Raw genomic sequence first — 56891 nt, 5'->3', positions numbered from 1 at the left:
CGATCCGGAAGGTGTTCGCCGCGTGGGCGGGCGGCGCGGTCACGAGGAGGGGCAGGCCGGTGAGGACGAGCGCGGGAAGGCCGCGCAGCAACTTCTTGATCACGGTCGTGGGTCTACCGGGCCGGGGCGGGCCGGCGACAGGGCGGCGGGAGGCAACCCACCCGGACGGACGAGTGCCTTCACCGCAGAAACGGTCATGTGCGCAGGCCCGGCGAGGCCGGTGGCCCGCCTGTACGCGGCCCGTACGGTCGCGGCGGGCGGCGCCGTGCCGTTGCCTCGCGGGCCCCTTGATCGTTCGACGTCTGACGGGTGGTCATCGGTGGAGCGGGTCGAGGAGTTGTGGTGCGGGTGCGGCGCAGGGCGGTACTGAAGGCGGTGCCCGGTGGTGTACTGACGGCCCTGCCGGCCGCGGCCCCGGCCGGGGCCGCAGCGGCCGGCGGGACGGCGGCCGACGGGGCGGCGGGGGCTCCGGTCGCGCGGGCCGCGGCCGGCGGCCCGGTCAGGCTCCGGTTCACGGCGGCGACCAACGGCGCGGCGACCGCCACCGCCTCGGGCGACCGCGTCATCGCCGAGGTGCAGAACGTCCTCTGGGCGGTGCCCCCGGGCGGGGGTGCCGCGACCCCCCTCACCCCGCCGGACCTGGAGCCGTGCCGTCCGGTGTTCTCCCCCGACGGTCGCCAGGTCGCGATGGCCGCCTACCGTGGCGGCGCCTTCCACGTCTGGGTGATGAGACCCGACGGTTCGGGGCTGCGGCAGCTGACCGACGGCATGTTCGACCACCGGGCCCCCGCCTGGTCACCCGACGGGCAGACCCTCGCCTTCTGCTCCGAGCGCGGCGGCGATCCGGTGGCGGGCAGCCCGTACCGGATCTGGACGGTCGGTGTCCGCGACGGGCGGCTGCGTCGGCTGACCGGGCCGCCCGGCCGGGACGACGGCCCCGGCCGGGCGGCGGAGTGGGAGGACTACGACCCCGCCTGGTCCGCGGACGGCACGCGGGTCCTCTTCGTACGCGGCACCGTCGAAGGGGACGCCCTCACCGCCCGGACCCTGGCCTCCGTCGCGGCCGGGGGTGAGGGGCCCGTACGCGTCGAGCACACCGCCGCCGAGGGGCGGCTGCTCGCCCCGTCGGTGTCCCCGGCCGGGCGGACCGCCTGGCTGTGCGCACTGCCCGGACCGCGCCGCGCCGAGGCGATGACCCTGTTCGTGGACGGCCGCCGGGTCCCCCTCGAAGGGGACCTCGCCCCCGCTCCCCCGCGCTGGATCGGCGACGACGACCTGCTCGTCACCGTCGACGGCCGGTTCCGGGTGATCCGCCCCCATCGGGACCACACCGGCCGTGAGATCGCCCTCGACGCGGTGCTGGAGGTGCAGCGGCCCCGGCCGCGGGTCAAGGAGTACGTCCTGGAGGCCGAACGGAAGCAGCCCGTCCGGGGGATCCACCTGCCCTGCCTGTCGCCCGACGGCCGCACCGTGGCCTTCGCCGCCCTCAACTCCCTGTGGACCGTGCCCGTCGGCGGCGGCACCCCGCGCAGGATCCTGCGGTCCCCCGCCACCGCCTACGTGCAGGGCCCCGTGTGGACCCCGGACGGCGCGGCCCTGCTCTACACCGACGACCGGTCCGGCCTGAACGCGGTGCGCCGCCTGGACCCTGCGACCGGCCGGGACACGGTCCTCGCCCCCGGCGGCCGCGTGTACGGGGTCCTCTCCCCGGACGGCGAACGGCTCGCGGTCCTGGACCTGGCCGGCCGGCTCCTCGTCCGCGACCTGGCCACCGGCACCGACACCCCGCTGGTCGCGGCGCTCGGCGGGGGCGGCCTGCCCGGCCGGCCCAGCTGGTCGCCCGACGGCCGGTACCTCGCGCTCTGCGACCGCAACCGGCTGAACCGGCGCTTCCGCGAGGGGTACAACGTCATCCGGATCGTCGACACGCAGGCCGGGAAGGACCGGCTGCACGCGCTCGCCCCGCACACCTCGCTCTCCGACCGGTACGCCAGCGGGCCCGTCTGGTCGCCCGACGGCCGCCACCTGGCCTGCGTCAGCGAATCCGCCCTGTGGCTGCTGCCCGTGGGCCCGGACGGCACTCCCTCCGGGCCGGCCCGCAGGCTGACCGACGAACCCGCCGACCATCCGTCCTGGTCGGCGGACTCCCGCACGCTGCTGTACCAGTCGGGGGCCCGGCTGAGGCTGCTCGCCCTGGACGCCGCCGGCCGCGCCGACGGCGCGCCGCGCACCGTGCCGGTCGTGCTGTCCTACCGGCGGCCCGCCCCCGTCGACACGGTCGTGCACGCGGGCCTGCTGTGGGACGGCACCGGGGCGGCGCCCCGCGCCGACGCCGACGTCATCATCAGCGGCGGCCGGATCACCGCCGTCGAACCGCACCGGTCGGCGCGCACCCGGCGGGCCGGCCGGTTCGTCGACGCGTCCGCCGCGACGGTGCTGCCCGGCCTGTGGGACGCGCACGTGCACTCGTACCCGTACACCTACGGGGCCCGCCAGGGCCTGCTACAGCTCGCGTACGGCGTCACCACCACGGTCTCGCTCGGCGGCTCCGCCCACGAGCAGGCCCGGCTCCGCGAGGACATCCGGGCCGGACTGCTCACGGCTCCCCGCCTGCTGGCCGGCGGGGAGCTGCTCGACGGGCCGCGCGTGGCCTACAGCATGGGCCGCGCCCACCGCACCCGCGAGGGCTTCGCGAGGACCCTCGAACGCGCCGCGGAGCTGGACTGGGACTTCGTCAAGACGTACGTGCGCGCCCCCTACCGGCAGATGGAGGAGGCCGCGGTCTTCGCCCACGAGCGGCTGGGCGTCCTGGCCGGATCGCACCTGTGCGCGGCGGGGATCCAGTCCGGGCAGGACCTGACCACGCACCTGGTGGCGACCGAGCGCGCCGAGTACGGGCACGGCTGCACCCCGGGAGGCCGCACCCACCAGGACACGGTGGCGGTGTACGCGCAGGGCGGCTTCGACCTGATCGCCACCCCGTTCACCGCGCTGCCGCTGCTCGGCGCCGACCCGGCGGCGGCCGCGGACCCGCGGGTGACGGCGCTGATGCCGCCCTGGGACGTCGAGGAGGTGCGGGTGGCCGCGGCACAGCCGCCGACCGCCGAGCAGCTCACCGTCCTGGAGCGGGAGGTCGACACGTACCGGCAGGTCCTGCGGGAGGGCGGCCGGGTGGCGCTCGGTACGGACGCCCCGCTGGTCCCCGTCGGCCTCCACCTGCACCTGGGGCTGCGGGCACTGGTCCGGTACGGGCTGACCCCGGCCGAGGCGCTGACGACCGCGACGCGCACCCCGGCCCGCGTGTTCGGGGTGGCGGAGCACCTCGGCACGGTGGAGCCGGGCAGGCTGGCCGACCTCACGCTCGTCGACGGCGACCCCTTCACGGACTTCGCCGCGCTGATCAGGGTCCGGGCCGCGCTGCGGGGCGGGGTGCTGTTCGAACGCCGGGCCCTGGAGGCCTCGGTCCCGGAGGCTGCCGGCGCGGCGACCCGCGGCGCCGGCCCTGCGGAGGCGGGTGCGGAGTCGGAGGAATGGCTCGCGGTGACCCGGCAGATGCTGCGGGACGGCTGCTGCCACATGTGACGGGCGCAGAGGGTCCTCAGAGGGTCTCGAGGAACTCCCGGACGGCGCGGGAGAAGCCCTCCGGGTCACCGAGCTGCACGAAGTGGTCGGTATCCAGGGGCCGGTACGTGGTCCGCGGGCGCCGGGCCACCATCTCCAGGGCCTGTTCCCCGGGCAGCACCTGGCTCTTGCGCCCGTGGACCAGCAGTGCGGGGCACCTGCCGGCCAGCCACTGCTCCCAGTGGTCGCCGTGCACGCCGCGTTCGGAGTCGACGGTGTCCTGCGGGTGGAAGGGCAGCCGCCAGCCGCTGCCGTCGGGCAGGGGGCGCAGGGCCGGCGCCACCATCGGGCCGACGGGGCCGCAGGCGGCGATCAACTCCTCGCGGGTGGCGGCGGTGTAGGGGAAGCCGAGGACGAAGTCCAGCGGGCCGGTCCCGTCGTCGGGCAGGTCGGCCGGGGAATCCACGTTGATCACGGCTTCGACGAGTCCGGGGTGCTCGGCGGCCAGGTGGTAGGCGTTGATCCCGCCGAGGGAATGGCCGAGGACGACGGCCCGGTCGAGGCGGAGGTGCCCGAGCAGTGCGACGAGGTCGGCGAGGTAGCCGGACCGGCCGTACTCGGGGGCCCGGTCGGAGTCGCCGTGCCCGCGCTGGTCGGGGGCGATGACGCGCCACTGCGGGGCGAGGCCGGCGGCGAGCGGTGTGAACGAGGCGCCCTCGGAGAGGTGCCCGTGGAGGGCGAGGACCGGGCGGCCCGGGCCGCCGGAGTCCAGGTAGGACAGGGTGCGGCCGTCGATGGTCAGTTCGGCGCGGAGCAGGTCGGCAGGCATGTCGGATCTCCCGGATCGGGTGGCTGCGGATCAACGAAAGCGACTATACAGATGTCTCATACGTATGTTCAATACGCTTGTATAGATTGGCGGCCCGGGCCGGTCGAAGGTGCCGGCCGGCATGAGTACGCGAACGTCCGCGAGTGAGCAGGATCAGGACCGGCCGCGGTCGTCGCCGCGGGCCCGGCCGAGGCTCCGCCGGCCGAGGATGCCGCGGAGGTGCCGCGCGAGCTAGGCGCTGCTGGCCTGGTACGCCGAGTCGAACGAGCTGCTGCTGCGTGCGCTGCGCGAGGCCGGCCCGGAGCGCGAGTGCTGGACGTGGTGGAGCGCCGGCGTGTCGCCGGCGAATGGCCGGGGCGTTGCCCGTCGCCGGGTGCACGAGGTGCTGGTACACCCCTACGACGCCCGGCGAGGGCGACCCGCGGGTGTTCGAGCAGCTGATCGCCTGGGAGCCCGAGGAGCAACCCGTTCCCTCAGGCCCGCCCGCGGCAACCAGCCCGACTCGAAGGGGCGTTGGCCCCGGGGCCCGGTCCGCGCCTACGGGCGCCCGGCGGCGAGTTGCTCGCCCAGCGGGCTGCGCCGGTACAGGACCTGCCGGCCGTGCCGGGCCCGGGTGAGCAGCCCGGCCGCGTACAGCACGCGCAGGTGCTGGGAGACGGCGCTCGGCGTGACCCGTAGGCGGCGGGCCAGCTCGATCGTGGCCAGCGGCTCCGCGAGCAGTCCGAGCAGCCGGGCCCTGGGCGCGCCGAGCAGCGGGACGAGGGCCTGCGCGGCCCCCGGACCGGCTGGCCCTGCGGTGCCGAGCGGACCGGCGGGACCGAAGTGGCCGGCAGGGTCGGCGAGATCGGTGGCCCGGGCGGGTACGGACCCGTACCCGGATCCGACCCCGGCTGCGACCGCGGGAGCGGGTGGCCAGAGGGTCGCCACCCCGCGGCTCGGGTAGAGCAGCGAGGGCGGTTCGTCGGGGCCGACGGGCGGCGCCGGCTTGTGCGCGAACACGCACGGCACCAGCAGCAGGCCCCGGCCGGCTGCCCGCGCCTCGTACCCGCCGATGGTCCGGTGGATGCGCAGCACGCCCCGCGGTCCGCCGTCCTCCCAGCGCAGTTGGGGATGCATGTCGGCGAAGAGCAGCCGGGCGCCGCCCCGCGCCAGTTGCCGCGCCCGGTAGGTCATGTCGGCTTCGGCGACCAGCCGGATCTGCGGCCACACCGGTCTGACGGCGATCTCCCAGTACCTGTGCAGGAGTGCGCAGATGCGGTCGCGGAGCCCGGCGACCGCGGCGTCATCGCGGGCGGGGGGCCCGTCCACGACCGCCCGCAGCGCGGCGGGGAGCGGGTCCGGTGCGTGCGCGGCCAGCAGGTCGCGGCGGACCGTCCCGGGCGGGGTGCGGCGTACCACCGCCAACTCGTCCTCGAAGGCGGGTTCGAACGCCGTGGGCCGTGGAGTGAGGAAGTCGGGGAGGGTGAGGCGGTCCGCGACCAGGGCCATCAGCAACCCGGTGTCCAGGGCGCCGAGTCGGCCGAGGACGGACCGGCGCCACGGCAGGTGGAGCGCCGACACCCCGGGATCGCGCAGGACGCGCAGGCTCAGGACGGTTTCGCTCAGGGGAGAGATGGCGAACCTCGTGTCGGCGAGGTCCTCGACACCGAGCTCGAAACTGATCATTAAGCCTTACGCTACATCAGTTGGCAGGGCCGGTCCGGTGCCGTGGACTTCCCTCCATGACCTCCCCGTTCCCCGCCCCCCTGCCGGACGCGGTGCCCGGAGCGGCCGGATGAGCCGCCGCCTCGTGCTGATCCTGGCCGTGACCTGCGCCGTGGCCGTGGGCAACCTGTACTTCCCGCAGGCCGTCGGCCCGCTGATCGCCGCCGGGCTCGGCGTTCCCGCCGACGAGGCGGCACTGGTGGTCACCGCCACCCAGATCGGCTACACCGCCGGGATGGTCCTCCTGGTACCGCTCGGCGACCGGATCCGGCACCGCCCGCTCCTCGTCGTCCTGCTCTCCCTCACCGGTCTGGCCCTGCTGGGCGCGGGCTGCGCCCCGGCCCTGCCGCCGCTGGTCGCCGCGAGCGCCCTGGTCGGGCTGACGACGGTGGCCGCGCAGATCATCGGCCCACTGGCGGCCGGCCTGGTCGCCCCCGACCGGCGGGGCGTGGTGCTCGGCACGCTGCTGAGCGGGTCGACCGGGGGCATGCTGCTGGCCCGTGCGTTCAGCGGGGTGCTGGGCGAGTGGCTGGGCTGGCGCGCCCCGTACCTGGTGGCCTCGGTCGTCACCCTCGTCCTGGCGGCCGTCCTGCGGCACGCGGTGCCGGACACCGCCCCGGACGCTTCCGCCGCCCGCCGCCCGTACGGCGCGTTCCTCGCGGAGCCGCTGCGGCTGCTGCGCGCCGAGCCGGAGCTGCGCCGCTCCTGCTTCTACCAGGCCGCCGCCTTCGGCGGGTTCTCCGCCGTCTGGACGAGCCTGGCCCTGCTGCTGACCGGGCCGGTGTACGGGATGGGAGCGCAGGCGCTGGGCCTGCTGGCCCTGGTCGGCGGGGTCACCATGCTGTGCACCCCGCTCGCGGGGCGCCTCGTGGACCGGCACGGCCCGGACCTGGTGAGCCTGGTCTCGCTGATCGGCATCCTCGTGGCGGCCGCCGTCCTCGCGGCGGGCGGGCTCGGCGGCGCTGCCGGGCTGGCCGCGCTGACCGTGGGCACCCTGCTGATGGACACCGCCATGCAGTCCGGCTCCGTCGCCAACCAGTCGCGGGTGTACGCGCTGCGCCCGGACGCCCGGAGCCGGCTCAACACCGCCTACATGGCCTGCGCGTATTCGGGCGGCACCGCGGGTTCCTGGCTCGGCGTGCGCGCCCACACGTGGTGCGGCTGGCCCGGCGTGTGCGCGCTGCTCGGCCTGCTCGCCTGCGCCGCACTACTCCGCCACGTGGTCGCACGCCGCGGCCGGCCCGGTACGACGGTCAGGCCGTACGCGCAGGCCGGCGAGCCGGGCGGCAGGTGAAGGGGGCGGCAGGTGAAGGGGGCGAGGGCGGGCCGTAGGTGAGGGCGGGCGGGGCGCGGGCGGAACCCGTCCGCCTCCGCGCCTTGTTATCCTCACGCGCCGCCCGGTCGGGCGCAGACGGTGGAAACGGGTGGGGTGGATGGACGGGAAGGGCGTGCCCGCCGGGCTCGCCGCGGTGGCGGACTCGGCCGCGGAGCTGATCTGCGGCGACGGCGGCAGCGTCAGGGCGTACGAGGAACTGCTCGACGCGGTGGTCCGCCGGGCCGGACGTGACCGGGTCGGGCTGGCCGAGGTCCTGCGGCCGGTGGCGGACCACTGGAGCGGGCTCCACCGGCCCCGGACGCGCGCGGCGCAGCGACTGCTTGCCGTCGTACGGGCCGCAGTGCAACCCGTCGGCGCCGAGCCGAGGGCTGCCCGGGCCGGCGGCGGCGACTGGCTGGAGACCTGCCAGCACGAGGCCGCCCGCCTGGTGATCGACGAGCGCGTCGCGGAGGTCTGCGGGTGGCTGCGGGACGGTGTGACCGTGCCCATGCCCATGCTGCTGGCCGCGCCCAGCCGGGCCGGCGGTGCGGTGGACCCGCGCGACCTGGTCATGCGGCTCACCGAGTACGAGCAGGCGGGCGCCCGCCCCGGGCCCGCCGACCTCGGGCAGGCGCTGCTGCGCTGCGGCGGCGGCCCCGTCGACCGCGAAGTGCTGCGCGCGGCGGCGGAACTGACGCTGCCCGAGGGGCCGCGGGTCGCCGCGTGGCTGCGGCAGGGCGGGCTGCCCCGACCCGAGTGGACGGTGGAGCAGGAGCCCGGTCCGCCGCAGCCGCCGAGCCGGCGGCGCGGGGCCCGGGTCGGGCGCCGGGTCCTGGTCGGCACCGGGGAACTGCCCGGGCGGGGCGACTTCCCCCGGACGTTCTGGCCGCTCTTCCGCCGGTTCGAGCCGCTGATCGGCTGCCGGCACCTGCTGCTCGGCCACCGGGAGCGGCATGCCGCGGCCGTCCTGCCCTGGCACCCCGAGATCGTCGCGGCGCGGATGCTGGCGGAGGTCGCGGCCACGGCCGACCAGGACGGGCCGGGTAACGCGGGCGGCGCGGAGTTCCTGCCGGCGCTGGCGGCGAGCGAAGGGCCGCCGGGTCCGGCCGTGCACCTGGCCCTGGCGTACGGGCTCGGCGCCGGCCCCGACGCCGACCGGGAAGCAGCCGTGGCCGCGCTGACCGCCCTCGCCGCGCGGGACCGCCTCGACGGTGCGCTGCTGGGCGGGGAGTTGGCCCGGCTGGTGCTGCTCGGCACGCTGAGGCTGCCGGTCGTGACGGAGTCCCTCCGGGCGGCCGCCGGGACCGCATCGGCCGGGGCGGCGGGCAGCGGTGCGGTGGGCGGGCGCACGGCGGGCGGAGGCGCCGGTGTCGTGTGGCCGGTGCTCGCCGCGGCGTTGCCCGGGCTGCTGGCGGCGGTCCGGGCGGGCGCCCTGCCCCGGCACCACCCGCCACTTCTCTCCCTGGCCGCGGACTGCGCCCGTGACTCCGGGGCGCGCGGCACGGTCGTCGGGGTCGAGGAACTGGCGGGGCGCCCGGGCTCGTCGCAGGCCGTACGGGAAGCCCGCCGACTGCGGAACACCCTGGCGGCCGCGTAGCCCCGCGCCCGTTCCGACCGACTTGACCACCGCCGAGGAAGCCGGCTGCACCGTACCGGACGGTCAGGACCCGGTAGGCCTCTGCGGCGCGCCGTCCCGCGGCCGCCCGTCGGCCCCGATCCCCTGACAGCGCGACGGCCCTCGCACGGGTGCCGCGCACCGGGTCGCGTGCGCCGTCGTACCCGCCCGGCGCGACGGAAGGCCCTCGACGACGGGACGGCCGCCCCCTCGGGCGCCCCGGGATCCGGCCGCACGTTCAACCGACTGGTGCTGCTGCACCCGCTGGGGAGGAGCCGACCGAGACGGTCCTGTGCGGACACGACGAGGAGCCCGGCGGCTGTACGCCGCGGCCCACGGCCCGGACCCGGCACGTTCGGGCTTCCGAGTGGTCCGCCCCGGCCCGCACGCCCGGCCCGGCCACAGGGCGGCGCCTGCTCACGCCGAGCGCCGTGCCCGGGAGGCGGCCCTGACCGTGCCGGAGGCCGGGCCGGCCGGGCCCGATCACCGGAGCCCGGAGGCCCTGAGGTCCCGCGCCCGCGAAGCGGCGCCCGCCCGGCCCGCCACTGCCTGCGCCCGCTGCGCATGCCGTCCGCACCGGGACGCGTCCCCCGCCCGCCCGCCCGGCGCGCCGTGCGGACGGGGCGTCAGCCCGCCGCGGCGGCGAAGGCTCCGGTGCGGGCCGCCGCGGCGGTCGCGCGCGCCGCCCGGTCCGGGAGGGCGGGGTCGGGTGCGGTGCGCAGCAGCAGGAGCTCGTGGTAGAGGGGGGCGGTCGCGGCGACGAGCAGGGCGCGGGGGGCGGTCTCCGCGGGGACTTCGCCGCGGGCGGCCGCGCGGGCGACGACCACCGCGCAGCGCTCGTAGCGGTCCTCCCAGAAGCGGCTCAGCGCCGCGGCGGCCTCCGCCGAGCGGAAGGACGCGGCGATCAGGGCCGTGGTCAGGGTGGGGCCGGACGAGAGCGCCTCGTACAGCTCCTGGTTGAGGGCGGTGAGGTCGCCCTCCAGCGTGCCGGTGTCCGCCGGCTGCCAGGTGTCGTCGGCCGCGGCGTCGAGGACGTCGGCGAGCAGGCCCCCCACGTCGCGCCAACGTCGGTAGACGGTCGTGCGGTGGACGCCGGCCCGTTCGGCGACGGCGTCCACCGTGAGGCCGTCGTACCCGGCTTCGAGGAGGAGGGCGCCGACGGCCTCGACGACCTGGGCGCGGACGCGGGCGCTGCGACCGCCGGTGCGGCGGCGCACGGTCGGCGCGGAATTGCCGCTTGCGGGGGTGCTGGAATCCATGGCAGCATCTTAACGCAACATCCGTCGATTTAAGGAGTTCCCGGTGCTCGTCTTCCGCAGCCCGCGCCGCACCTTCCCGCACCCGCCCGCCACCGAACCCCTGGAGCCGCCCCGTGACCGCACAGCTCACCGCCCTTGACGTCACCAAGTCCTACGACGGCCGCCCCGTCCTCGACTCCGTCACCTGTTCCGTCCCCGCCGGCGCCCGCCTGGGCATCGTCGGCGAGAACGGATCCGGTAAGTCCACGCTGCTCCGCCTCCTCGCCGGCGTCGAACGCCCCGACCGCGGCGAGGTCATCGCCCGCGCCGACGGCGGCATCGGCTACCTGGCCCAGGAGGAACACCTCCCGCCCCACCTCACCGTCCAGCAGGTGATCGACCGGTCGCTCGGCGAACTGCGCGCCATGGAGGAGGACATGCGACGCCTGGAGGCCCGGATGGCCGACTCGGGCGACGACCCCGCCGTGCTCGCCGCGTACGCCGACCTCCTCACCGCCTTCGAGCTGCGCGGGGGGTACGAGGCCGACGCCCGCCTCGAACGTGCCCTGCACGGCCTCGGACTGACGGGGCTGGAGCGCCGCCGCACCGTGGCCGGGCTCTCCGGCGGCGAACGGGTCCGCCTGCGCCTCGCCTCCCTCCTGGCCGCCGCACCCGAGGTGCTGCTGCTCGACGAGCCGACGAACCACCTCGACGCCTCCGCACTCGCCTGGCTCGAAGACCACCTGTGCAGCCGGCGCGGGACCACGGTCGCCGTCTCCCACGACCGCGTCTTCCTCGAACGGGTCACCACCGCACTGCTGGAGGTCGACGGCGACCTGCACACCGCCACCCGCTACGGCACCGGCTACCCGGGCTACCTCGCCGAGCGGGCCGCCGAGCGGCAGCGCCGGGTCCAGGCGCACCGCGAGTGGCAGGCCGAGGTGGCGCGGCTGCGCGACACGGCCGCGACCACCGCCCGCCGCGTCGCACCGGGCCGGGCCATGAAGGACGGCAACAAGATGGCCTACGACCGGGCCGCCGGCCGGGTGCAGCAGTCCCTGGCCGGCCGGGTCCGCAACGCCGAGGAGCGGTTGTCGCGGCTGCTCGCACGGCCCGTTCCGGCCCCGCCGCCACCGTTGCACTTCACGCCCTCCCTGGACGCCGCCGCGCGGCCGGGTGTGCTGCTGCGGGCCGACGGCGTACGGGTGGACGGCCGCCTCCGGCCCGTGGACCTGGCCCTGTCGGCCGGTGACCGGCTGCTGGTCACGGGCCCGAACGGCGCCGGCAAGACCACCCTGCTCGGCATCCTCGCCGGTGCCGCGGCCCCCGACCGGGGGCAGGTGGTCCGGCACGGGCGGATCGGCCTGCTCGCACAGCAGCCGCGGTCGGCGCCGCCCGGGCGCACCCTGCTCGCCGCGTACGCCCACGGGCGCGCCGGCACCGCCGAGGAGCATGCCGAACGGCTGCTGGCCCTGGGCCTCTTCGGGCGCGAACGGCTGCACGTCCCGGTCCCGGCGCTGTCCGCCGGGCAGCGGCAGCGGCTGGCCCTGGCCCGGCTCGTCACCGAACCGGCGGACGTCCTGCTGCTGGACGAGCCGACGAACCACCTCTCCCCCGCCCTCGCGGAGGAACTGGAGGCGGCGCTGGCCGACTTCGCCGGTGCGGTGGTCGTCGTCAGCCACGACCGCCGGCTGCGCGCGCACTGGCGGGGCGCCCGCCTGGAACTCGCGCCGGCCGCCCCGGCGGCCGTCGCCACGGCGGCCGTCACCACCGCCGCCGTCGCCGCCTGACCCCCCGAATCCGGCCCGGACGAAAGGAACCCCTCCCCCGCATGCCTGCCCCGCAGATCCACAGCTTCCCCGTGTCCGACCCCGCTTCCGGCCCGTACGCGCTCGCGGCCGGCCCCGACGGCGCGCTCTGGTGCACCCTCGTGCACACCGGCCGCATCGCCCGCCTGACCCCCGACGGCCGGATCGACGAACACGCGCTGGACTCCGCCGGCTGCGGGCCCGCGCACATCACCCCGGGGCCCGACGGGGCCCTGTGGTTCACCCGTATGCGGGACGACCGCATCGGCCGCATCGACACCTCCGGACACGCCCGCTCCTACCCCCTCCCCCGCACCGCCGCCGGGAGCACGGCCACCCCGTACGGCATCGCGGCGGGGCCCGACGGCGCCCTCTGGTACACGCGGGCCGGCGCCGACCGGATCGGCCGGATCGCCACCGACGGCGACGTGGAAGAGTTCCCGCTGCCCTGCACCGGCGGCTTCCCGGCCTTCATCACCGCGGCCGCGGACGGCGCCCTCTGGTTCACCCTGAACCGGGCCGGCGCCCTCGGCCGCATCACCGTCGAAGGCCGGACCACCCTGTACCCGCTGCCCGATCCGGAGTGCGGACCGGTGGGCCTGACGGCCGGCTCCGACGGGGCGCTGTGGTTCACCGAGATCACGGCGGGCAGGATCGGCCGGATCACCCCCGACGGCGGGATCACCGAGTTCCCTCTGCCCGATCCGGGCTGCCGCCCGCACGCCATCACGGCCGGCCCGGACGGCGCCTGCTGGTTCACCCAGTGGGCCACGGGCCGGGTGGCCTCCCTCTCCCCCGACGGGCGGGTCACCGAGATCCCGCTGCCGCAGCCCGGCAGCGAGCCGCACGGCCTCGCCTTCGGGCCCGACGGGGCCCTCTACACGGCGCTGGAGCACGGTGCGATCGCCCGCGTCGTCACACCGGCCGGGCCCGCCGCCCCCGACTGCGCGCACCGCCCACCCGGCCTACGCTGATCAGGTGACACGTTCCGCTCCGGAGGTGAGGCGATGTCCGGGTTCCGGAGGGCGGCCGCCGTCCTGGGCGCAGGTGCGGCGAGCACGCTGCTGGCGGGCTTCGCGGCACCGACCGGCAACGGGGTCGAGGACCAGAGCGCGCAGGTGATCGTCAAACGGGCGCGGGCCGAACTGGCCGGCGCCCGCTCGGTGCACATGGTGGCGAAGGTCCAGGACACGGCAGGGGCCACCACCTTGGACCTGCGCCTGGACGTGAAGGGCAACTGCGTCGGCAGCGTCACACTGCCCAAGGGCGGCGGCCGGGCCGAGATGGTCAAGCGCGGGCAGGACGTCTGGCTGAAGCCGGACAAGGCCTTCCTCACGTCGCAGGTACCGGGGTCGGCCGGGGAGGACGCCGCGGCCCTGATCAACAACCGCTGGATCCACGGCAGCGCCGAGAACGCCCTGTTGCGGGGCCTGGTCCAGGTGTGCGACCTGGCCGACTTCCAGCGGACGTACACCGCGCGGCCCGCCTCGGAGAGCCTGACGAAGGGCAGGACGACCACCGTCGACGGGGACGCGGCGATCACGGTCACCGGACGCGACGGCGCCGACACGGCCACCTACTACGTGGCCACCGAGGGCAAGCCGTACCTGCTCCGGGTCGAGGGCGTCGAGAACGGCCAGCGGGGCCGCGCCGACTTCTCCGACTACGACGAGCCGGTGCCGGCGAGGACGCCGCCGCCGGAGAAGTCCGTGGACCTCTCCGACCTCCGCTGACGGAGCACCGCTCAGCCGTCGGCGCCCCACCGCCAGACCAACTCCCCGCCCTCGGGGACCGCGGCCCAACGGGCGGCGGCCGCGTCCAGGCGGGGGCCGGTGCGGGCCAGGGCGTCCGGGCCGAGCGGCGGGCTGCCCACTCCCCGGCCCTGCGTGGGCAGGCCCCGCCACACCCGGTACGCCCAGTTCACGGAGAGCTCGGCGGCCAGCACCGCGTCACCGCCCCGGCGCAGCACCTTCAGGCCGGACCTGCGGTGCCGGCCCGGTGCGGTCGTCTCGAAGCCCTGGAAGGTGGCCCCGCGGGCCATCGCGCCCCAGAACCCGTCGTCGATGCCGAGGGCGGTCTCGACGACGGCATGCACCAGGTCGTGCGGCATCGTGGGGCCGGTCGGCCCGGCGGGCAGCCTGACGTCCGGGCCCTTGCGGTGACGGACGAGGATCTCGTGCTGGTTGTCCGGCAGCTTCCGGAAGGACATCTCCATCGCGAGGGAGGGTAGGACAGCTGCGCCGCCCCGGCCAACGGAATTCCGGTCAACCGCGGGGCGGGCGGGTCGCGGTGACGACGTAGTAGTCGATGAGGCGGCGGTCGTAGGCCCGGAAGAAGTTCCGGGGCCAGGTGCCCGGCGCCCACAGGCGGGCCAGCCAGGTGTCCCAGCCCGGCCAGACCGCCGGGCCGATCGACCGGGCCCGGGCGTCCGCGAGCCCGGCCGCACCGAGCGCGTCGGTGAGCTCTGCCACCGGGCGGGCGATGTCCAGGCCGGTCTCGAACGTGTGGAGGAGCCCGGCGAGTTCGGCCGGGCGGTCGGGCGCGTCGTCCACGGTGAAGAAGCTGGCGACGGCCAACCGGCCGCCGGGCCGCAGCACCCGCGCCGTCTCGGCGGCGAAGGCGGCCAGGTCCGGGAAGTGCTGGGCGGCTTCGACGCTCACCACGGCGTCGAACTCGCCGCCCCCGAACGGCATCCGCTCGGCGGCTCCCCGGACGAACCGCAGCCTCCCGGGTTCCGCGCGCAGCAGCCCGGCGTGCGCGTCACGCGCCCGCTCCAGCTGCTGCGGGTGGATGTCCATGCCGGTGACGCCGGCGGGCCCGTACTCGCCGAGGGCGAGCGCGCAGCCCATCCCGAGGCCGCAGCCCACCTCGAGGACCCGCAGGCCCGCGAGCGGTCCGGCGGCCTCCAGGACCTGCCGGTACAGGTCCTGCTGGCTACGGATCCGCTCGGGCTGCCCAAGCGGGGCGGCCAGGTCGATCCCCTTCCAGTAGCCGAAGTTGATGAACCCTCCGGCGAAGACGGACTCCCGGCTCAGATCCGCCGGACCGTACGTCTCCTCGACCGCCGGCCGCATGGCCGGGTAGGACTCCTGGGCACCGTGGGCCACGATGTGACACCTCCTGGAACGCACTGCGTCGCGCCGACCCGGTCAGTCTGGCACCTCCGGGCCGGCGCGCGGGCGGCCCGCGGCGTCAGTCGGCCATCGCGGAAGGGGCCGCCACGGCCCCGGCGGTGCGGGTTCCGGCCGAGGCCATGCCGAGCCAGGTGTGCGGATTGCCCTCCCAGCACCAGCCGAGCTTCGGCGCCCGCCGGCTGATCCAGATGGCCGGGACCCGGCGGTCGCCGCTGCGCGAACCGCCCAGCGAGAAGCACTTGTTCGTGACGAGGAGCTGCGGGAAGTGGGTGACGAGCGCGATGCCCTCCTCGATGGTGAGGCAGGTACGGCCCCGGCCGGCGATGACGTCCATGGCGTCCCGGGGCACGGCCCCGCAGAACTCCTCGCCGCGTTCGACGTCGCACAGCAGGTAGGCGTCGCCGTCCGGGAGGACGGTCGCGGGGGTGGCGGTGAACCGTTCCAGCGCGCCGGGTTCGAAGGAGTGGTCGACGAAGCCGGGCAGCCGGCCTCGGTACAGGGCGGTGCGCGGCATCGTCTCCTCGATCGGTGCCGCATCGCGGGTGACGACCAGCAGGAACGGCACGCGGCCGGCCTCCGGGTCGTACGCCCCGGCCGGGACCGCTGCGGCGCGCTCGCGCAGTGGGCCGACGAGGGCGGCGAACCGTGCGGGGTCCAGGCCGGACATCGTCGGGTAGCCGAGGTCGGTCAGGGTCCGGACCTGGCGGTCGAACTCGGCTGCACCGTCGAAAGGGGGCCAGGTCAAAGGTGTCCTCACATCCTGTAGATACAGCACTAAATTTGCGACAGTCGTAAACTTACTGCGGACGCATCTTGAAAGTCAAGGGAAAAGTAGGACGGTCATACCCATGTCTCAGGAGGAGCAGGGCGATGTCGTCCTTGCGGGGCGCTGCGTGCCGGGCGTGCCCGATGAGGTTGTCCGCCACCAGGTCCAGGGAGGCGTGCCGCGGGGTCCGGGTGAGGCGTGCCGCCGTCTCGCCGATGGCGTCCCCGATGTCCCTCCCCGGGGTTTCGACCAGCCCGTCGGTGTACAGGGCGAGGAGGGCGCCGGGCGCGAAGGGGACCTCGGTCGCGGTGTACGCGGTGTCGGGGTCGATGCCGAGCAGCAGCCCGGGCGGCAGTTCGAGCACCGTGGTCGAGCCGTCCGCGCGGCGCAGCAGCGGCGGCGGGTGGCCCGCGGTGGCCAGGCTGGCCCGGCAGCGGGTGAAGTCGATGTGGACGTACAGGCAGCTGGTGAACAGGCCCGGCTCCAGATCGGTCAGCAGCCGGTTGGTCCGGGCGAGGACCTCGGCCGGCGGGGCCCCGGCGGTGGCGTGGACGGCGGTGCGGACCTGCCCCATCAGGGCGGCGGCGTTGACGTTGTGGCCCTGCACGTCGCCGATGGCGGCGGCGACCGTGGAGTCGTCGATGCGGATCAGGTCGTAGAAGTCGCCGCCGATGTCGAGGCCCTGCGCCGCGGGCAGGTAGCGGGCCGCCACCTCCAGCCCGGGGACCTGCGGCAGGACCCGCGGCAGCAGGCCGGTCTGCAGGCTGCGGGCCAGCTGGTGGGTGGAGTCGTACAGCCGGGCCCGCTCCAGGGCCTGGGCGATCGGCCCGGCGATGGCGGTCAGGATGGCCCGCTCACCGGGGGCGAACGCGCGCGGGTGGGAGTAGCCGAGGACGAGGGAGCCGACGGGACGACCGGAGGCGATCAGGGGCAGGAAGGCCCAGGCGGCCATGCCGTCCAGGACCCTGGTCGCGGGATAGGCGGCCAGCAGCTCGTCCGGACTGCCGAAGAACAGCGGGTTGCCGGTGCGCAGTACGTGGGCGCGGGCGGTGTCGGCGGAGACGGGGGACCCGTCGAAGCGGGCCATGAGCTCGGCCGTGTAGCCGCGGTAGCCGACGATGCGCAGGCGCTGCTCCTCCTCGACCAGCAGGGCCATGGCGTGGGCGCCGAGCGCCGGGACGAGCTGGTCGGCGGCCTTGTCGACGACGTCCTGGGCGTGGGCGGCCTCGGTGAGGCTGGCCGCCAGGTGGATCAGCTGGTAGAGGGCGTGGGCGCGGCTGGGCGAGGGCGCCGTCTCGGCGGCCGGGGGCGGGGCCGCCGAGGGCGCCGGCTCCTCCACGGCCTGGGTGATGCGGACGCTGAGCCCGCTGGCGTCCGGGTAGAGGTCGAAGCGCAGGCGGCGGCCGTCCGGGTGGTCCGCGAGGAAGCTCCGCGGCATCCGGCTGATCATGGCCGCCCGGTAGTGGTCCTCGACGGTGGGGGTGTCCATCCACGGCAGCGCCTCCCACGGGAGGGCGCCGATCAACCGGGAGACGGGCTCCCCGAGCAGGTCCGCGGCCCGCTCGGTGATGAAGGTGACCTTCCCGTTCAGGTCGAGGGCGCAGCTGCCCCCCGGCAGGCGCCGGATGAAGCCCAGGCCCGCCGCCGCCTCCACGGGTCCGGGGGTGGGCGGCGGGCGCGGCGCCAGGATGACCGGGTGGGCCTCCGGCCGGATGGCGCGCCCCTCGTCGGCGGCCCGGCGCAGGACGCCGGCCAGGCGCCGCGCGCCCGATTCCAGCACCTGCCGCTCCCGGTCGCCGAGGTCCGGGCCGTGCGAGCCGGGCCACAGCAGCACCAGACCCGAGCCCGTGGGCCGCTCCGCGGCCGTGCGGGAGGCGTCCAGCGGGGTGGCGGCGAGGGCGAAGCGGTACGGGACGACCAGGCCGACGCGCGGGTAGCGGCGGGCCGTGTCCTCCAGGCCGCCCAGCCAGACGAGGCGGTGTTCGCGGACGGCGTCCGCCACCGGGACCGGGTCGTCGATGCCCACGCGGGCCCAGGGGACCGCGAACTCGCGGGCCACGCCGACGGTCACCGCCAGGTGCAGCACCCGCCCGCTGGGTTCGGGCAGGTAGAGCATGCCGATGGACGCATCGGCCTCGGCGCAGGTCTCGACCAGCGCCTCCTCCATCAGCCGGTGGCCGGCACCCCGCTCCTGTACCGGTTTGTCTCCCACGTGACCATGGTCGCCCCGGACCCAGCCGCGCGCTCGGCCCGGCCCGGGCGCGCCGCGGGGCGGGGCAGCCCGCCCGCCCCGCGCACGGGCACGGACCGTCGGCGGCCGGACACGGAACGGCGCGGTGGGGGCGGGCCGGGCTCCGGTCGGGCCCAGGCCGTCTAGCGGGCGGCGGCGAAGGCCTTCGTGAAGGCGAGCGGGGCCTGCACGACGGACGAGCAGGTGGCGTCGGCCTGGTTCTTGGCGCCGCCGGGGCACTGCTTGTCGCGGGCCCCCGACCACATGGAGAGCCAGCCCAGGCCCTTGCTGCGGGCGAAGTCGGCCAGCTGGGTGGCGTCCTCGACCGTGAACACCTCGCTGGCCACGTCGTTGACGCCGATCATCGGGGTCACGGCGACCGTCTTCCAGGCCTCGGCGTCGGAGAGCCCGAGGACGCCCTTGATCTGGGCCTGGGTCGCGGTCGCGGCCTGGATCGCGTAGCCGCCCATGTCGCCGCTGTACGCCGGCCCGTAGTCCATCGCCATGACGTTGACGGCGGCGATGCCCACGCCGTTGCGCTTGGCGTTGGCGATCAGGTCCACGCCCGGCTGGGTGAGGCCCTCGGGCATGACGGGCAGGGTGAAGGACACGTTGAGGCCCGGGTGCTTCTTCTGGAGCAGCGCGATGGCCTGGGCGCGCCGGGTGTTCGCGGCGGTGTCGGGCAGGGCCGCGCCCTCGATGTCGAAGTCGGCCTTGGTCAGCCCGTAGGCGTCGATGACCTTGCCGTACGCGGCCGCCAGGTCCGCGGCCGAGGAGCAGGCCAGGGCGAGCTCGGAGCCGGCGGCGCCGCCGAAGGACACCCGGACGTCGCCGCCCTTGGCCCGCAGGGCCCGGATCTGGGAGGCGACGTGGTCGGAGCCGAGGGCGGTGACGCCGCCCCACAGCGGGTTGCAGCCGCCCCCGGAGGTGACGAAGGCCAGGTTGAACTCCTTCACGCCGGTCTGGTCGGCGGTGCCGACGAGGTCGAAGGCGGGGTAGAGCGAGGTGTCCACGTACGGGGCGAACGGGGCCGCCTTCGCGGTGCCGCCGGGGCGGGTCGCGGTGGCGGTGGGCTTCGGGCCGGCAGTGGCGGTTGCCGTGGCGGTGGGGGTGGGGGCGGTCGTGGGGCGGGCGGTGGCGGTCGGGCTGGGGGCCGTGGTGGGGCGGCCCGTGGGGAGGGGGGTGGGGCCGGAACCGGGCGAGCACTTCTCCTTGTTGATGAGGCAGCCGGTCGGGTTGGCCGGGGCTCCCCCCTTGGACGCGGTGACGAAGCCGACGGTGGCGGAGGCTCCGGGCGCTATGCCGGCGGTGTCCCAGCGGGGCGGCTTGACGGTGACGTGGCCGCCGCTGACGGTCTGTTCGCCGTTCCACAGCGAGGACAGGGTGGTACCGGCGGGCAGTTCGAACTCCAGGGTCCAGTCCTTCAGCGGCTGGCTGCCGGTGTTGGTGATGACGTACTGGCCCGTGTAGCCGGAGTCCCAGCTGCTGGACCGGGTGAAGGCGGCGCCCACGGAGGCCGCCTGGGCGGTGCCGGTGAGGACGATCGCGGTTCCGGCGACGGCCGCCGTCAGGGCGAGCGCTCCGGCCGCCTTCGCCTTGGTGCCGGCGGTGCGGCGGTGTGCGTTCCTGGTCATGACTGCCTGCCTCATCGGTGCGGGGAGGGGGACGGGGCAGCACGCTAGCGATCCGGAATCGGACAAAACGCCAGTTCGAGCGCTGGGGCCCGGAACTTGAGGCCCCCTTAAGGAAGGCATCGGCCGGGGTTAACGACCGCCCTCCCGACCCCCGCGCAGGTTCGGGTCCCGCACCCCGGCGGCGACCGCGGCCCGCCCGGTGCAGTACCGCCCCGCGGACGTCTGCGGCCGTGGTGCACGGGGAAGGGGTGGTTCGGTCGGGCATGGCGGAGCGGGAAGGGAGAGTGCGGTGCACGGAGACGAGGAGCGGTCCGCGGCGCGGGACGGACGGCGGCCGGGGACGGTGTCCGCGGCCGAGCTGTTCGACGGTCTGGGGGTCGACTACGAGCGGGCCTTCGGACGGCTGCCGGCCCAGCTGGCCGCGGTGGACTGGCTGTCCGCGCGACTGGACCCGGGGGCGCGCGTCCTGGACGTCGGCAGCGGGACCGGACGGCCCGTCGCCGACCGGCTGGTGCGCGCCGGCTGTGACGTGACGGGCATCGACGTGTCCGGGGCGATGGTCGGACTGGCCCGGGCGCAGGTGCCCGGGGCGCGGTTCGAGCAGTACGACGTACGCGAGTTCAGTGCACCGGAGGGGAGCTTCGACGCCGTCTGCGCCTTCTTCCCGCTGCTGATGATGAGCCGGGCGGAGGCGTCGGCGGCGTTGGAGCGGATGGCCGGCTGGCTGGCGCCCGGCGGGTACCTCGTGTCGGCCACCGTGCCGGTCGACGTCGACGGCATCGAGATCGAGTGGATGGGGCGCCGGGTCGAGGTCTCCAGCTTCTCGGCCGAGGAGTACCTGCGCAGGCTGCGCGAGGACTGCGGGCTGGAGGTCCTCCACCACGCGGTCTCGGTGTTCGAGCCGGAAGGGGAACTCGCCGCCCCCGAGGAGCACCTGTTCTGCTACGCCCGGCGCCCTGCCGCCCCGCGCTGAGCGGCCGCCCCGCGACGGGCCGAACGCCACGGCCGGACCCGGCCGACCGGGAGCAGCGCACAGGCACACACACGCAGACGCGCGAGCGGCACGGCGGGGTCCGGCGCCCCGCCGTGCCGCTCGCGTTCCTCAGGTGTTCGCGGGGTCGGGCTCCACCTGCCGCAGCTCGGCGAGCAGTTCGTTGCGCCCGGCCAGCATCTCGGTCAGGATGCGGCGCGCCGCCCGCAGCAGGTCGGCGACTTCCACGCCGGCCAGGGCGTAGGTCACCGAGGACCCTTCGCGGGTGGACACCACGATGCCCGAGCGGCGCAGGACCGCCAGCTGCTGGGAGAGGTTCGACGGTTCGACGTCGATCTCGGCCAACAGGCTGCGGACCGGTTTCGGACCGTCCTGCAGGAGTTCCAGCACGCGTATACGGACCGGGTGGCCGAGCATCCGGAAGAACTCCGCCTTGGCCTGGTACAGCGGCACCTGCATTCCCACGACGCTCCTGCTGCTCCTCGGTCCCGTTGCCATGTCCCGCGCCCGCCCGCCACCGGACGACCTCCGTGTCCATCGTCCCGCCCTGTCGGCCCACGCGGAACCGAAGTTGACCGTTTTCGGATGTGCCGAGTTGAAGAAATTTGCAACTCATGGGCACGCGTGGGCCTGACGGAGCAGTGCGCCTAGACCTCCAGATCCGCCTCGATGCGGCGCAACTGGTGACGGGCCATGGCCAGGTTGGAACGGGCCTTGTCCAGCACGAGGTAGAGGAACAGACCGGAGCCGCTGCGGCTCTTCAGCACCCGGATCAGGTGGTACTGGTTCCCGAGGGTGATCAGCAGGTCCTCGATCTCGTCCTGGAGTCCCAGCATCTCCATGGTGCGGACCTTGGCCCGGATGACGTCCGTGTTGCCCGCCGCGGCGACGGCGAGGTCCAGGTCCTTGCTGCCCCCGAGCGTGCCGAGGGCCATTCCGCTGGTGTAGTCCACCAGGGCCACGCCCAGCACCCCGTCGATCGAGGTCATCGCTTCCTTCAGTGAAACTTCCACGTTGGCCATGGCCGTACCTCTCGTCTGCGCTCTGCCGTTACCGGCACCGGATCTTCCGTAACGGGACGCTACCGAGCGGCGGCCGCCGAACGGGCGGAACCTCGGATTCGGCGCAAAATGATCGCCTGGCGCGGGGCGGCCGGGGCAGCGAAGCTGCCGCGGCCGGCGGTCCGCAGGGCGTCCCACGACGACGGGCCTCCTCGGAGGCCCGGCCCGGCGCGGGCCGTGAGGACCGCACCACAGGACCCGTCGAACGGAGGACGATTCTTTTCGGCCGGAGGGGCGACCATCGCAGGCCACACGGCCTATGCGGCAAGGGCGGCGGGCTCGTCGAGGTGCGCGGCGGCCGTGCGCCAGGCCTCCGTGACCGCGTGGTGCGCCTGCCGGGTGCGGGCGGAACCGTCCCCGCTCAGGTGGACGGGGGCGCCGACGTGGACGTGCAGGTCCGGGCGGCGCAGCGGGGCCGTGACGAGGCCCGCGACCTGCTTCGCGGTGCTCCCCGAGGTGACCCGGCGGGCTCCGGCCTGGCCGATCGGCACGACGGGGGCGCCGGTGCGTTCGGCGAGCCGGGACAGTCCGCTGCGGAAGGCCCCGGGCGCGGCCTCCGCGGCGTCCCGGCGCTCCGGGATGCCGCCTTCGGCGTACAGGAGGACCAGCCGGCCCTCCCGCAGGGCGGCCTCGGCGAGGTCGAGGGCGTCCGCGGCCCGCCGGGACCGGCGGTACACCGGGATGTGGCCCTCGCGGGCGAGGGAGCGTCCGAGGACGGGTACGCGCCAGAGCCCGGCGGCGGCCATGACGACGGGCTCCACGCCGAGGCGGCGCAGCGCGGCGAGGACGATGGCGGGGTCGGCGAGGGAGGTGTGGTTGGCGGCGAGCACGCTGCCCGGCGCGAAGACGGCGTCGCGGTCCGCGGTCACGCGGAGGCGCCCGAACACGGGCACGAGAACGTCGGCGAGGCGGCTGAGCATGGGGATCTCCCGTTCCGAGCGGTGGTGTTCACCATGGTCGGCGCCTGCTCGGCGGCTGGCCTGAGCGTTCCTACTCAGGTCCGGGCGTGCACCGTACCCAGGCAACGCGCCGACGCCGGCCGCGGTCACCCCGCCCCGCGCCGCGCGCCGCCGCCCCGGTGCGGCCCCTGCGGCCCGTCCCGGTGCGTCAGATCCAGGTGTGGTCGTGGTCGGTGACGGGCGGCAGTGCGGCATCGGTGACGACCGCACGGGGGTCGGGGAGGGTCGCGAGGGCGGGCCCGACGGGCGGGAAGAGCGGCAGCGAGGCCGCCTCCCGGTAGTCGATCCACTCGACGACGCCGATGTCGGTGGTGCCGTCGGGGAGTTCGTCCGCCTCCTGTGCCGCGAGGGCGGCCCGTACCTCCGGGGTGATGTGGAAACGGTGCAGCAGGTGGAGCTTGCGGGGCGGCGGAGTGGGGCCGGGCCGGGTGATCCGCTGGTCGACGACCCACATCAGGTCGCCGCCCTCGGCCAGGCGGACGTCGAGGGCGAGTTCCTCGGCGAGTTCCCGGTGCAGGGCCGCGGTGAGGTCCTCACCGTCCTCGACGTTGCCGCCGGGCAGCGTGTAGAGGGCGGAGGCGGGGCGGTCCCGGCGGATCAGGGCCAGTTCGTCGCCGCAGAAGACGAGGGCTCCCGTACGGACCTTGATGCGGGCGAACGGGACGGGCGGCGGCGGGCCGTCGGCGAGGGGGCCTGCGGCATCCACGGAAGGTGTCATGGCGTCAGTATCGGTTCACCGTCGGCCAGGGGGCGGGCGGAGGGGGGTCCGCCCGCCGGGCACGGCCGTGCGGCGTTCCGTGCCCGGCGGGCCGTGCGCAGGAGGAGCGGACCCCTGCTCCGCCGACTGGAGCAGGGGATCCGGACGTTACTTCGCCCGGCGGGCGCCGTACGGATGCACCCGCGCGGGGCCGGGCGGACGCGCTCAGCCGGTGTCCTCCCGGGCCAGGGCGAGCGCGAGGTCCTGGAGGATCTGCTCCGTGCTCGCCTCCGGGTCGACGCTGTCGTGTGCGTCGGCGAGCGCGTCGAAGGCCAGGATGAACCCGTTCACCAGCGCGCTCAGCGGCTCCGACATCTGCTCGATCACCGCTTGGCCGACCTCCTGCGCCGTCGCGTCGGCCGGGACGGCGAACTGCGTCGGCACGACCTCCGCCAGCAGGTCGGAGACGAACGCCGTGTCGGCCCCGGAGCGCAGGGCGGTGAGCGCGGCGATGGCCTTCAGCTTGATCTCGTTCTCCGTCACCAGGCGAGCTTATGGCGCGGACGGCCGGGCCGGGGCCAACCCGAGACCTTCCACAGGGTGAGGTTGCCCGAGAACGCCGGCGGGTCGACGGGGCTGCCGGTCTGCCGGACCCCGGTCAGCTCGAACCGGGCCAGGTTGCCCTCGGAGGTGACCGTGCACAGCACGTCCCCCTTGCCAGCGGCGACGCCTTGGTGGTGAGGGTGGTGTGGGGGATCCCGGTCGGGAGCGGCGCGGTATGCACCGCCTGCCGGCACGCTTCCGGCGAGGGCCCGGGCGACTTCGCGAACGGGGTCCCGAGCCTCAGGGACCGCACGTGGTACGACAGCTCGGCCTTCCTGTCGCCGAGGGCGGGCGTGGGGACGGACAGCGTCCGGTCCTTGAAGACCTCGGTGTACTCCGGCTTCCTCACGGTCTTCGCGGTTCCTCCCACGCCGCCTGACACCCCTCGTGCCCCTGCGGGAACGGGCCGGCCCCGCCGCACGGTGTGCAGGATGCACGGGTCATTGCTGACAAACCTCACTGCCGTGCGTCCGGTCTTCCGGTGACGCTGGGGTGGTCGGGAACCGGAAGGGGAGGGAAGGGGGAGCCGGTGGGCACGGTGGAGGGGGTCGTGCAGGGGAGCGTGACGCAGCGTCCGGGGAGGGCGGGGGTCCTGCGGATCTGGGGGGCCGCGCTGGTACCCGCCCGGCGGGCGCGTCCTCGGGGGGCGGGGGTCGCGCATTCGGCGGGGCTGCGGCAGGTGCTGCTGGCGCTGGTCGTGACGGAACTCGTCCTGGCGTTCGTCGTGTCGTCCATGCTGCCGCCGGCCGTGCGGGGCGTGCACGCCGCGCTCGAAGCCGTGCTGGTCCTCGCCGGGCTGGGGGCCGCCGCGGCGCTGTTCCGGTCCCCGCACGAGGTGCGGGGACCGGACCTGGTGCTGCGGACCGGGTTCTTCGGGGAGGTGTCCGTGCCCCGCTCCGCGGTCCGTTCGGCGGCTCCCGCCGTGCGGACCGTCCCCGGCCGCGGACCGCGCCGTGTTCCGGGCGAGCCGGCCGCGGTGGCCTGCTCCGCCGAGGCGACGCTCGACGTGGTCCTGCACCTCAGCCCGGCGGTCCGCCTGGACCTCGGGCCGGGCGGGGGCGTGGTGACGGCGTCGGTGGTGTACACCTCGGCCGTGTCCGCCGCGGCCATGCGGACGGTGCTCGGTCCTGCGGTTCGCCCCGCGGACCACTGATCGCCGCCGGCGGCGACGGCGGGTCGGCGGTCCGGGCGCGCGGGGTGCGCGGGGTGCGCGGGGTGCGCGGGGTGCGATCATGGGCGGGCTGTCCCCGTGTTCCGTCACACCGTCTGGAGTGGTGCAGGAGTGGTTGCCGCCGTGCCCGACCCGTCCGTGCTGCACCCCGTGCCCGGGCAGCCCCGCGTGGTGCTGCTGAAGCCGCTGGTGGCGTCCCCGCTGATCGAGGTGGGGGCGTACTCGTACTACGACGACCCGGACGCGGCGACCGACTTCGAGAGCCGGAACGTGCTGTACCACTACGGTCCGGAGAGGCTCGTCATCGGGAAGTTCTGCGCGCTGGGCACCGGCGTGCGGTTCATCATGAACGGCGCGAACCACCGCATGGACGGCCCCTCGACCTTCCCGTTCCCCATCATGGGCGGCGGCTGGGCCGAGCACTTCGACCTGATCACCGGCCTCCCGGGCCGCGGGGACACCGTCGTGGGGCACGACGTCTGGTTCGGCCACGGCGTCACCGTCATGCCGGGGGTGCGGATCGGCCACGGCGCGATCATCGCCGCCGGTTCCGTCGTCGTCGACGACGTCCCCGACTACGCCATCGTCGGCGGCAATCCGGCGCGGCTCATCCGCCGCCGCCACAGCGGGCCGGACATCGCGCGGCTGCTTGCGGTGGCCTGGTGGGACTGGCCCGGTGACCACCTGACCCGGCACCTGCGGACGGTCATGTCCGGCAGCATCGACGACCTGGAGGCGGCCGCCCCCGGCGCCTCGGACGAGCGCCGGCAGAGCGGTATCTGACGGTCCCTCCCCCGCTGTTCCCCCGCCCCGCGGTACGACAGGCGCCGGCGGGCGGTTCGCCACACCCCCTACCCATCAACTGTGACATGTGAAATATTACCCGCGCTTCCTCCAGCCTTCCCGACCCAGTGAAAGGCCGTCACGTTGCGCAGACTCGCCGTGGTGGGAGCCGCGATATCGTTCGCGCTCCTCGCCACCCCCGCGCTCGCCGCCACCGCGCCGCCACCCCGGCCGGCCCCTCCCGCGCCGTCCGCCGGGCCGGCCCAGCACGCCGAACACGCCCCCGCGCCCCCGCCCGCACCCCTGGAGCTCCAGCGGCAGGCCCTGCGCCGGCAGGCACTGGAACAGGTCGCCGCCGGCGGTCCCGCAGGTCTGCGGGCGGAGGCCGACGGAACGCTCCCGCGCCGGGCCCAGGTCGGCAAGCGATACGTCGAACTCGCCCAGGAGCGCAAGGACAAGGTGTTCGTCATCCTCGCCGAGTTCGGCGACCGGGTGGACACCACCACCGAGTTCGAGGGCAGGCCCCGCTTCGGCGGCACACCCGGCCCCCGCCACAACACCATCCCGAAGCCCGCCCCCGACGACAACCACACCCTGTGGCGCAAGGACTTCGACCGGGCCTCCTACGAACGGCAGTTCTTCTCCACGGAGGCCGAGTCCGCGTCCCTGCGGGCCTACTACCGGCTCCAGTCCTCCGGCCGGTACGACATGGACGGCTACGTCTCCGACTGGGTCCGCCTGCCCTGGAACGAGGCCCGCTACGGCACCGACAACTGCTCCGAGCCCGGCCAGTGCCGCACCAACTGGGACATGATCCGCGACGCCACCGCCGCCTGGTACGACGCCGAGCGCGCCAAGGGCCGTACGCCCGAGCAGATCAAGGCGCAGCTCGCCGAGTACGACGTGTGGGACCGCTACGACGCCGACCACGACGGGAACTTCGACGAGCCGGACGGCTACCTCGACCACCTGGTCGTCGTACACGCCGGCAAGGACCAGACGTGGGGCGGCGGCGCCCAGGGCAAGGACGCGGTCTGGGCCCACCGCTGGTTCGCGTACTGGAACCAGGCCGGCAGTGCGGGCCCCGAGGGGAACAAGGCCGGCGGCACCCCCGTCGGCGACTCCGGCATCTGGGCCGGCGACTACCTCACCGCGGGCGAGAACAGCGGGGCGGGGCTCTTCGCCCACGAGTTCGGGCACGACCTGGGGCTCCCCGACCTGTACAGCTCGGACGGCGACAACGGCGTCAACTTCTGGTCGCTGATGTCCTCGGGCTCGTACCTGGCCAGGGGCCGCAACACCACCGGCGCCTTCCCGGGCGACCTCGACCCGTGGAGCAAGCTCCAGCTGGGCTGGCTGGAGTACACGGAGGCCGACGCGGGTCGCAGGACGCGGGCCGTGCTGGGAGTGTCGGGCTACAACACCGAGGACCCGCAGGCCCTGCTGGTGCACCTGCCGCCGTCGGAGACGCGGACCGAGCTGACCGACCCGTACGAGGGCGGCAGCCAGTGGTGGAGCGGCACCGGCGACCTCATGGACAACACCCTGTCCCGGACGGTCGACCTCACCGGCACGGCCGGGCCCGCCCGGCTGGACGCCCGCGTCTGGTACGACATCGAGCAGGACTTCGACTTCCTGACGGTGGAGGCCTCCACGGACGGCGGCGCCTCCTGGTCGGTCCTGCCCGGCACGGTGAACGGAGCCGCGATCCCGCCGAAGGGCGTGTCCGGGACGTCGGGCGGCTGGGCGGAGATCGGCGTTCCGCTGGACCGGTTCGCGGGGCACGGCGTCCAGCTGCGGCTGCGCGTGACGTCCGACGGCAACACCCACGGCAAGGGCGTCACCTTCGACGACATCCGGATCACCGCCGACGGCGGCGCCCGCGAGCTGCTGCGCGACGGGGCGGAGCAGGGCGCGAACGGCTGGGGCGCGGTCAAGTGGTCGCGCACCGAAGGCCGTACGGGCAGCGAGCGGCACCCGCGCGCCTACCTGGTCGAGAACCGCCGCTACACCGGCTACGGCAAGCAGCTGCGGACCGGGCCGTACAACTTCGGGTTCACCGGCGACCAGGTGGAGTTCTACCCGTACCAGCAGGGGGTGCTGATCTGGCTGTGGGACACCGCCTACAGCGACAACACCACCAGGGCCCACCCGGGGGCCGGACTGCTGCTGCCCGTCGACGCACGCCCGGAGCCGCTGCGGCACGGGGACGGTTCACTGCTGAACGCCCGCGCACAAACCTTCGACGCGCCGTTCTCGCTGCGGGCGAGCGACCGGATCGTCCTGCACCGGGCGGGCACGGCCACGGTGGTCCCGTCACGGCCGGGCGTACCCGTCTTCGACGACCGCCGCGGGTCGTACTGGAACCCCGAACTCCCGCAGGTCGGGGTCAAGGTCCCGGACACCGGGACGCGGATCGCGGTGGTCAAGGAGGCCTCGGGCGGCGCGCTCACCACCGTCCAGGTCAGCCCGTCACCGTAAGCGTGTCGCCGGAAGCGGCCGGGTACGGGTGCGCGTGCGGGCCGTCCGCCCCCCGGTGGGTGGGGCGGACGGCCCGGGACGTGTGCGTGGAGGCCCCAGCCGCGGTCAGGTGCTCAGCAGACGGTTGAAGAAGGAGCGGTAGCGCTGGAGGGCGAGGCGGAGGTCCTCGGTGGCGACCTCACCGCCGCGGCTCCACTGCTGCTCCAGGTCCTCCTTGTGGGAGGCGAAGGTACCGGCCAGGTGCTGCATGACGGCCGCGACCAGGCCGTCCGCGGCGCGGACGGACTCCTTGGGGTCGTCGACGAAGTCCGCCTGGATCCGGCTCCACTGCTCGCGGAAGTCCGCGGCCTCCGACTCCGGCATCAGGGGCGTCTCGTCCGGTTCGGCGGTGCCGGCTCCGGTCGTGTCCGTGTCCGCTTCCGCCTCGGCTTCCCGGCCCTCCCGGCCCTCCCGGTCCGCTTCGTCCATGGCGTCCGTCCGCGCCGACGCCGCCGTCAGGCCGCTCGTGTCCGCCGGGTCCGGACGGCCCCCGTCCCCCTGGAGGTCCTCCCGTGCGCCGGTGCCGCTCCCGTCGTCCACCGGGATCGCGTCGCCCGGGTAGGCGGGCCTGTCCTCGGTGGTCTCCGCGGTGTCGGGGTCGGCGTCGGCGTCCATCCGCGGACGGGCGAGTTCTTCGGTGGTCAGCCCCTCGCGGGGTGCGGTGGTCTCGTCGTGCTTCATGTCTCCTCCGTCCGGCTGCCCGCGCCCGAGGGCGCCGCCAGGAGTTCGTCGAACAGGGCGCGGTAGTGCACCATCGCCCCGCGCAGCTCCTCGGTGGTGGCGTGCCCACCGCCGCGGGCCTGGACCTCGTGGGCGTTGCGGTAGTGCTCAAGGGTGCGGCCGTGCTCCACGGACAGGTCCTGCAGCTGCTGCTCGTAGCCCTCCGTGGGGTAGCCGCGCTCGTGCATCAGGCGGGTGACCAGGGAGTCGGCTTCGGATACCGCGCTCTCGGGCCGGTCGACGAAGCGCTCCTGCACGCGGCTCCAGTCCGCGGCGTACTGCTGCCTCAGGTCCGGCGGCAGCTCCCGTACCTGCAGGGCGTCGTGCCGCCGTTCGCGGCTGCGCAGTTCGCGCTCGGCGGTGAGCCGTCCGCCCGTTTCCTCGACGGTGCGCTCGTACTCGGGTCCGAAGCGCTGCTTGAGGTGGCGCCGCCTCGACACCGCCCACAGTCCGACACCGATCAGGACGAGCACGATGACGCACAGGACGATGATGGCGACGAGGGTTGCTGTTGACATCTCGGCCTCCAGGGCCATCCGTGGGAGCTGGCCCGCGCCTGCCCCTGTCTCCTGCGCTCAAACTCCGCACCCGGGATCAGGATCCGGGCGGACCGCGGTAGCGGCCCGGGCGGGCGTGGTAGCCCTGGTCGCCACCTCGATCGTCACGAAGGCCGTTCACAGCTCCCGCAGGGCGGGGAGGAGGTCGGTGCGGGCCCAGTCGAGGAAGGGCTGCTGGTGAGCGCCGCCGATCTGGACGAGGGCGACCTCGTCGAACCCCGCGTCCACGTACGGCCGGACCGCCGCGGTGAACGCCTCGACGTCCGTTCCACAGGGGATGGCCTTCGCCAGGTCCTCGGGCCGCACCGCCTCCGCCGCCCGGGCGAACCCGGCGGGACCGCGCAGTTCGGCGTTGACCGGCCAGCCCGTCTGCGACCAGCGGAACTGCTCGTGTGCGCGGGCCACGGCGGCATCGCGGTCGGGGTCGTGGCAGACGGGCACCTGGCCGACGCGCGGCTTGCCCGCGCCGCCGTGCCGGTCGAAGGCGTCCAGCAGTTCCCGCTTCGGCTCGATCGCGATGACCAGGTCGGCGAGGCGGCCGGCCACGGCGCAGGAGCGGGGGCCGGACACCGCGATCCCGATCGGCGGGGGCGGGTCGGGCAGGTCCCACAGCCGGGCGTGGTCCACGTGGAAGTGCGGGCCGTCGTGGTCGACGGTCTCCCCGGCCAGCAGCCGACGGATGACGGCCGCGGCCTCCTCCAAGCGGTCGATCCTGACCCGGGGGGCGGGCCAGCCGGCGCCGACGACGTGCTCGTTGAGGTTCTCGCCCGAGCCGAGGCCGAGGCGGAACCGCCCCTGCGACAGCAGTTGCACCGTCGCCGCCTTCTGCGCGACGACGGCCGGGTGGTAGCGGTACGTCGGGCAGGTCACGTACGTCATCAGCGGGATGCGCTCGGTGGCCTGCGCGGCGGCGCCGAGGACGCTCCACGCGTACGGCGCGTGCCCCTGCTCGTCTAGCCAGGGGAAGAAGTGGTCGGAGATGACGGAGAAGTCGAACCCGGCCTCCTCGGCGCCCACCAGGTGCTCGACGAGGGCGCGGGGACCGGCCTGTTCGGTCATCATCGTGTATCCGATGCGCACCATGCGCGGCGTCTGACCCCTCCGGCCGGATCCAAACCCGGACGGCCGGCGCCCGGGTCCAGCTCCCGGCCCGCCGGCCGGGACACGTGCGGGCACCCGGGATACCGTCGAGGAGTGGACGCTGCGCGGGCCGAGGGGTACGGGGCGCTCGCGAGAGCCCTGCGCCGGAGCCATCACATCGGCCCCGGCGAGGTGACCGGGTTGATCGTGGACGCGGGCCGGGAACTGGGCCTGTCCGGGGTCCGGGTCCTGCTCTCCGACGTCCAGCAGCGCCGTCTGGTGCCCCTGACCGGCGGGACGCCCCTGGACATCGACGGCTCCCTCGCCGGCCTGGCGTACCGGACCCAGCGGGTGCAGCGCGAGTCGGGCGGCGCGCAGGGCTGCTGGATCCCCATGGCCGACGGGATCGAGCGGCTCGGTGTGCTGTACGCCGCCCCCGGCGCGCCCGGTTCCCGGGCCGGCGCCGAGGAGCGGGCGGAGGCCCTGGCCACGCTCGCCACGCTCCTGGTGGTCTCCAAGAGCACGCACGACGACGGTCTGGTCACGGCCGTCCGCAGCCGCCCGATGACGCACCAGGCCGAACTCCTGTGGGCCTTCCTGCCGCCACGGACCATCGGAAGCCCGCGGGTCACCTCCAGCGCGGTCCTCGAACCGGCCTACGACATCGGCGGGGACGCCTTCGACCACAGCTTCGACGGCAGCGTGCTGCAACTGGCCGTCCTGGACGCGATGGGCCACGACCTGGCCTCCGGCGCGGCGAGTGCCATCGCACTGGCGGCGTGCCGCGCGGCCCGGCGCGACGGGACCGCGGTGTCCGGCGGCGCCGGGGTCGCGGCCCTGGCCGGGGTCGCCCTGCGCATCGAGGACGCGCTGGTCCGGTGGATCCCGGACCGGCTGCTGACCGGCGTGCTGGCCCGCCTGGACACCGTCACGGGACGGCTGACATGGGTGAACTGCGGGCATCCGCCGCCCCTGCTGATCCGGGACGGCCGGATCGTCCCGCGGGCCCTCGAACGTGCGGCGCAGCTCCCGCTCGGCCTGGGGACGTACGGGGAGGGGCGCGAGCCGGCGGGGTACACCGTGCGGCTCCAGCCGGGCGACCGCGTGCTCGTGCACACCGACGGCGTCACCGAGGCCCGCTCCCCCCGAGGAGAGACCTTCGGGGAGGAGCGGCTCACGGACATCGTCGTACGGTCCATGGCGGCCGGCGAGGCGGCGCCCGAGGCGCTGCGGCGGCTCGTGCTGAGCCTCCTCGACCACCAGGGCCACGAGCTGCGCGACGACGCGACCATCCTCCTCACGGAATGGCACCCGCCGCACTGACCGTGCGCAGCCCGCCGGGGGCCGGGTTTTCACCGGGCGGGCGGGGGCAGGCGCCCGGGCGGACGGTCCCGCCCGCGCGCCGGCGCCTGCGGCCGCGGTCGCGGTCGCGGCGGACACCACGCGAAGAGCGGACACCACGCGAAGAGGAGACACCCATGAAGGAACGCTCCGACCTCCACGAGGGCCGGCTGCTCGCGGTCTACCTCAACGACCACCTCACCGGCGCCACCGCCGGCCTCTCTCTGGTCCGGCGGATGGTCCGGCACCACCGCGGGAGCGAGATCGGACCGCAGCTGGAGCGGCTGGCCGGACAGATCGCCGAGGACCGGGACAGCCTGCGCGAGGTCATGACCGCCCTCGACATCCCCGCGATGCACGCGCGCGCCGCACTGGGCCGGTTCGCCGAGGTGGCGGGCCAGCTGAAGCTCAACGGGCACCTCGTGTCCCGCTCGCCGCTCAGCGACGTCATGGAGCTGGAGCTGCTGCGGCTCGGGGTGGAGGGCAAGGCCGCGGCGTGGCGCTCCCTCCAGTCGCTCGCCTCCGCCGACGCGCGGCTCGACCGCGGCAGCATCGACCGGCTCCTGGAGCGCGCCCAGCGGCAGTCGGGACTGCTGGAGACCTTGCGCACGGCCGCGTCGGACCGGGTCTTCGCCCCTTCCGTACGGCGTACGGGGACCCGCGTCCCGGCGGGTTCCACTGCGGCTGGAAAGGCGGTGTGAGGCCGTGAAGGTCGTGGTGACGGGCGCCACCGGCAACGCGGGCACCAGTGTCGTACGGGCGCTGGCCGCCGACCCGGCGGTGACCGAGGTGATCGGCCTCGCCCGCCGGGTCCCCCGCGGGTACGAGGTGCCCGGGGTGCGGTGGGTCGCGGGGAACGTGGACCCCGGCGGGAGCGATCTCGTCGGGCTGTTCGCGCGGGACGGCGCGGACGGGGTGGCGGTCGTGCACCTCGCGTGGAAGTTCCAGCCGACGCACGACCCGCTGGAAACCTGGCACACGAACGTCCTGGGCGGCGTCCGGGTCTTCGAGGCGTGCGCCCGGGCCCGGGTCGACGCCCTCGTCCACGCCTCGTCCGTGGGCGCGTACTCCCCCGGTCCGGCGGACGGCAGCCGGGTCGACGAGACCTGGCCGACGCACGGCTGGCCGGGCGCCGCCTACACGCGGGAGAAGGCGTACCTGGAGCGGTACCTCGACGGCTTCGAGGCGGCCCACCAGTCGATGCGGGTGGTGCGGATGCGGCCGGCGTTCCTGTTCAAGGAGACCTCGGCCTCGGAGCAGCGGCGGATCTTCGCCGGGCCGCTGCTGCCGTGGAAGCTGGTCCGGCCGGGCCTGGTGCCGGTGCTGCCCGACGTGGGGGGCCTCAGGTTCCAGGCCCTGCACACCGACGACGCCGCCGAGGCCTACCGGGCGGCGGTGCTGCGGCCCGTGCGCGGCCCGTTCAACCTGGCCGCGGAGCCGGTGCTGGACACCGCCTCGCTGGCCCGGCTGCTGCACGCCCGGACGTTGCCGCTGCCGGCCGGCGCGGCCCGGGCCGCGCTGGCGGCGGCCTGGCGGATGCGCCTGGTGCCGGCCGCGCCGGGGCTGCTGGACGCCGTGCTGCGGCTTCCGCTGCTGTACGCGGACCGGGCCCGGCTGGAGCTCGACTGGACCCCCGCACGGACCGCCACGGAGGCGATGGCCGCCTTCCTGGAGGGCCTGCAGAGCGGTCAGGGGCTCGACACCCCGCCCCTGGCCGGTGCGGCCGCGGGCCCGGCCGGGCTCCACCGGAGGTGAGGGGACATGCCCGGGCGGGCCGCGCTGTTCGACGTCGACGGAACCCTCACGGATACCAACCACCTGCACGTGACCTGCTGGTGGGAGGCGCTGCGGCAGGCGGGGCACCGGGTGTCGATGCACGCGGTGCACCGGGCCGTGGGCCTGCCCGGCGGGGACCTCACGGCGCACCTCCTCGGCCCGGCCCCGACCGGCGACGGCGGGGCCGACGAGGGGACCGACGGGGAGTACGAGCGGATCGGCGCGGCCCACGACGTGCTGTACGCCACCTGGTTCGACCGGCTGGCCGCCCTGGACGGCGCCGCGGGCCTGCTGCGGCGGCTCGCCGCGGACGGCTGGCGGGTCGTACTGGTCACCTCGGCGTCCGGCGCCGAGCTGGGCGCGCTGCGCCGGGCCCTCGACGCCGACGACGCGATCACCGCGTGGACCAGCGCGGACGACGTGGAGCACGGCAAACCCCACCCCGAGCCGGTCCGCGAGGGCCTGGAGCTGGCGGGGGCGGAAGCCGGCCGGGCCGTGTTCGTCGGGGACACCGTGTGGGACATGTACGCCGGCACCCGGGCCGGCGTGCCCTGCGTGGGCCTGCTGTCCGGGGGCATCCCCCGCGCGGACCTGCTGGCGGCGGGCGCCCTGGCCGTGTACGACGGCCCGCGGGAGCTGCTGGACCGGCTCGACGACAGCCCGTTCGCCCGGATGGCCCCCCGCTGAACACCGCGCCGGGAGGGCCGCCGCGTCGGCAACGCCGCAGGCACGGCCGCCGCCGGGACTGCCCTCGGGTCCGGCCGACCGAGGTACGCGGTGCCGGTTCGCCGGCGGGCGCGCATCATGAATCTCATGAGAGTCCCCGTGCACGGGCGGGGTGACAGCACCCTCCCCTTGCTGCTCCACGGATACGCCTGGTTGCCCAACCGGCTCCGCGAGACGGCGGGCGCCCCGGTGCGGACCCACCTACTGGGCCATCCGGCGATCGCCCTGCACGGGCCGCAGGCCGTGCAGTTCTTCTACGACGAGGAGAACGTCCGGCGGTCCGGCGCGGTTCCGGATCCGGTCCTGGACACCCTGTTCGGCAGGGGCGCCGTGCATACCCTCGACGGTGCGGCCCACCGGGTCCGCAAGGCCCTGTTCCTGGCCCTGCTCAAGGACCCGGCCGGGGTCGAGGCCCTCACCGAGGCCGTGGTCGCGCAGTGGCGGGAGGCCGTCGCCGGCGACGGGGGCGGGGCCGTGGTGCTCTTCGACACCGCGGCCGAGGCGCTCGCCGGGGCCGTGTGCGCGTGGGTGGGGCTGGCGCCGACGGCCGAACAGGCGCGGCTCATCGCCCACGACTGCGTGGCCATGGTCGACGGGTTCGCCACCCCCGGTCTGCGGCACCTGCGCGCCCGGCACTCCCGCACCCGTCAGGAGGCGGCCCTCGCCGCCCTGGTCACGGCGGTGCGGGACGGCCGGCAACAGGTGCGTCCCGGGTCGGCCCTGGAGGCCGTCGCCGGCCACCGCGATGTCGACGGCCTCCCGGCGGACGAGCGGACCTGCGCGGTCGAACTGCTCAACATCATCCGGCCGACCGTCGCGATCACCTGGTTCATCACCTTCGCCGCGCACGCCCTGTACCGCCATCCGGACCTCGCCGAGGAGCTCCGCGCGGCGTCCGGCCGGCAGCTGCGGGACCTGAGCACCGCCTTCGCGCACGAGGTGCGGCGCTTCTACCCCTTCGTCCCGTTCGTCGGCGGGGTCGCGGCGCGCGACCTGACCTGGCAGGGCGTCCGCATCGACCAGGGCACCATGGTCCTGCTCGACGTGTACGGCCACCACCACGACGCGGCGCTGTGGCACAACCCGTACCACTTCACGCCGGCCCGCTTCACCGCCGACCCCGACGCCGTGGACCGTCTCGTCGCCCAGGGCGGCGGGGATCCCGCGCTGGGGCACCGCTGCCCGGGCGAGGACATCACCGTCAGCGTCCTCGCGGCGTTCGTCGGCGAGCTGGCCCACCTCGACCCCGAGGTCCCGGACCAGGACCTGACCATCCCGCTGTCCCGGATCCCCACACGCCCGCACAGCGGCTTCGTCCTGCGCCTCTCCACCGCCGCCGCGGACGCCTCCGCCGGCCCCGCCGCACGGCCCGGCCGCTGATCCCGCCGCCCCGGCCCGGGGGCGGGGGTGGGTGGCGGCTGCGGGAGACCGGTTGCCGCGTCGCGTGCAACAGTGGAATCGACGGCATGGCTTGGGTGCACTCATGGACGAGACCGACCGGACGCTCGAACAGCTGCTCGCGGGGCTGACCGCCGTACGCGACGGCAACCTCGACACGCGCCTGCCCGAGGACGTGGGCGGCCTGCCCGGCAAGATCGCCGTCGTCTACAACGGCATGGTGGCGCAGCTCTCGCTCGTGACCACCGAGGTCACCCGGGTGGCCGAGGAGGTCGGCGGCCAGGGGCTGCTCGGCGGCCAGGCCCGGGTGCCGCGGGCGGGCGGGGTGTGGCGGGAGCTGACGGCCGGCGTGAACAGCATGGCCGACAACCTGACCTCGCAGGTCCGCAACATCTCCCAGGTGGCCACGGCCGTGGCCCGCGGCGACCTCACCCAGAAGATCAGGGTCGATGCGCACGGGGAGATCCTGGAACTGATGGAGACCATCAACACGATGGTCGAGCGGCTGTCCTCGTTCGCCGAGGAGGTCACCCGGGTCGCGCGCGAGGTCGGCACGGAGGGCAAGCTGGGTGGCCAGGCCACCGTCCACGGAGTGTCCGGCACCTGGAAGGACCTGACCGACAACGTCAACTCGATGGCGGACAACCTGACCAACCAGGTCCGCAACATCGCCCAGGTCACCACGGCCGTGGCCCGCGGCGACCTCACCCGCAAGATCGACGTGGACGCCCGCGGGGAGATCCTGGCCCTGAAGACGACCATCAACACCATGGTCGACCAGCTCGGCTCGTTCGCCGCCGAGGTCACCCGCGTGGCCCGGGAGGTGGGCAGCGAGGGCAGGCTCGGCGGCCAGGCCGAGGTGGCGGACGTCTCCGGCACCTGGCGGCGGCTCACCGAGAACGTCAACGAGCTCGCGGGCAACCTGACCCGCCAGGTCCGCGCGATCGCCGAGGTGACCAGCGCCGTGGCCCGCGGCGACCTGACCCGGACGGTCGCGGTGGAGGCACCCGGTGAGGTCGGGGAGCTGAAGGACAACATCAACTCGATGGTGGAGTCCCTGCGCGCCACCACACGGGCCAACGAGGAGAAGGACTGGCTGAAGACCAACCTCGCCCGTGTCTCCGGCGGGATCCAGGGGCGGCGCAGCCTGCCCACGGTGGCCGAGCTGATCATGCGCGAGGTGCCGCCCCTGGTGCGCGCCCAGTACGGGTGCTTCTTCCTCGTGCAGCACGGCGCCGACGGGCCCGAGCTCGTCGCCATCGCCTCGTACGGGCTGCCGGACGACGGGGCGGCCGGTGTGCGGCGGGTGCGCGTCGGCCAGTCCCTGGTCGGCCAGGCCGCCGCCGACGGCCGTACGCTCGTCGTGGAGGACCTGCCGGCCGGGTACGTGCGGATCGCGAGCGGTACCGGCGCCGCGGACCCGTCCACGCTGATCGTGCTGCCCATCGTGGTCGAGGGACAGGTCCTCGGTGCGCTCGAACTCGCCGCCGTCCGCCCGTTCGCCGCCCTGCACCGGGACTTCCTGGAGCAGTTCACGGAGCTGCTCGGGGCCAACGTCGCCGCTCTCGTCGCCAATGCCCGCACCGACGAGCTGCTGGGGCGGTCGCAGCAGCTGACCGCCGAACTCAGCGCCCGTTCCCATGAGTTGCAGGCACGCCAGCGCGAACTGCAGGACAGCAACGCGGAGCTGAAGGAGAAGGCGGCCCTGCTGGCCGACCGGAACCGGGACATCGAGCGGAAGAACCTGCAGATCGAACAGGCCCGGCAGGAACTGGAGGAGCGGGCCCGACAGCTGGCACAGGCCTCCCTCTACAAGTCGGAGTTCCTGGCCAACATGAGCCACGAACTGCGCACCCCGCTCAACAGCCTGCTCATCCTGGCCCAGCTGCTCGCGCAGAACGGCGAGGGCAACCTGACCGACAAGCAGGTGGACTACGCGACCGTCATCCACTCCGCGGGCTCGGACCTGCTCCAGCTCATCAACGACATCCTGGACCTGTCGAAGGTCGAGGCGGGCCGCATGGACGTGCACCGCCAACCCGTCTCGGTCCAGCACGTCCTGGACTACGCCGACGCCACCTTCCGGCCCGTCGCGGACGAGCGGAACCTGGAGTTCACCGTCAGCGCGGCGCCGCTGACCGGAGCCGGGCTGGTCACCGACGAGAGCCGGCTGCGCCAGGTGCTGCGCAACCTGCTGGCGAACGCCCTGAAGTTCACCGAGCGGGGCAGCGTCTCGCTGCGCGTCGAGCTCGCCGACCCGACGGAGACCCCCGTCGAGATCCGGGGCGGCGGGCCCGTACTGGCCTTCCGCGTCGCCGACACCGGCATCGGCATCCCCGCCGACCGGCTGGAGTCCGTCTTCGGGGCGTTCCAGCAGGGCCACAGCGGAACCGCCCGCGCGTACGGCGGCACCGGGCTCGGACTCTCCATCAGCCGCGAGGTGGCCCGCCTCCTCGGCGGCACCATCACCGTCGAAAGCCGCGTCGGCGAGGGCAGCCGGTTCACGCTCTACCTGCCGGAACGCGCCGGCCGGGCGGACAAACCGGGCGCCGAGGCCGGCCGGGCCGACACCACGGCCCGGGCGGGCCCGGTCGGCGGCGGGGCCCGTCCGGAGGACCTGCGGGACCGGACGGTCCTCGTCGTCGACGACGACAGCCGCAACGTCTACGCCCTCACCGAGACCCTGAAGTCCGCCGGGCTCCAGGTGCTCACGGCCGACAACGGCACGGACGGCATCCGGCTGCTCGCCGAACACCCCGAAGTGGAACTCGTGATCATGGACCTGATGATGGCGGGCCTCGACGGGTACGCGGCGACCCGCGCGATCCGGGGCATGTCCGGGCGCGCGGAGGTGCCGGTCGTCGTGGTCACCGCCAAGGCCATGCCCGAGGACCGTTCGGAGGCCATGGCCGCCGGCGCCTCCGACTACCTGACCAAACCGGTGGACCCGGACCTGCTGCTCACCACCGTGCGGACCTGGCTGGGCACGGCGGCGGGGTCCTGACGCGGAGCGGGGGACGGCATGGGCGTACCCGACAGCGGACTGGCCTCGGCCGTCGCGGAGCTCACGGCCGAGCTCGCCGCCCTGCGCGCCGACCGGGCCCGGCGCCGGCTGCTCGACCTGGCGTCCGGGGTGCTGGCCGCGCAACTGGGCCTGTCCCCGGCCGAGGCGGGCGACCACCTGCTGCGGCTGGCCGGCTCCTCCGGGCTGAGCGCCGTCGACCTGGCGGCGGACATCGTCAATGCGGTCTCCGGCACGCCACCGGCCGGCTCCGGGCCCGAGGCGGCGGCCATGGAGGCCGCGCAGGCGGCTGCCGCCGGCGCCGCCGGGCCGCCGACCGCCGGCCCGGCGGGCCGCGGCACGCTGCCGGTCGTGCAGGCCCGGCGGATCCGGCGGAGCATCGCCACCGCGCTCAGCTCCGACACCGCCTCCGAGGCCGCCACGGGAATGCTGGAGGACGGTCTGCACCGACTGGGCGTCGAGGAGCTCTACCTGTGGCGGCGCACCCCGACCGACTGCCTGGAGCTCTCGGGGCGGGCCGGCGCCGACCCCCAGGAGGCCTCGCACTGGCGCTGGGTACCGCCGGAGACCGCGGGCCCGCTGCACCGGGTGCTGGCCGACGCCCGGCCCCTGTGGTACCCGGAGGGGCCCGGCACGGCGGGGCGGCTGCCGGGCCGGGGGGCCGACGCGGCGCGGGCCGTGCTGCCGCTGGAGCGCGGGGACCGGATGGTGGGCGTGGCCCTGGCCGTCTGGGCGGCACCGGCCGACCTCGGCGCGAGCGTACGAGCGGCGGTGGAGGCCCTGTGCCGGCCGGCAGGACTGGTCCTGGACGAGGTCGATGACGGCCCGGACGTGGCACCGCAGCTGGCGGCCCTGCTGGCGCAGCTCGACCACCCCGCCGTCGTGGTCCGCCTCGCCGTCGCCGGCGATCCTTCCTCCGAGGGCGGCGCGTCCCACACCGTGGACCACCTCAACCCGGCCGCCCTGCGCGAGCGGACGCTTCCGCCGTCCGCGGCCGGGCGGCCCGTCGCCCAGCTGTACCCGGGCGTCTACGAGGAGCTGATCGGCCTGGTGGCGCGGGCCGGCGCGGCCGGATCCCCCCAGTACGCGGCCGCCCTGCCCGCAGCCCAGGACGGGGGCGCCGACCGGGCCGGGGCGGGCGGGCCGACCATGGCCGAGGTCCGGGTGCTGCCGCTGGGCGGCGGCCGCGCGGTCGTGCTCTGGCGGGCGGGTGTCCTGCGCGGCCCGCCGATCGCGCGGGCGCTGGAACGGCTGGAGCGGCTGGCCGCCTTCGAGGACGACCCCGCCGGGGGCTCCCGGTGGAGCCCGTCGGTGTACCCGATCTTCGGGATCGACCCGGGCGAGCCGCCCGTGCCGCTGCGGGCGCTCGGTGCCCGGCTGCACCAGGAGGACACCGGCCGCCTCGACGCGCTGCTGTCCACACTCGCCGACCGGCAGACCGGCGGCCAGACCCTGGTCCGGGTGTACCGCCCGGACGGCGGCGTACGACACGTCCGGATCTCCGCCGAACCCGTCCTCGCGGGCGGGGCCGTGGTCGGCATCGCGGGCGTCTACCAGGACGTGTCCGCCCAGCACCACACCGAGCTCGCGCTCAGCGCCACCTTCGACCAGCTCTCCGAGGCGCAGGCCGACGCCCTCGTCCGCAGCCAGGTGGTGCTCCGGCTCCAGCAGACCATCCTCCCCGAGACCTCGGCCCTGCAGGCCGCGGCCGGGCTGCAGGTCGCGGCCCGCTACCGGCCCGCCGCCGTCGAGTACCGGGTCGGCGGCGACTGGTACGACGTGTTCCAGCTGCCCGGCGGGAGGGTGCTCGTCACCGTCGGGGACATCGCCGGGCACGGCATCGGCGCGGCCACCGCGATGGTCACGCTGCGCGGCGCGCTGCACGGGCTGGCGTTCACCGGCGGCTCCCCGGGGACGCTGATGCGCTGGCTGAACGAGGTCGCCTCGGGTACGCCGGACCATCCGACCGCGACCGCGGTGTGCGCGCTGTTCGACCCCGCGGACCGGTCGCTGCGCTGGGCGGGCGCCGGGCACCCGCCGCCGCTGCTGCTGCGCGGCGGACGGGCGCGTTTCCTGGAGGGTCCGCCGAACGTACTGCTGGGAGCCCTGCCGGGGGCCGCGTACGAGGAGACCACGAGCAACATGCGGGCCGGGGACACGCTGATGCTGTACACGGACGGGCTCGTCGAGCGCCGGCACACGGGGCTGGACGAGAGCCTGGCCGCCCTCCGGGCGGCGGCGGAGCGGTTGGGCGACGGGAGCGTGGAGGACCAGGCGGACCTGCTGCTGTCGTCGATCAGCGGGGACACGGACGACGACACCTGCCTGGTGGTCGTGCACGTGTCCTGAGGGCCGGGCGGGCCGGGCGGGCCGCTCGGGCCGTCGCCGCCGGTGCGGCCCCGGTGCGGGCCCGGTGCGGGCCCGGATCAGGGTGCGGGCGGTTCGGACGCCGTGCGCGATCCGGTCCCTTCGGGATCGTCGGCGTCGGCCGACAGGGCCTCGGCGAGGTCCCGGTGGATGGCGAAGACCCCGTCCGCGCCGGTGAGGCGGAGCATCCGGGCCACCTGCCGGCCGAGCCCGGACAGCTCCACGCTCCCTCCGGCCGCCTCGGCCGCGAGCCTGGCCCGCAGCAGCATGTTCAGGCCGGTGGAGTCGCAGAAGGCCAGTCCTGCGCAGTCGATGACCAGCCGTACCGGGCCGCCGGCCGCGAGCGCGGCCTCCAGGGCGGCGCGCAGCGGCTCCGCCGTGTCGTGGTCGAGCTCTCCGGACAGCAGGAGGACGACGGTGCCTCCCACCGGCCGGACCTCGACCGCGAACTGGTCGCCGGAGCCCTCGCCGTGCGCTCGCTCCCGGCTTCCGGCCGCTGTCGACGCCATGGCACAACCTCCTGCCGCGTTCGGCCCCCGAAGTCCCGGTCTTCCGGCCCCTACCCGGTCCCTCCCGCCGCATGCCTCGGGGCGGGGGCCGGTACGGGGCACGTCCGTAGGGCGGATCCGCGCCGATCGGACCGTGTGCGTCGTCCCGCGGGGCAGGCGGCGGCCGACCGCGGCGCCATCAGCCGGAGCCAGCGGCCCAACTCCCTTCGGTTCGGGGGGTGGTGGCGGTGTCTTCTTCGGCCGGAGCGTGGATACTTCCGGATGCACGCAACCCCCACCGCAGGTCTTCCCCTGAGAGGTCACGATGAGCGCAGCCGCCGCGCCCGTATCCACGCTGGACGGGTGGCGCCGGGAGGAGTTCTCCTGGCGCGGCATCACGCACGACTGCTTCGAGCGCGGCGAGGGGCCCGGCGTGGTCCTGATGCCGGAGCTGCCCGGGATCACCCCGGAGGTGCTCGGCCTCGCGCAGCACCTGGTCGACAGCGGCTTCACGGTGGTGATGCCCTCGCTCTTCGGCACGCCGGGCGCACCCTCCGTGTCCGCGGCGGCGTTCGTGACCATTGCGCGTGCCTGCGTCTCCCGCGAGTTCCTGGCCTTCGCCACGAACGCCCGCCGGCCCGTGACCGACTGGCTGCGGGCGCTGGCCCGCGACCTCGACGCGCGGACGCCTGGGACCGGGGTCGGCGTCATCGGGCTGTGCTTCACGGGCGGGTTCGCGCTGGCCGTGGCCGTGGACGACGCGGTCCTCGCCGCGGTGACGGGCCAGCCGTCGCTGCCCCTGCCGGTGACCGCGGCGCACCGCGCGGACCCGGGCCTGTCGGAGGAGGAGCTGGGCGACGTCGCCCGGCGCATGCGGGACGACGGGCTGTGCGTGCTCGGCATGCGGTTCACGGAGGACGGGCTGGTCCCCGGGCAGCGTTTCGAGACCCTGCGCAACCGGCTCGGCGACGCCTTCGAGTACATCGAGCTGGACTCCCGGACCGGTAACGCCGGCGGCTTCGGCAGGAGCGCCCACTCGGTACTGACCCGCGAGGTCCGGGAGACCCCCGGGCACCTCGCCCTGGCCGTCCGCGAGCGAACCGTGGCCTTCCTGCGGCGCCGGCTGGTCCCGGCCCCGACGGCCGAACCGGAAGCCGTCTGAGCGCGCCCCCGCCCGGCCCCCGGTGACGGACGGCCGGGCGGGGCGTCAGGGAAGGTGTCTGCGACGCCCCCGGGTCCCTCAGGGGCGGAGGACCGCGCAGGTCGTCGTGCCGTGGGCGTAGAGCTTGCCGTCGAGGGCCCGACGACCCGGGCCTCGGCGGTGGCGGCCGCCCGCCGGATCCTTGCCGAGTCCGGGGTCCTGGACGGGCTGCGGGCCACGAGCAGCTGGTGGATGGCCCCGGTGTTCCGGGAACGCTACGCCCGGGTGGCCGTGGACGAGAGCCGCATGGTCACGACCAGCGACGGGGTCACCACGGCCGGGGCGGCGTCCAGCCACATCGACCTGGCCCTGGCGATCGTCCGGACGTGCAGTCCCGCCCTCGCCGACCTGGTGCGCCACTACCTCGTCGTCGACGACCGGGCCCCGCAGGCCGCGTACACCATCCCCAGCACCCTGGCCCGGCACGATCCGCTGGTCTCCGCGTTCGAGCAGTGGGTGCGCGCCCGGATCGGCGGGCCGCTGTCGATCGCGGAAGCCGCCCGCGACCTCGGCGTCAGCGAGCGCACCCTCCAGCGCACGGTCACCCGCGTCCTCGGCTGCTCGCCGATCAGGCTGGTGCAGGACCTGCGGGTCGAACAGGCCGAGCACCTGCTCCGCACGACGGCCCTGTCGCTGACGGCGGTGGCCCGCCGCGTCGGTTACGAGGGCCCGGGCCCCCTCCGCGCCCTGCTGCCCGCCCGCCTGGGCCGTTCCCCGCGGAGCCTGCGCCCCTGAGGGGGTCAGGCCTTGCGGTGGCGCAGGCCGACGGCGGTCAGGGCCGCCGCCGCGAGCACGATCAGGGTGTCCAGGACCAGAACCGTGCGGACCCCGTCGAACAGGGACGTGCCGGTGGTGGCGAGGACGCCGAGGAGCGGGATCCCGATGGTGAGGCCGACCTGCTGGGTGGTGGTGACAAGGCCGGTGGCCAGGCCCTGCTCCTCGTCCGGGACGCCGCTGGTGACGGTGAGGCCGTACGAGACGATCGCGCCGAGGTGGAACATGCTGGCGACGGAGACGGCCGCGGTGGCGGGCAGGGCTCCCGAGTCGCTGCCGACGGCGAGGAGGCCGGCGGTGAACAGGCCCTGGCCGACCAGGGAGCCGACCAGGGTGCGGCGGGGGCCGAAGCGGCCGATGACCTTGGGTGCGTACGAACCCGCCAACGCCGAGGCGATGCCCTGGACGCCGAAGACCAGACCGGTCCGGAAGGAGGAGAGGCCGAGGGTCTCCTGGAGGTAGAGGGTCAGGACGAAGACGACCGTCGACATCATCGAGAAGGTGATCAGGCCGGCGGCGTTGCCCCAGGCGACCGTGCGTCGGCGCAGCATCGGCAGCGACACGAGCGGGGCCGCGGCCCGCGACTCGACGACGGCGAACGCGGTGAGGAGGACGAGGCCGGCGACGAGCGTGGCCAGGACGTCGGCGCCGCCGAAGCCGCGCCGGGCGGCCGTGGAGAGGGCGTAGATCAGGGCGAGCAGACCGCCGGTGACGGTGACGGCACCCGGCACGTCGAGGCGGGGCCGCTCCGGGGTGCGCGACTCCGTCAGCAGGGCGGGGGCGAGGACCAGGACGACCAGCGCGGTGACCGCGAGCAGGGCCATCGTGGAGCGCCAGCCCAGGGTGTCGGTCATGACGCCGCCGAGGAGCATGCCGACGGTGAAGCCGAGGGAGAGCAGGGTGCCGGAGATGCCGAGCGCCTTGTCGCGCAGCGGGCCCTCGGGGAACGTCGTGGTCAGCAGGGACATGCCGGCCGGTACGACGGCCGCCGCGCCCAGGCCCTGCAGGGCGCGCCCGGCCAGGAAGGACGCCGGGTCCCAGGCGAGGGTGGCGAGGAGGGAGGCCGCGCCGAAGAGGGCGAGGCCGGCGAGGAAGAGCCGCTTGCGGCCGTACAGGTCGCCGATGCGGCCGAAGAGGAGCAGGAAGCCGCCGGAGGGCAGGGCGAAGGCGGTGACCGCCCACTGCAGCGCGGCCTGGCTCAGGCCCAGGTCCCGGCCGAGGACGGGGAGGGCCACGTTCAGCACGGAGAAGTCGAGGGCCACCATGAACTGGGCGGCGCAGAGGACGGACAGGACCAGCTTGGCCCGGCCCGTGAGGCGCGTCCCGCCGTCGTCCGCGGGGCCGCCGGTCGCGGGGGTGGTGCGGGGGGTGGGGGTGGAGGTGTCCGTGGGTGTGTCGATTGCCATGGGCACCACCCTCGTGGCGCGGGAATGCCCGTGGAGAGTGGGAACTTATCCTGTTGGTGGCACCACCAGGCAGCCGACAGGGGGAGTTCGTGGCCACACCGATCGACAGGCACCGCCGTACCGAGCTGCGGGAGTTCCTGATGAGCCGGCGTGCCCGGATCACCCCGGCGCAGGCCGGCCTCCCGGACGGCGGGGCCCGGCGCCGGACCCCGGGACTGCGGCGGGAAGAGGTCGCCGTACTGGCGGGGGTGGGGGCGTCCTGGTACCAGTGGCTGGAGCAGGGCCGTGACATCACGGTGTCCCCGCAGGTCCTCGACGCGGTGGGGCGGGTGCTGCGGTTGTCGAGCGCCGAGCGCCGGCACCTGTACGTGCTGGCGGGCCTCAACCCGCCCGCCCCGGAGGTGGAGGCGGCGGACCGGAACATGTGCCACGGCCTGCAACGGCTCATCGACGCGTGGATGCCGTTCCCGGCGCACATCATGGACGCGTACTGGAACACCGTCATGTACAACGAAGCGGCCGCACTGGTGCTCGGCATGCGGCCCGAGATCGTGCAGAACTGCCTGATCGCCTTCTTCACCGACCCGATCTACCGGGCGCGTTCGAAGCAGTGGGAGGAGATCGCGTGCAGCGTGGTCGCCCAGTTCAGGGCGGCGTGCTCGGAACGCCCCGACGACGAGGGCTTCCTCGCGGTGGTGGAGGAGGCCCGGGAACTCAGCCCGGAGTTCACGGCGTTGTGGGAGCGACGGGACGTCCGGCCCGGGGGCCTGCTGCGCAAGGAGATCGAACACCCTGCCGTGGGGCCGCTGTTCTTCGAGTCCACGCAGCTCCGGGTGCCGGCCCGCCCGGACCTGGCGATCATCCTGCACACCCCGCTGCCCGCCACGGATACGGCCGAGAAGCTGGAGTGGCTGACGTCCCCGGAGGGCCGCCGCGGAGCCCTCCGCCCCCTCGCGGGCTGATCCCCCGGCGCCCCGTGCCTGCCGCGCGGGTCAGCGCGCGGGGCGCTGGCCGTGCTCGAAGTAGGCCGTCAGGGCCTGGGGTGGCGGGTCGACGCGGCGCGGGGTTCCCCCGTCGCGCAGGGACGCCGTCGCCGCGCAGCCGGCGGCCACGGCCATACGGGCCGCCACCGGCGAGGTGTCCGTCGTACCGCCCTCGCGGACGAAGCGCAGGAACTCGTCGATCAGGAGGGTGTCGGCGCCTGCGTGCCCGCCGCCGTCGGCGGTCTGCGGGACGGTGAAGGCGGCGTCGGGTTCGGGTCGGTAGCCGGAGCGGCGGGCGTTCCACACCTTGACGGTGCTCCCCGGGCCGTCGCCGAAGTTCTCCAGCCGCCCGGCGTCCCCGATCACCGTGTAGTTGCGCCAGTAGTCCGGGGTGAAGTGGCACTGCTGGTAGGCGGCGAGGACCCCGCTCGCGAGGCGCAGGTTGACGAGGGAGACGTCCTCGACGTCGATGACCGGGTTCAGTGCGCGCTGGGTGTGCGGCGGCCAGTGGCCGTCCTCGGTGTACCAGTCGGGCGTCTTGGGTCGGCCCGGGGCTCGGCGGTGCGGGTTGGCGCCGTAGACCATCAGGTCGCCGAGGGCCTGGACGTCCTGTGCGTACGAGCCCGCCAGCCAGTGCACGACGTCGATGTCGTGGGCGGCCTTCTGGAGCAACAGGCCGTTGGTGCAGCGGCGCTCGGCGTGCCAGTCCTTGAAGTACCAGTCTCCGCCGTAGCCGACGAAGTGGCGCACCCACACGGTCTTGACCTCGCCGATGGCACCCCGGGCGATGAGCCCGCGCATCAGCCGGACCACCGGCATGTGCCGCATGTTGTGCCCGACGTACAGTCGGGTGCCGGTGGCGCGGGCGGTGCGCAGGATCGCGTCGCAGCGTTCCACGGAGATGTCGAGGGGTTTCTCGACGAAGACGGGTTTGCCGGCCCGCAGTGCCTGGCGGCCGAGGTCGGCGTGCGTGTGGTCGGGGGTCAGGACGAGTACGGCGTCGACGTCGGGGTCGTCCAGGACCGCGCGGTGGCCGGCGTGCGTCCGGGCGGCGGGGAAGGCGGCGGCCGCGGCCGCACGGGCCCTGGGTTCCGGTTCGGCGACCGCGGTCACGGTCGCGCCACGGCCGGGCCGGTGCGCGACCCGTGCGAGGCTGCCGCGCAGGCCGTAGCCGAGGACTCCGATGCGCACGTCCGTCACGGGCCGCTCCCCTTCGCCGGGCCTGGTCCGACCGTCCGGCCGTCAGGCCGTGCCCCCTGTACTTCCGGTCCCGATCCCTTCCCCTTCCGCGGGCGCCGGCAACACCCCGGACGGGGGCCTCGCGCGGATCGGGGAGGATGGGCGGATGGACACGGCAGAGTTGGAAGGGCGGGCCCGCCGGCTGGCCGGAGCGGGCGGTCGCAGGATCCTCGGCATCGCGGGCGCGCCCGGCTCGGGCAAGTCCACGTTGGCCGAACACCTCGCCCGGCGGCTCGGGCCGGGCCTCGCGGTGGTCGTCCCGATGGACGGGTTCCACCTGGCGCAGGCCGAGTTGGCGCGCCTGGGCCGGGCCGACCGGAAGGGGGCTCCGGACACCTTCGACGCGGCCGGGTACGCGGCCCTGCTGCGCCGGCTGCGGGACGGCGGCCCGGACGTGGTCTACGCTCCGGCCTTCGACCGGGCGCTGGAGGAGCCGGTGGCCGGGAGCGTCCCGGTCGGGCCCGGCGTACCGCTGGTGATCACCGAGGGGAACTACCTGCTGTACGGGGAGGGGCCGTGGGCGGCGGTGCGGCCGCTGCTCGACGAGGTGTGGTTCCTGGCCCCCGACGACGGGCTGCGGGTGCGGCGGCTGGTGGACCGGCACGTGCGGCACGGCAAGGCGGAGGCGTACGCGCGCGCGTGGGTCGACCGCTCCGACGAGGCGAACGCCCGCCTGATCGCGCCGGGCCGGTCCCGCGCCGACCTCGTGGTGGAGTGAGGCTGCCGGGCGGGGTGCGGGGCGGGCGGGTCTGGTCGGGGCGGGTCGTCGAGGTCCGTGAAGTCGCCGTGGCGTGCGCCACGTTCCCGCGGCGCGGCCGCGTGCCTGACGGGTGGTGTCGGTGGGCCGTGGCAGGATGCTTCCTTGATCACGGGGGCTTCGCGCCCGCGTGTGCACATGGTTCCGCGGATCTTGGGAGAGTAGTGCGCAAGGCGAAGTGGGCGGCCGCGGCTGCCGGTGTGGTGATGTTGGTCGCGGGTTGCGGCAGTGAGGGCGGTGCGGACCAGGGCAAGGGCGCCGACGCGCCCAAGTCGGCTTCCTCGGCAGCGGCTTCCACCCCGGCGGCGGACAAGGGCTCGGGCGGGTCCCTGGACGCCGCGGCGGTGAAGAAGGAGATCGACACCGCGGCCACGGGCGCCGGCTACGCGCAGAAGGCCACCGAGGACGTCCCGCCGAACCTCAGGTCCTGCATGGTCTCGTGGGTCGCGGACACCAAGAAGGTCACCGATTCGAAGAAGTCCTACGACGACACGGTGGCCGCCCTGACCAAGGGCGGCTGGAAGGAAGCCCGGTCCATCGACCAGCAGGGAACGGTCGTCAAGTCGCTGGACAAGAGCGGCTGGACCGTGAAGGCGAGCCACGCCGGCAAGTCCGGTGCGCTGCTGGTCGTCCAGTTCGTCGCCACGGACAACGGCCCGACGTGTGCGAAGGCGTTCCAGGAAGACCTCGCCAAGAACAAGCAGTAGGGCGGGCGGCCCGGGTCCCCGCGTTCCGTACGGGCGCGCGGCGGACTCGGAGCGCCCGGCCCGTCAGTCGCCGGATCCGGTCTCGGGTTCGTCGGTCCAGGTGAGGGAATCGATGAGCCAGGCCCCGGAGGCGGTGCCGAAGCGGAAGGTCTTGCGGCCCCACGCGGAGAAGGGGACGCCGTCCCGCAGCCCCCACTTGAAGTACTGCCCGCTGCGGGTCGCGCGGCCGTCCGCCACCAGCGTCGTGGCGGCCACCTCGACCTCGGTGAAGTCGGTCAGCTCCGGCCCGTTGAGCAGCGCCTCGCGCGGCGCGAGGAACGCGTCCACGTCCATCCGGTGGACCGACCCGTCCTCGGCCACCCGCTCGATCACCGCGTCGGGTGCGAGCACCGCGCGGACGGGGTCCAGGTCCACGGGGCCTGCCCCGCTGCGGGTGAACGCCGCGTAGAAGGCCGACGTGAGCGCGTCGACGGCCTTCTCGTCGGCCGGCCGCGGCCTGTCCCGGCGCCATTCGGCGGCCAGAACCGCGAACTGCGCGGTGCTGCGCCAGGAACCCTTCCGGTGGACGTCGTCGCGGGCGACGGCCTCCAGACGCATGCCGACGCGGCGCATCAGGGCCGCCGAGGCCGTGTTCTGCACCACGCACACTCCGAAGACCCGGTGCCACCCGAAGGTGTCGAAGGCCAGGTCGAGGGCGGCCGTGACGGCCTCCGTGGGGATCCCGGTGCCGTGCACGTCGGGGTGGAAGGCGAAGCCCACCTCGCCGGTCCGCGGGGCCCGTCCGTCCCGCTTGAGCAGGACCTCGCCGACGACCCGCCCCGTCCCGGTCTCGACGGCCAGGTCGAGCCAGTCGCCCGGCTCGGCGAGCGCCTCACCGGCGATCATCCGCTCCAGGGTCTGCCGGGTCGCCTCGCGCGTGTGCGGCTCGTGCGGGAGGTACCGGGCCACCTCGGGGAGGGACCGGTGGGCGTGGATCGCGTCGAGGTCGCCGGCGCGGACCGGGCGCAGGGCGAGCCGCCCGGTCCGTACGGGGTAGTGGGGCGTCCCCGCCGGCGTCCCGTCGATCGTGGTGCTCCGGTCGTTCAGGAGGTTCTGACTGTTCATCGGGATCCCCTCGTCCGTATCCCCGCATCCTGCCCCATGGGGGCGGACCGGAGGTACGGGGCGAGGGATCAGTCGGGCGGTTCCTGCGGCCGCGGTTCCCGGGCGGGTTCCGGCGGCCCGGCGGGCGGACCGGGACGCTCCGGCGGCTCGTCCGAAGGCGGGGGGAGGTCCGGGGACTCGGGTGGTTCGGACGCGGGCGGTGAGCCGGGCGGCCGGGGAGGGACGTCCGGGACGTCGGGGTCCGACGGGGCAGGCTGCGCGTTCATGACGGCACTCCAGAGTGGGGAAACGGAAAACCCCCTGGCGCGCGCCTGCCCCGAAGCCCCCGCGGCAAACCGAGCCCCCCACCCCCGGCCGCCCCTCAGGCGGCCCTGCGGCTGGCGGCGGTCACCGTGGCGACGGCGAGGAGCAGTGCCGCGCACAGGGCTGATCCCCAGGGCGTGCCGCGGCGGTCGACCTCCGGCGCCAGCCGCCGCCACGGATCGTGGGCCACGCACCTCACCGCCGGCGGGCGCGGTCCGCCGGTCGTCCTTGAGCTCGGCCGGGTACTCGCCGGGGCAGTCCAGGGTGTGGCGGTGGACGGTCCGCGGCCCGGGGCCTCCCTCGCCGGACGACTGCTGGACGGTGCTGTCGACCGCCCGGACGAGGCACACGGCGACCTCGCTGCGCGCCGCCGTCAGGTCGGCGGCGGCCACGGTCGCCAGCAGCGCCAGGGCCAGCGCGACCGCCTCCGAAGGACCCGCGGGTGCCCGCGACCACCGTCCGGTACACCGCGCAGGACCCGGCGATCAGGGCGCCGCCGCCCGCCAGCGCGATGCCGGCGGACGGTGCCGAGTCGGCCGTGAAGCACCAGTGGGCCCAGCCGTATACGGTCCCGGCCCCGAGCAGCGGCACCACGGCCGCCGCCCACCTCCCCGACCGGGTCCCCACTGCCGCAATGGCCACCACCTCCGCGAGGTCGGACGCCCGTTCCCGGACCGGCGGTTGCCGGTCAGCGCCCGGAGGCCGCGGGACGTCCGGAGCCCTGCCCGGGGCCGGGGCCGGGCTCGGCCCCGGCCCGCCAGGCATCCACGGCCACGCCCGCGGCGCCCAGCGCCGCGAAGCCGAGGGCGGCGTAGAGCAGCAGACTGACGCCGGCGGCCCAGAAGAAGCCCGCCGTGCCCCAGTCGCCGGCGCCGCCGAAGAGGGCGAAGAGCCCGGTGACGAGCGTCGCCAGTACGGCCACGACGAGCATCAGGGCCGCGCACAGCACCGGCAGTACGGCAGGCAGGAACCCCACCAGCAGCGGGTACTCCTTGCCGCCGCCCAGGGCGAGGGCGTAGGCGGCCAGCGTGAGCAGGGCGCAGACAACGGTGTAGGTACCGTTGCCCGCGCCCCACCGGACGGTCTCCGGCAGGTCGCCGACGTCCGCCCCGCCGAACGCGTCCCGCAGGTTCGCGACGAGGACCGAGGCGAAGAAGTGGCAGGCGGCGAGCCATACGGCCTGGACGATGAGCACCGTCAGGGTCGTCAGTGCGGCGAACACCCTCCGGTTGACCGGGAGGCTCCCCACGTGCCGTATGCCGAACCGCCCGGCGGCCACGATGCCCCGGCCGGCCGTGCGGGCGGCCCGGTAGCCCTCCCTGCCGCCGACGTACCACATCCAGGCGGTGATGAGCGTGGTGACGACGGCGCCCGTGAGGCTGCCCGCGCCCAGCCACGAGCCCGCCAGGTCGCGGACGACTTCCCAGAGCTGGGGTGCGTCGGGCAGAGCGCCCGGGGTCTCGGCGAGTGCCGTCACCGTCATCGTCTCCCCACGGGAACCGGAACCGTCAAGCACGGCTGTGCACACCGAGGTTAGGGCCTCGAACCTGACAACACCTCGCGTTCTTGGGCGCCCCGGCAGGCACCGGAGCATACGTTTCGCAGATCCGGCGCCGCTACGGGGGGCGCCCGCGCGAGGGGCGGAGCATGACGGAACAGCAGGTCGGGGCCGCGGTACTGGATGCCGCGGACCTGACGGCGATCAGCAGGGCCGCTGCCCTCGTACGCTCCTCCGGGACCGTCACCCGGATGCTGCGCACGCTGGCGCCGGCCCTGGACGACGACGAGCGGAAGTCCCTCGGCGCGTGGTGCGTGCCCGCGCACGCGGCCGTCCTGGTGTTCCCGCGGTCCGCGGCCGACGTGGTGGACGCCCTGGCCGGGCTCGGGCTGAAGGCGGGTGCGCCGACGCCCAGTACGGTCGTACGGGACCGGCTGCGCGCCCGCTACGGGATCGCCCCGGAGGCGCTGGAGGTGTCGATCGTGCGCGCCGCCGCCCCCGGCGGTGAGGGGGAACTGGGCGAGATCGAGGTCTTCTGCCTGCCCGTGCCGCAAGCGGACCCGGCAGCGGACCCGGAATCCGTGCCGCAGCCGCAGCCGCAGCCCGGCTCCGCCGGCGGTACGGCGGCGGACGGGACCGCCGCGTGCCTGCGCCACCTCGTGCGGCAGGAGCGGGTGGAACACAACGAGGCGCACGTCGCGTTCCGGGTCACCTCCGCCGACGAGGTCGTCTTCGCGGGGCTGCGGCACCTGCTGGTCGAGCGGGCGGGCATGCGGCCCGACGGCGGCGGCTACAACCCGCACGAGGACGTCACCGTCCTGTACTTCCGCTCCGGCGCCGCCGGAGGATCACCGTACGGGCGGCTGGAGTTGCTCATGCCGGGCCACCGGACAGCGGCGCTCGCGGCCCACCGCCTGCTGGCGCGGAGCGAGCCCGCACGCGCGCTGCTGGAGCTGATGACGGGAGCCTGGCAGACCCAGGCCATCGCGGTCGGCGCCGAACTGGGCGTCTTCGACGCGCTCTCCCCCGATGCCGCGGGCCCCTCCACGGTGGCCGCCCTGGCCGGGCGCGTCGCGGCCGACACCGACGGGCTCGGGCGCCTCCTGCGCTACCTGGCGACGCTCGGGCTGCTGGTCGGCCCGTACGGACCGGACGGCGACACCTACGCCCTGACGGGGCTCGGCGAGCTGCTCCGTGAGGACGCCCCGCACTCGATGCGGCCGCTGGCCCTGATCTACGGCGGCCCGTTCTACGAGTCGTTCGGACGCCTGCTGTACGCCGTGCGGACGGGCCGGGACGCGTTCCTGCACCACTTCGGCGCGCACCACTTCCCGTACTTCGCGCAGAACCCGCCGTGGGACACGGTCTTCGACCTGTCCATGCAGGCGAGTTCCCCCATGTTCGGGCCGGTCCCGGCGGTCGTCGACCGGCCCGGCGTCGACGTGGTCGTGGACGTGGCCGGCGGCAACGGCGAACTGATGGCGCAGATCCTGGGCGCCGCGCCCCGGCTCCGCGGTGTGCTGCTGGAGCGGGAGCACGTGGTCGCCGCGGCGCGGGCCCGGCTGGAGCGGACGGGGACCGCGGACCGCTGCACCTTCCTCACCGGTGACTTCACCCGGTCCGTGCCCGGCGGCGGTGACGTCTACGTCCTGTCCCGGGTGCTGCACGACTGGGACGACGAGCGGTGCCTGGAGATCCTGCGCAGGTGCGCGGAAGCGATGCCCGCGGAGGCCGAACTGCTCGTCGTCGAACGGCTGCTGCCGACGGACGGCGCCGAGTCCCTGGCCGTGGCCTGGAACCTGCACATGCTGTGCAACGTCGGCGGCCGGGAGCGGACCCTCGACCACTACCGCGGCCTGCTCGCCGAGGCCGGTTTCGACCTCGTGGACACCCGGCCCCTGCCGCTCGACGGCTCCCTGCTGCGGGCCCGCCGCACCACGACCGCTTCCCTGTCCACTCCCCACCGTTCGGAGCACGCGTAAATGGCCATCCGCCCCCGCGACTACCTGACCACCCCCGAGCCGGAAGGCCCCGAGGGCTGGACGACCCCCGGACCCACCCTGCCGGAGCTGTTCGCGGCCGCGGTCACGGCCGGCGGCGACGCCGCCGCCGTCGTCGCCGCGGACGCCGCCGGCACCCGGTCCTGGCAGGACTGGCGCACGGACTCCGACGCCTTCGGCCGGGCCCTGCAGGACCTCGGGATCCGACCCGGCGACGTGGTGGCGGTCCAGCTGCCCAATTCCTGGGAGTACCTGGTGGCCCACGTGGGCATCGCCGCCGTCGGCGCGGTGCTGCTCCCCCTGCACAGCACGCTCGGCACCCGCGAGGTGACCGCCCTGCTGAGGCGCACCGCGGCGCGGGCCCTGCTGTTCCCGGCCGCCGGAGAACCGCCCGCCCGGACGGAGCTGCCCGAGCTGGAGTTCCTGATCCCGGTGGGCCCCGACGCCCCGCGCGACGACAACGGGCCCGGGGCCGGCCCGTACGAGGCGCTCGTACGGGAACGGCGCGGCCGCGCTCCGCACCCCGTCGAGGTCACCCCCGACATGCCGCTGGTGCTGATGCCGTCCTCCGGCACCACCTCCGCCCGCCCCAAGATCTGCATCCACACGCACGGCGGCCTGCTCGGCAACGCCACGGTCACCGCGGTCGGGGCCCGGTCCTCGGCCGAGGACACCCTCGTCAGCGGCAGCCCCTTCACCCACCTGTTCGGCCTGTTCTCCGTGCACCTCTCCCTCATCGCCGCCGGCCGGCAGGCGCTGCTGCCCCGCTGGGACGCCGACGCCTTCCGGGAACTGGCGGCCGCGACCGGGGCGAGCGTGCTGTTCGCCGTACCCGCCCAGCTGCGCGACCTGGTGGAGACGCCCGGAGCCGGGCCGTCGGCCGCGCTGCGGGAGGTCCGGACGGGCGGGGCGGCCGTCCCGGCGACCCTGGTGGCCGGCGTGCGCCGGGTCCTGGGCGCCACGACCGTCGTCCAGTGGGGCATGTCGGAGGTCGGGGCCGGTCTGAGCACCTCGCCCGACGACCCGCCCGCGGTCGCCGCCCACAGCATCGGCCGTCCCGTCGGCGAGGGCCGGGTCCGGGTCGTCGACGAGGACGGCGCACCGTGCCCCGTCGGGGAGACGGGGGAGCTCCAGTTCCGGGGGCCTTCGCTCTTCCGCGGCTACCTCGCCGACCCGGAGGCCACCGCAGCGGCCCTGACCGCCGACGGCTGGCTGCGCACCGGCGACCTGGCGTGCCGCAACGAGGACGGGACGATCGGCTACCGGGGCCGGCAGGCGGAGCGGATCAACGTCGGCGGGCTGAAGTTCAGCGCGTCCGAGATCGAGGCGCTGCTCGCCGACCTGCCTCAGCTGGAGAACGCGGCGGTCACCGGACGGGCCGACGACCGGCTCGGCGAATACCCCGTGCTGCTGGCCCAGTTGAGGCCCGGGGCCCGGCTCGCCCTGGAAGACGTACGGGCTCATCTGGCCGCCCGGGGTGTCGCCGCGTACAAGTGGCCGCTGGAACTCGTCGTCGTGGACGCCGTTCCCGTCACCCCCACCCGGAAGGTGGCCCGCGGCCGGCTGGCGGCGCTGCTGGCGCAGCCGGTGCGGGAGGCCGTGCCGGCCTGGGCGCAGCGGATCGCCGGCCTTCCCGAACGGGCCGCCCTGGACACGGCGCTGGCCCTGGTACGGGAGCAGGCGGCGGCAGCGGGCGGTGCCCGCCTGGCCCAGGCGGACACGGGGGTGAGCTTCCGCTCGGCCGGGCTCGACTCGCTGGGCGCGGTGCGCCTGGCGGCCGGGCTCGGGGAGCGTACGGGGCTGGCGCTGTCGACGACGGCCGTGTTCGACCATCCCACGCCCGGGCACCTCGCCCGGCATCTGGTCGGCCTCGCGACCGGGGCGGCGGGAGGCTCCTCCGGGACGCCCGAGGCGGCCCCCGGCCCGGGCGGGGGCAGGGGCCCGGGCGCGGAAGGGGATGCGGAAGCGGTGGCCGTGGTCGGCATCGGCTGCCGCTTCCCCGGCGGCATCGCCTCGCCCGAGGACCTGTGGCGGCTGCTGACCGCGGGCGACGAGACCGTGGGCCCCTTCCCGGCGGACCGCGGCTGGGACCTCGACCACCTCCACGACCCCGACCGCAGCCGGCCCGGGACCTCGTACGTGCGCCACGGCAGCTTCCTGGAGGGCGCCGCCGACTTCGACGCGGAGTTCTTCGGCCTGTCCCCCCGCGAGGCCCTGGCCATGGACCCGCAGCAGCGGCTGCTGATGGAGACCGCTTGGGAGGCGCTGGAACGGGCCGGTATCGCGCCCTCCGCGCTGCGCGACTCCCCCGCCGGGGTGTTCGTCGGGCTGATGTCCTCCGATTACGCGCCCCGCGTCCAGGAGGACCCCACCTTGTACGACGGGCTGCTGGTGACGGGCAACGCGTCCAGCGTGGCGGCCGGCCGGATCGCCTACACCCTCGGGCTGACCGGGCCGGCGCTCACCGTCGACACGGCCTGCTCCTCCTCCCTGGTCGCGCTGCACCTGGCCCGGCAGGCGCTGCTGCGGGGCGAGTGCTCGCTGGCGCTGGCCGGCGGGGCGACGGTGATGTCGACCCCGGCGTCGTTCGTGGAGTTCAGCCGGCAGGGCGCCCTCTCCCCGGACGGCCGCTGCCGGGCGTTCTCCGCCTCCGCGGACGGGGCCGGCTGGTCGGAGGGCTCGGGGGTCCTCGTGCTGGAGCGGCTGTCGGACGCCCGCCGGGCGGGACGGCCCGTCCTGGCCGTGCTGACGGGTTCGGCGGTCAACCAGGACGGGGCCAGCAACGGGCTGTCCGCGCCGAGCGGCCCGGCCCAGCGGGAGGTCGT

48 protein-coding genes and 1 pseudogene (2 of these 49 only partly in view) are annotated in these 56891 nt (G+C 75.3%); 25 read left to right on the top strand and 24 right to left on the bottom strand.

The annotated features are described in order from the left end of the window. Positions 1 to 103 carry the beginning of an RICIN domain-containing protein gene (locus tag ACSHWO_RS31860; protein WP_404232316.1) on the bottom strand. It extends 353 nt beyond the left edge of the window, so 103 of the gene's 456 nt are visible here — the first part of the coding sequence; it begins with the start codon at positions 101 to 103; its stop codon lies beyond the left edge, outside the window. Positions 104 to 375: 272 nt separating this feature from the next. Between ACSHWO_RS31860 and ACSHWO_RS31855 the strand changes: the two genes are divergently transcribed. Next, positions 376 to 3582 (top strand): amidohydrolase family protein, encoded by a 3207-nt coding sequence (locus tag ACSHWO_RS31855; RefSeq protein ID WP_438319319.1) that lies wholly within the window; start codon positions 376 to 378, stop codon positions 3580 to 3582. A gap of 16 nt (positions 3583 to 3598) precedes the next feature. On the opposite strand, the gene ACSHWO_RS31850 is transcribed toward ACSHWO_RS31855, so the two are convergent. Next, entirely contained in the window at positions 3599 to 4390 is a 792-nt protein-coding gene (locus ACSHWO_RS31850) for an alpha/beta fold hydrolase (protein WP_438317504.1), read from the bottom strand. Positions 4391 to 4628: 238 nt separating this feature from the next. Between ACSHWO_RS31850 and ACSHWO_RS31845 the strand changes: the two are divergent. Next, positions 4629 to 4739, top strand: a pseudogene (locus tag ACSHWO_RS31845) (maleylpyruvate isomerase N-terminal domain-containing protein); the annotation flags it as partial. A 188-nt stretch (positions 4740 to 4927) separates the two neighbouring features. On the opposite strand, the gene ACSHWO_RS31840 reads toward ACSHWO_RS31845, so the two are convergent. Then, positions 4928 to 6055, bottom strand: a complete 1128-nt coding sequence (locus tag ACSHWO_RS31840; protein WP_438317501.1) for an ArsR/SmtB family transcription factor — start codon at positions 6053 to 6055, stop codon at positions 4928 to 4930. Between the two features lie 109 nt (positions 6056 to 6164). Here ACSHWO_RS31840 and ACSHWO_RS31835 point away from each other — a divergent pair, with 109 nt between their 5' ends. After that, positions 6165 to 7388 (top strand): MFS transporter, encoded by a 1224-nt coding sequence (locus ACSHWO_RS31835; protein ID WP_438317498.1) that lies wholly within the window; start codon positions 6165 to 6167, stop codon positions 7386 to 7388. Positions 7389 to 7527: 139 nt separating this feature from the next. Next, on the top strand, positions 7528 to 9006 hold the full coding sequence (locus ACSHWO_RS31830; protein WP_438317495.1) for a hypothetical protein: 1479 nt from the start codon (positions 7528 to 7530) through the stop codon (positions 9004 to 9006). A gap of 644 nt (positions 9007 to 9650) precedes the next feature. Here the strand turns inward: ACSHWO_RS31830 and ACSHWO_RS31825 are convergent. Further along, entirely contained in the window at positions 9651 to 10283 is a 633-nt protein-coding gene (locus ACSHWO_RS31825) for a TetR/AcrR family transcriptional regulator (protein ID WP_438317492.1), read from the bottom strand. A 113-nt stretch (positions 10284 to 10396) separates the two neighbouring features. Here ACSHWO_RS31825 and abc-f point away from each other — a divergent pair, with 113 nt between their 5' ends. Genes abc-f through ACSHWO_RS31810 form a run of 3 tightly spaced genes read left to right on the top strand, consistent with a single transcriptional unit; the run spans position 10397 to position 13803 of the window. After that, positions 10397 to 12052, top strand: coding sequence for a ribosomal protection-like ABC-F family protein (gene abc-f / locus ACSHWO_RS31820; RefSeq protein ID WP_438317489.1), 1656 nt, complete (start codon positions 10397 to 10399; stop codon positions 12050 to 12052). 41 nt (positions 12053 to 12093) lie between these two features. Beyond that, positions 12094 to 13044, top strand: coding sequence for a Vgb family protein (locus ACSHWO_RS31815; RefSeq protein ID WP_438317486.1), 951 nt, complete (start codon positions 12094 to 12096; stop codon positions 13042 to 13044). Between the two features lie 33 nt (positions 13045 to 13077). Beyond that, on the top strand, positions 13078 to 13803 hold the full coding sequence (locus ACSHWO_RS31810; protein ID WP_438317483.1) for a hypothetical protein: 726 nt from the start codon (positions 13078 to 13080) through the stop codon (positions 13801 to 13803). 11 nt (positions 13804 to 13814) lie between these two features. Here the strand turns inward: ACSHWO_RS31810 and ACSHWO_RS31805 are convergent, their stop codons facing one another. From ACSHWO_RS31805 to ACSHWO_RS31785, 5 genes are all read right to left on the bottom strand, one after another. Then, a complete protein-coding gene (locus ACSHWO_RS31805; RefSeq protein WP_361086818.1) occupies positions 13815 to 14285 on the bottom strand; it encodes a hypothetical protein in 471 nt (156 codons plus the stop codon). A gap of 49 nt (positions 14286 to 14334) precedes the next feature. Then, complete coding sequence (locus tag ACSHWO_RS31800; protein ID WP_385805750.1) at positions 14335 to 15177, bottom strand: class I SAM-dependent methyltransferase; 843 nt, start codon at positions 15175 to 15177, stop codon at positions 14335 to 14337. An 85-nt stretch (positions 15178 to 15262) separates the two neighbouring features. Continuing rightward, positions 15263 to 15949 (bottom strand): DUF5701 family protein, encoded by a 687-nt coding sequence (locus ACSHWO_RS31795; RefSeq protein ID WP_385805752.1) that lies wholly within the window; start codon positions 15947 to 15949, stop codon positions 15263 to 15265. A gap of 52 nt (positions 15950 to 16001) precedes the next feature. Next, positions 16002 to 18182 (bottom strand): SpoIIE family protein phosphatase, encoded by a 2181-nt coding sequence (locus ACSHWO_RS31790; protein ID WP_438317478.1) that lies wholly within the window; start codon positions 18180 to 18182, stop codon positions 16002 to 16004. Positions 18183 to 18343: 161 nt separating this feature from the next. Next, on the bottom strand, positions 18344 to 19834 hold the full coding sequence (locus tag ACSHWO_RS31785) for a glycoside hydrolase family 18 protein (RefSeq protein WP_438317475.1): 1491 nt from the start codon (positions 19832 to 19834) through the stop codon (positions 18344 to 18346). A gap of 289 nt (positions 19835 to 20123) precedes the next feature. Here ACSHWO_RS31785 and ACSHWO_RS31780 point away from each other — a divergent pair, with 289 nt between their 5' ends. Next, a complete protein-coding gene (locus ACSHWO_RS31780) occupies positions 20124 to 20807 on the top strand; it encodes a class I SAM-dependent methyltransferase (RefSeq protein ID WP_438317472.1) in 684 nt (227 codons plus the stop codon). Between the two features lie 129 nt (positions 20808 to 20936). On the opposite strand, the gene ACSHWO_RS31775 is transcribed toward ACSHWO_RS31780, so the two are convergent. The 6 genes from ACSHWO_RS31775 to ACSHWO_RS31750 form a co-directional block, all read right to left on the bottom strand. Continuing rightward, positions 20937 to 21284 (bottom strand): ArsR/SmtB family transcription factor, encoded by a 348-nt coding sequence (locus tag ACSHWO_RS31775; protein WP_360627250.1) that lies wholly within the window; start codon positions 21282 to 21284, stop codon positions 20937 to 20939. A 188-nt stretch (positions 21285 to 21472) separates the two neighbouring features. Continuing rightward, positions 21473 to 21847, bottom strand: a complete 375-nt coding sequence (locus ACSHWO_RS31770) for a hypothetical protein (protein WP_438317469.1) — start codon at positions 21845 to 21847, stop codon at positions 21473 to 21475. 296 nt (positions 21848 to 22143) lie between these two features. Continuing rightward, positions 22144 to 22806: a lysophospholipid acyltransferase family protein gene (locus tag ACSHWO_RS31765; protein ID WP_361086799.1), complete on the bottom strand. Its 663-nt coding sequence runs from the start codon at positions 22804 to 22806 to the stop codon at positions 22144 to 22146. Positions 22807 to 22993: 187 nt separating this feature from the next. Then, positions 22994 to 23563, bottom strand: coding sequence for an NUDIX hydrolase (locus ACSHWO_RS31760; protein ID WP_438317465.1), 570 nt, complete (start codon positions 23561 to 23563; stop codon positions 22994 to 22996). A 204-nt stretch (positions 23564 to 23767) separates the two neighbouring features. Then, positions 23768 to 24085, bottom strand: coding sequence for a hypothetical protein (locus ACSHWO_RS31755; RefSeq protein ID WP_361086793.1), 318 nt, complete (start codon positions 24083 to 24085; stop codon positions 23768 to 23770). Further along, positions 24082 to 24249, bottom strand: a complete 168-nt coding sequence (locus ACSHWO_RS31750; protein WP_385805764.1) for a hypothetical protein — start codon at positions 24247 to 24249, stop codon at positions 24082 to 24084. Before ACSHWO_RS31750 ends, ACSHWO_RS31755 begins: the two co-directional genes overlap by 4 nt. 425 nt (positions 24250 to 24674) lie before the next feature. On the opposite strand from ACSHWO_RS31750, the gene ACSHWO_RS31745 reads away from it, so the two are divergent. The 3 genes from ACSHWO_RS31745 (at position 24675) to ACSHWO_RS31735 (ending at position 28580) form a co-directional block, all read left to right on the top strand. Next, positions 24675 to 25298, top strand: coding sequence for a hypothetical protein (locus tag ACSHWO_RS31745; protein ID WP_438317461.1), 624 nt, complete (start codon positions 24675 to 24677; stop codon positions 25296 to 25298). A gap of 129 nt (positions 25299 to 25427) precedes the next feature. Next, positions 25428 to 26099, top strand: a complete 672-nt coding sequence (locus ACSHWO_RS31740; protein WP_438317458.1) for a CatB-related O-acetyltransferase — start codon at positions 25428 to 25430, stop codon at positions 26097 to 26099. A gap of 162 nt (positions 26100 to 26261) precedes the next feature. Beyond that, positions 26262 to 28580, top strand: coding sequence for an immune inhibitor A domain-containing protein (locus ACSHWO_RS31735; protein WP_438317455.1), 2319 nt, complete (start codon positions 26262 to 26264; stop codon positions 28578 to 28580). 105 nt (positions 28581 to 28685) lie between these two features. Here ACSHWO_RS31735 and ACSHWO_RS31730 read toward each other — a convergent pair whose 3' ends face one another. The 3 genes from ACSHWO_RS31730 to ACSHWO_RS31720 form a co-directional block, all read right to left on the bottom strand. After that, positions 28686 to 29300 (bottom strand): hypothetical protein, encoded by a 615-nt coding sequence (locus ACSHWO_RS31730; RefSeq protein WP_385805770.1) that lies wholly within the window; start codon positions 29298 to 29300, stop codon positions 28686 to 28688. Further along, positions 29297 to 29857, bottom strand: coding sequence for a hypothetical protein (locus ACSHWO_RS31725; protein ID WP_385805772.1), 561 nt, complete (start codon positions 29855 to 29857; stop codon positions 29297 to 29299). Before ACSHWO_RS31725 ends, ACSHWO_RS31730 begins: the two co-directional genes overlap by 4 nt. 156 nt (positions 29858 to 30013) lie before the next feature. Then, positions 30014 to 30979 carry a TIGR03557 family F420-dependent LLM class oxidoreductase gene (locus ACSHWO_RS31720; RefSeq protein WP_438317451.1) on the bottom strand — a complete coding sequence of 322 codons (966 nt, stop codon included), beginning with the start codon at positions 30977 to 30979 and terminating at the stop codon, positions 30014 to 30016. A gap of 111 nt (positions 30980 to 31090) precedes the next feature. Here ACSHWO_RS31720 and ACSHWO_RS31715 point away from each other — a divergent pair, with 111 nt between their 5' ends. The 7 genes from ACSHWO_RS31715 (at position 31091) to ACSHWO_RS31685 (ending at position 41588) form a co-directional block, all read left to right on the top strand. Beyond that, positions 31091 to 32299 carry a PP2C family protein-serine/threonine phosphatase gene (locus ACSHWO_RS31715; RefSeq protein ID WP_438317448.1) on the top strand — a complete coding sequence of 403 codons (1209 nt, stop codon included), beginning with the start codon at positions 31091 to 31093 and terminating at the stop codon, positions 32297 to 32299. A 155-nt stretch (positions 32300 to 32454) separates the two neighbouring features. Continuing rightward, a complete protein-coding gene (locus ACSHWO_RS31710) occupies positions 32455 to 33018 on the top strand; it encodes a hypothetical protein (protein ID WP_438317445.1) in 564 nt (187 codons plus the stop codon). 4 nt (positions 33019 to 33022) lie between these two features. Then, positions 33023 to 34072, top strand: a complete 1050-nt coding sequence (locus ACSHWO_RS31705; protein WP_438317442.1) for an NAD-dependent epimerase/dehydratase family protein — start codon at positions 33023 to 33025, stop codon at positions 34070 to 34072. 6 nt (positions 34073 to 34078) lie between these two features. Continuing rightward, on the top strand, positions 34079 to 34780 hold the full coding sequence (locus tag ACSHWO_RS31700) for an HAD family hydrolase (protein WP_438317439.1): 702 nt from the start codon (positions 34079 to 34081) through the stop codon (positions 34778 to 34780). 126 nt (positions 34781 to 34906) lie between these two features. After that, positions 34907 to 36199: a cytochrome P450 gene (locus tag ACSHWO_RS31695; protein ID WP_438317436.1), complete on the top strand. Its 1293-nt coding sequence runs from the start codon at positions 34907 to 34909 to the stop codon at positions 36197 to 36199. A 103-nt stretch (positions 36200 to 36302) separates the two neighbouring features. Further along, on the top strand, positions 36303 to 39221 hold the full coding sequence (locus ACSHWO_RS31690; protein ID WP_438317433.1) for a HAMP domain-containing protein: 2919 nt from the start codon (positions 36303 to 36305) through the stop codon (positions 39219 to 39221). A gap of 18 nt (positions 39222 to 39239) precedes the next feature. Further along, a complete protein-coding gene (locus tag ACSHWO_RS31685; RefSeq protein WP_438317429.1) occupies positions 39240 to 41588 on the top strand; it encodes a PP2C family protein-serine/threonine phosphatase in 2349 nt (782 codons plus the stop codon). A 77-nt stretch (positions 41589 to 41665) separates the two neighbouring features. Here the strand turns inward: ACSHWO_RS31685 and ACSHWO_RS31680 are convergent, their stop codons facing one another. Next, complete coding sequence (locus tag ACSHWO_RS31680) at positions 41666 to 42115, bottom strand: STAS domain-containing protein (protein WP_438317426.1); 450 nt, start codon at positions 42113 to 42115, stop codon at positions 41666 to 41668. 304 nt (positions 42116 to 42419) lie between these two features. Here ACSHWO_RS31680 and ACSHWO_RS31675 point away from each other — a divergent pair, with 304 nt between their 5' ends. Beyond that, positions 42420 to 43256 (top strand): dienelactone hydrolase family protein, encoded by an 837-nt coding sequence (locus ACSHWO_RS31675; RefSeq protein WP_438317423.1) that lies wholly within the window; start codon positions 42420 to 42422, stop codon positions 43254 to 43256. Positions 43257 to 43367: 111 nt separating this feature from the next. After that, positions 43368 to 44030, top strand: coding sequence for a GlxA family transcriptional regulator (locus ACSHWO_RS31670; protein ID WP_438317420.1), 663 nt, complete (start codon positions 43368 to 43370; stop codon positions 44028 to 44030). 5 nt (positions 44031 to 44035) lie between these two features. Here the strand turns inward: ACSHWO_RS31670 and ACSHWO_RS31665 are convergent, their stop codons facing one another. Next, positions 44036 to 45475 carry an MFS transporter gene (locus ACSHWO_RS31665; protein ID WP_438317417.1) on the bottom strand — a complete coding sequence of 480 codons (1440 nt, stop codon included), beginning with the start codon at positions 45473 to 45475 and terminating at the stop codon, positions 44036 to 44038. Between the two features lie 140 nt (positions 45476 to 45615). Here ACSHWO_RS31665 and ACSHWO_RS31660 point away from each other — a divergent pair, with 140 nt between their 5' ends. Continuing rightward, complete coding sequence (locus ACSHWO_RS31660; protein WP_385805909.1) at positions 45616 to 46437, top strand: helix-turn-helix transcriptional regulator; 822 nt, start codon at positions 45616 to 45618, stop codon at positions 46435 to 46437. A gap of 30 nt (positions 46438 to 46467) precedes the next feature. On the opposite strand, the gene ACSHWO_RS31655 is transcribed toward ACSHWO_RS31660, so the two are convergent. Next, a complete protein-coding gene (locus ACSHWO_RS31655) occupies positions 46468 to 47658 on the bottom strand; it encodes a Gfo/Idh/MocA family protein (protein ID WP_438317414.1) in 1191 nt (396 codons plus the stop codon). Between the two features lie 145 nt (positions 47659 to 47803). Between ACSHWO_RS31655 and ACSHWO_RS31650 the strand changes: the two genes are divergently transcribed. Both ACSHWO_RS31650 and ACSHWO_RS31645 read left to right on the top strand, forming a co-directional pair. Continuing rightward, positions 47804 to 48415 (top strand): nucleoside/nucleotide kinase family protein, encoded by a 612-nt coding sequence (locus ACSHWO_RS31650; protein ID WP_361086735.1) that lies wholly within the window; start codon positions 47804 to 47806, stop codon positions 48413 to 48415. Between the two features lie 203 nt (positions 48416 to 48618). Beyond that, positions 48619 to 49161 carry a hypothetical protein gene (locus ACSHWO_RS31645; protein WP_438317411.1) on the top strand — a complete coding sequence of 181 codons (543 nt, stop codon included), beginning with the start codon at positions 48619 to 48621 and terminating at the stop codon, positions 49159 to 49161. Between the two features lie 63 nt (positions 49162 to 49224). Here ACSHWO_RS31645 and ACSHWO_RS31640 read toward each other — a convergent pair whose 3' ends face one another. The 3 genes from ACSHWO_RS31640 to ACSHWO_RS31630 all read right to left on the bottom strand — a co-directional run bounded on the left by ACSHWO_RS31640 (position 49225) and on the right by ACSHWO_RS31630 (position 52051). After that, positions 49225 to 50265, bottom strand: a complete 1041-nt coding sequence (locus ACSHWO_RS31640; RefSeq protein WP_438317408.1) for a GNAT family N-acetyltransferase — start codon at positions 50263 to 50265, stop codon at positions 49225 to 49227. Positions 50266 to 50626: 361 nt separating this feature from the next. Next, entirely contained in the window at positions 50627 to 50758 is a 132-nt protein-coding gene (locus ACSHWO_RS31635) for a hypothetical protein (RefSeq protein WP_438317405.1), read from the bottom strand. Between the two features lie 498 nt (positions 50759 to 51256). Next, the gene (locus tag ACSHWO_RS31630; protein WP_438317402.1) at positions 51257 to 52051 is read right to left on the bottom strand and encodes a hypothetical protein; all 795 of its coding nucleotides are present in this window, start codon (positions 52049 to 52051) and stop codon (positions 51257 to 51259) included. 164 nt (positions 52052 to 52215) lie between these two features. Here ACSHWO_RS31630 and ACSHWO_RS31625 point away from each other — a divergent pair, with 164 nt between their 5' ends. Together ACSHWO_RS31625 and ACSHWO_RS31620 are read left to right on the top strand one after the other, a co-directional pair. Next, complete coding sequence (locus ACSHWO_RS31625) at positions 52216 to 54048, top strand: methyltransferase (RefSeq protein WP_438317399.1); 1833 nt, start codon at positions 52216 to 52218, stop codon at positions 54046 to 54048. Beyond that, positions 54049 to 56891, top strand: partial view of an alpha/beta fold hydrolase gene (locus ACSHWO_RS31620; RefSeq protein ID WP_438317396.1) — the 5' end (the start) only. 3133 nt of this gene lie beyond the right edge of the window; 2843 of the gene's 5976 nt are visible here — the first part of the coding sequence; its start codon is at positions 54049 to 54051; the stop codon falls past the right edge of the window.

It is taken from the genome of Streptomyces pallidus (ex Mingjun et al. 2026), assembly GCF_051550185.1.
Lineage (GTDB): Bacteria > Actinomycetota > Actinomycetes > Streptomycetales > Streptomycetaceae > Streptomyces.
The sequence above is the reverse complement of the archived record's forward strand: the minus strand, read 5'-3'. Positions and strand labels throughout refer to the sequence as shown.

Excerpts from the sequence above, each read along its gene's own strand:
- ACSHWO_RS31730 (WP_385805770.1), bottom strand. The coding sequence starts at position 29,300 with ATGAAGCACGACGAGACCACCGCACCCCGCGAGGGGCTGACCACCGAA.
- ACSHWO_RS31630 (WP_438317402.1), bottom strand. The coding sequence starts at position 52,051 with ATGACGGTGACGGCACTCGCCGAGACCCCGGGCGCTCTGCCCGACGCA.
- ACSHWO_RS31690 (WP_438317433.1), top strand. The coding sequence starts at position 36,303 with ATGGACGAGACCGACCGGACGCTCGAACAGCTGCTCGCGGGGCTGACC.
- ACSHWO_RS31815 (WP_438317486.1), top strand. The coding sequence starts at position 12,094 with ATGCCTGCCCCGCAGATCCACAGCTTCCCCGTGTCCGACCCCGCTTCC.
- ACSHWO_RS31825 (WP_438317492.1), bottom strand. The coding sequence starts at position 10,283 with ATGGATTCCAGCACCCCCGCAAGCGGCAATTCCGCGCCGACCGTGCGC.
- ACSHWO_RS31840 (WP_438317501.1), bottom strand. The coding sequence starts at position 6,055 with ATGATCAGTTTCGAGCTCGGTGTCGAGGACCTCGCCGACACGAGGTTC.
- ACSHWO_RS31640 (WP_438317408.1), bottom strand. The coding sequence starts at position 50,265 with ATGAACAGTCAGAACCTCCTGAACGACCGGAGCACCACGATCGACGGG.
- ACSHWO_RS31765 (WP_361086799.1), bottom strand. The coding sequence starts at position 22,806 with ATGCTCAGCCGCCTCGCCGACGTTCTCGTGCCCGTGTTCGGGCGCCTC.
- ACSHWO_RS31810 (WP_438317483.1), top strand. The coding sequence starts at position 13,078 with ATGTCCGGGTTCCGGAGGGCGGCCGCCGTCCTGGGCGCAGGTGCGGCG.
- ACSHWO_RS31685 (WP_438317429.1), top strand. The coding sequence starts at position 39,240 with ATGGGCGTACCCGACAGCGGACTGGCCTCGGCCGTCGCGGAGCTCACG.
- ACSHWO_RS31710 (WP_438317445.1), top strand. The coding sequence starts at position 32,455 with ATGAAGGAACGCTCCGACCTCCACGAGGGCCGGCTGCTCGCGGTCTAC.
- ACSHWO_RS31625 (WP_438317399.1), top strand. The coding sequence starts at position 52,216 with ATGACGGAACAGCAGGTCGGGGCCGCGGTACTGGATGCCGCGGACCTG.
- ACSHWO_RS31665 (WP_438317417.1), bottom strand. The coding sequence starts at position 45,475 with ATGGCAATCGACACACCCACGGACACCTCCACCCCCACCCCCCGCACC.
- ACSHWO_RS31680 (WP_438317426.1), bottom strand. The coding sequence starts at position 42,115 with ATGGCGTCGACAGCGGCCGGAAGCCGGGAGCGAGCGCACGGCGAGGGC.
- ACSHWO_RS31850 (WP_438317504.1), bottom strand. The coding sequence starts at position 4,390 with ATGCCTGCCGACCTGCTCCGCGCCGAACTGACCATCGACGGCCGCACC.
- ACSHWO_RS31720 (WP_438317451.1), bottom strand. The coding sequence starts at position 30,979 with ATGGTGCGCATCGGATACACGATGATGACCGAACAGGCCGGTCCCCGC.
- ACSHWO_RS31830 (WP_438317495.1), top strand. The coding sequence starts at position 7,528 with ATGGACGGGAAGGGCGTGCCCGCCGGGCTCGCCGCGGTGGCGGACTCG.
- ACSHWO_RS31760 (WP_438317465.1), bottom strand. The coding sequence starts at position 23,563 with ATGACACCTTCCGTGGATGCCGCAGGCCCCCTCGCCGACGGCCCGCCG.
- ACSHWO_RS31805 (WP_361086818.1), bottom strand. The coding sequence starts at position 14,285 with ATGGAGATGTCCTTCCGGAAGCTGCCGGACAACCAGCACGAGATCCTC.
- ACSHWO_RS31770 (WP_438317469.1), bottom strand. The coding sequence starts at position 21,847 with ATGGCCAACGTGGAAGTTTCACTGAAGGAAGCGATGACCTCGATCGAC.
- ACSHWO_RS31660 (WP_385805909.1), top strand. The coding sequence starts at position 45,616 with ATGAGCCGGCGTGCCCGGATCACCCCGGCGCAGGCCGGCCTCCCGGAC.
- ACSHWO_RS31835 (WP_438317498.1), top strand. The coding sequence starts at position 6,165 with ATGAGCCGCCGCCTCGTGCTGATCCTGGCCGTGACCTGCGCCGTGGCC.
- ACSHWO_RS31775 (WP_360627250.1), bottom strand. The coding sequence starts at position 21,284 with ATGCAGGTGCCGCTGTACCAGGCCAAGGCGGAGTTCTTCCGGATGCTC.
- ACSHWO_RS31650 (WP_361086735.1), top strand. The coding sequence starts at position 47,804 with ATGGACACGGCAGAGTTGGAAGGGCGGGCCCGCCGGCTGGCCGGAGCG.
- ACSHWO_RS31700 (WP_438317439.1), top strand. The coding sequence starts at position 34,079 with ATGCCCGGGCGGGCCGCGCTGTTCGACGTCGACGGAACCCTCACGGAT.
- ACSHWO_RS31675 (WP_438317423.1), top strand. The coding sequence starts at position 42,420 with ATGAGCGCAGCCGCCGCGCCCGTATCCACGCTGGACGGGTGGCGCCGG.
- ACSHWO_RS31725 (WP_385805772.1), bottom strand. The coding sequence starts at position 29,857 with ATGTCAACAGCAACCCTCGTCGCCATCATCGTCCTGTGCGTCATCGTG.
- ACSHWO_RS31695 (WP_438317436.1), top strand. The coding sequence starts at position 34,907 with ATGAGAGTCCCCGTGCACGGGCGGGGTGACAGCACCCTCCCCTTGCTG.
- ACSHWO_RS31785 (WP_438317475.1), bottom strand. The coding sequence starts at position 19,834 with ATGACCAGGAACGCACACCGCCGCACCGCCGGCACCAAGGCGAAGGCG.